This is a genomic window from Flavobacterium johnsoniae (assembly GCF_030388325.1).
GTDB lineage: Bacteria > Bacteroidota > Bacteroidia > Flavobacteriales > Flavobacteriaceae > Flavobacterium > Flavobacterium johnsoniae_C.
Map to the genome: position 1 here is coordinate 2,537,550 of NZ_CP103794.1, position 57,671 is coordinate 2,595,220.

General features: G+C 32.2%; 51 protein-coding genes (2 of these 51 cut by a window edge). 16 read left to right on the plus strand and 35 right to left on the minus strand.

The features are described from left to right. Positions 1-1,378 carry the end of a protein translocase subunit SecDF gene (gene secDF / locus NYQ10_RS11000; RefSeq protein WP_289880807.1) on the plus strand. The gene continues 1,613 nt to the left of window position 1, outside the view, so 1,378 of the gene's 2,991 nt are visible here — the last part of the coding sequence; the start codon falls outside the window, past its left edge; the stop codon is at positions 1,376-1,378. Positions 1,379-1,462: 84 nt separating this feature from the next. Beyond that, on the plus strand, positions 1,463-2,071 hold the full coding sequence (locus NYQ10_RS11005) for an acyloxyacyl hydrolase (RefSeq protein WP_289880809.1): 609 nt from the start codon (positions 1,463-1,465) through the stop codon (positions 2,069-2,071). A 55-nt stretch (positions 2,072-2,126) separates the two neighbouring features. Here the strand turns inward: NYQ10_RS11005 and lgt are convergent, their stop codons facing one another. The 5 genes from lgt to NYQ10_RS11030 form a co-directional block, all read right to left on the minus strand. Beyond that, positions 2,127-3,059, minus strand: a complete 933-nt coding sequence (lgt, locus tag NYQ10_RS11010) for a prolipoprotein diacylglyceryl transferase (RefSeq protein WP_289880810.1) — start codon at positions 3,057-3,059, stop codon at positions 2,127-2,129. A 64-nt stretch (positions 3,060-3,123) separates the two neighbouring features. After that, positions 3,124-3,372 carry a membrane protein insertion efficiency factor YidD gene (gene yidD, locus NYQ10_RS11015; RefSeq protein WP_229352622.1) on the minus strand — a complete coding sequence of 83 codons (249 nt, stop codon included), beginning with the start codon at positions 3,370-3,372 and terminating at the stop codon, positions 3,124-3,126. A gap of 98 nt (positions 3,373-3,470) precedes the next feature. Next, positions 3,471-4,952 carry a cysteine--tRNA ligase gene (cysS, locus tag NYQ10_RS11020; RefSeq protein ID WP_289880812.1) on the minus strand — a complete coding sequence of 494 codons (1,482 nt, stop codon included), beginning with the start codon at positions 4,950-4,952 and terminating at the stop codon, positions 3,471-3,473. A 106-nt stretch (positions 4,953-5,058) separates the two neighbouring features. Continuing rightward, on the minus strand, positions 5,059-5,730 hold the full coding sequence (folE, locus tag NYQ10_RS11025; RefSeq protein ID WP_289880815.1) for a GTP cyclohydrolase I FolE: 672 nt from the start codon (positions 5,728-5,730) through the stop codon (positions 5,059-5,061). Positions 5,731-5,932: 202 nt separating this feature from the next. Continuing rightward, positions 5,933-7,129 carry a pyridoxal phosphate-dependent aminotransferase gene (locus tag NYQ10_RS11030; RefSeq protein WP_289880817.1) on the minus strand — a complete coding sequence of 399 codons (1,197 nt, stop codon included), beginning with the start codon at positions 7,127-7,129 and terminating at the stop codon, positions 5,933-5,935. A 123-nt stretch (positions 7,130-7,252) separates the two neighbouring features. Here NYQ10_RS11030 and NYQ10_RS11035 point away from each other — a divergent pair, with 123 nt between their 5' ends. From NYQ10_RS11035 to NYQ10_RS11055, 5 genes are all read left to right on the plus strand, one after another. After that, positions 7,253-8,575 (plus strand): PDZ domain-containing protein, encoded by a 1,323-nt coding sequence (locus NYQ10_RS11035; RefSeq protein ID WP_289880819.1) that lies wholly within the window; start codon positions 7,253-7,255, stop codon positions 8,573-8,575. A gap of 124 nt (positions 8,576-8,699) precedes the next feature. After that, positions 8,700-11,333 (plus strand): gliding motility-associated C-terminal domain-containing protein, encoded by a 2,634-nt coding sequence (locus tag NYQ10_RS11040; protein WP_289880820.1) that lies wholly within the window; start codon positions 8,700-8,702, stop codon positions 11,331-11,333. A 32-nt stretch (positions 11,334-11,365) separates the two neighbouring features. Further along, positions 11,366-12,292: a PorP/SprF family type IX secretion system membrane protein gene (locus tag NYQ10_RS11045; protein ID WP_289880822.1), complete on the plus strand. Its 927-nt coding sequence runs from the start codon at positions 11,366-11,368 to the stop codon at positions 12,290-12,292. A 10-nt stretch (positions 12,293-12,302) separates the two neighbouring features. Continuing rightward, the gene (locus NYQ10_RS11050) at positions 12,303-14,432 is read left to right on the plus strand and encodes an OmpA family protein (RefSeq protein ID WP_289880823.1); all 2,130 of its coding nucleotides are present in this window, start codon (positions 12,303-12,305) and stop codon (positions 14,430-14,432) included. 63 nt (positions 14,433-14,495) lie between these two features. Continuing rightward, positions 14,496-14,978 (plus strand): hypothetical protein, encoded by a 483-nt coding sequence (locus NYQ10_RS11055; protein ID WP_289880825.1) that lies wholly within the window; start codon positions 14,496-14,498, stop codon positions 14,976-14,978. A 321-nt stretch (positions 14,979-15,299) separates the two neighbouring features. Here the strand turns inward: NYQ10_RS11055 and NYQ10_RS11060 are convergent, their stop codons facing one another. Further along, a complete protein-coding gene (locus NYQ10_RS11060; protein WP_276174517.1) occupies positions 15,300-15,680 on the minus strand; it encodes a DUF1573 domain-containing protein in 381 nt (126 codons plus the stop codon). A 288-nt stretch (positions 15,681-15,968) separates the two neighbouring features. On the opposite strand from NYQ10_RS11060, the gene NYQ10_RS11065 reads away from it, so the two are divergent. Continuing rightward, complete coding sequence (locus tag NYQ10_RS11065) at positions 15,969-18,602, plus strand: valine--tRNA ligase (protein WP_289880827.1); 2,634 nt, start codon at positions 15,969-15,971, stop codon at positions 18,600-18,602. A 217-nt stretch (positions 18,603-18,819) separates the two neighbouring features. On the opposite strand, the gene NYQ10_RS11070 is transcribed toward NYQ10_RS11065, so the two are convergent. From NYQ10_RS11070 to NYQ10_RS11095, 6 genes are all read right to left on the minus strand, one after another. Then, entirely contained in the window at positions 18,820-20,136 is a 1,317-nt protein-coding gene (locus NYQ10_RS11070; RefSeq protein WP_354669352.1) for an APC family permease, read from the minus strand. A gap of 143 nt (positions 20,137-20,279) precedes the next feature. Beyond that, entirely contained in the window at positions 20,280-22,508 is a 2,229-nt protein-coding gene (locus tag NYQ10_RS11075) for a TonB-dependent siderophore receptor (protein ID WP_289880830.1), read from the minus strand. 244 nt (positions 22,509-22,752) lie between these two features. Then, positions 22,753-23,478 carry a DUF4198 domain-containing protein gene (locus tag NYQ10_RS11080; protein ID WP_289880831.1) on the minus strand — a complete coding sequence of 242 codons (726 nt, stop codon included), beginning with the start codon at positions 23,476-23,478 and terminating at the stop codon, positions 22,753-22,755. Positions 23,479-23,621: 143 nt separating this feature from the next. Continuing rightward, on the minus strand, positions 23,622-26,048 hold the full coding sequence (locus NYQ10_RS11085) for a TonB-dependent receptor (RefSeq protein WP_289880832.1): 2,427 nt from the start codon (positions 26,046-26,048) through the stop codon (positions 23,622-23,624). Positions 26,049-26,189: 141 nt separating this feature from the next. Further along, positions 26,190-27,350, minus strand: a complete 1,161-nt coding sequence (locus NYQ10_RS11090) for a PepSY-associated TM helix domain-containing protein (RefSeq protein WP_289880833.1) — start codon at positions 27,348-27,350, stop codon at positions 26,190-26,192. An 84-nt stretch (positions 27,351-27,434) separates the two neighbouring features. Next, positions 27,435-29,741 carry a TonB-dependent receptor gene (locus NYQ10_RS11095; RefSeq protein WP_289880834.1) on the minus strand — a complete coding sequence of 769 codons (2,307 nt, stop codon included), beginning with the start codon at positions 29,739-29,741 and terminating at the stop codon, positions 27,435-27,437. A gap of 253 nt (positions 29,742-29,994) precedes the next feature. On the opposite strand from NYQ10_RS11095, the gene NYQ10_RS11100 reads away from it, so the two are divergent. Continuing rightward, positions 29,995-31,155 carry an MFS transporter gene (locus tag NYQ10_RS11100; protein WP_289880835.1) on the plus strand — a complete coding sequence of 387 codons (1,161 nt, stop codon included), beginning with the start codon at positions 29,995-29,997 and terminating at the stop codon, positions 31,153-31,155. Positions 31,156-31,319: 164 nt separating this feature from the next. On the opposite strand, the gene NYQ10_RS11105 is transcribed toward NYQ10_RS11100, so the two are convergent. The 6 genes from NYQ10_RS11105 to NYQ10_RS11130 form a co-directional block, all read right to left on the minus strand. Then, positions 31,320-31,718, minus strand: coding sequence for a hypothetical protein (locus NYQ10_RS11105; RefSeq protein ID WP_289880837.1), 399 nt, complete (start codon positions 31,716-31,718; stop codon positions 31,320-31,322). Between the two features lie 79 nt (positions 31,719-31,797). Next, the gene (locus tag NYQ10_RS11110) at positions 31,798-32,274 is read right to left on the minus strand and encodes a DUF6265 family protein (RefSeq protein WP_289880839.1); all 477 of its coding nucleotides are present in this window, start codon (positions 32,272-32,274) and stop codon (positions 31,798-31,800) included. 295 nt (positions 32,275-32,569) lie between these two features. Further along, positions 32,570-34,873, minus strand: coding sequence for a type IA DNA topoisomerase (locus NYQ10_RS11115; RefSeq protein ID WP_289880843.1), 2,304 nt, complete (start codon positions 34,871-34,873; stop codon positions 32,570-32,572). Positions 34,874-34,992: 119 nt separating this feature from the next. Beyond that, a complete protein-coding gene (locus NYQ10_RS11120) occupies positions 34,993-35,511 on the minus strand; it encodes a DUF3592 domain-containing protein (protein ID WP_289880847.1) in 519 nt (172 codons plus the stop codon). A gap of 16 nt (positions 35,512-35,527) precedes the next feature. Then, positions 35,528-35,953: a hypothetical protein gene (locus NYQ10_RS11125; protein ID WP_289880849.1), complete on the minus strand. Its 426-nt coding sequence runs from the start codon at positions 35,951-35,953 to the stop codon at positions 35,528-35,530. A 78-nt stretch (positions 35,954-36,031) separates the two neighbouring features. Further along, entirely contained in the window at positions 36,032-36,526 is a 495-nt protein-coding gene (locus tag NYQ10_RS11130; RefSeq protein WP_289880851.1) for an SRPBCC family protein, read from the minus strand. A gap of 432 nt (positions 36,527-36,958) precedes the next feature. On the opposite strand from NYQ10_RS11130, the gene NYQ10_RS11135 reads away from it, so the two are divergent. Beyond that, a complete protein-coding gene (locus tag NYQ10_RS11135; protein WP_289880853.1) occupies positions 36,959-37,336 on the plus strand; it encodes a GreA/GreB family elongation factor in 378 nt (125 codons plus the stop codon). A gap of 461 nt (positions 37,337-37,797) precedes the next feature. Further along, positions 37,798-38,577, plus strand: coding sequence for a hypothetical protein (locus NYQ10_RS11140; RefSeq protein WP_289880855.1), 780 nt, complete (start codon positions 37,798-37,800; stop codon positions 38,575-38,577). A 107-nt stretch (positions 38,578-38,684) separates the two neighbouring features. Here NYQ10_RS11140 and NYQ10_RS11145 read toward each other — a convergent pair whose 3' ends face one another. The 4 genes from NYQ10_RS11145 to NYQ10_RS11160 all read right to left on the minus strand — a co-directional run bounded on the left by NYQ10_RS11145 (position 38,685) and on the right by NYQ10_RS11160 (position 41,401). Next, complete coding sequence (locus NYQ10_RS11145; RefSeq protein WP_289880857.1) at positions 38,685-39,095, minus strand: DUF6157 family protein; 411 nt, start codon at positions 39,093-39,095, stop codon at positions 38,685-38,687. A 39-nt stretch (positions 39,096-39,134) separates the two neighbouring features. Next, positions 39,135-39,362, minus strand: coding sequence for a YqaE/Pmp3 family membrane protein (locus NYQ10_RS11150; protein ID WP_289880860.1), 228 nt, complete (start codon positions 39,360-39,362; stop codon positions 39,135-39,137). 468 nt (positions 39,363-39,830) lie between these two features. Continuing rightward, positions 39,831-40,661 carry an HNH endonuclease gene (locus NYQ10_RS11155; protein ID WP_289880862.1) on the minus strand — a complete coding sequence of 277 codons (831 nt, stop codon included), beginning with the start codon at positions 40,659-40,661 and terminating at the stop codon, positions 39,831-39,833. A gap of 50 nt (positions 40,662-40,711) precedes the next feature. Next, positions 40,712-41,401: a hypothetical protein gene (locus tag NYQ10_RS11160; protein ID WP_289880864.1), complete on the minus strand. Its 690-nt coding sequence runs from the start codon at positions 41,399-41,401 to the stop codon at positions 40,712-40,714. Positions 41,402-41,843: 442 nt separating this feature from the next. Here NYQ10_RS11160 and prfA point away from each other — a divergent pair, with 442 nt between their 5' ends. Both prfA and NYQ10_RS11170 read left to right on the plus strand, forming a co-directional pair. Beyond that, a complete protein-coding gene (gene prfA / locus NYQ10_RS11165; protein ID WP_276174493.1) occupies positions 41,844-42,920 on the plus strand; it encodes a peptide chain release factor 1 in 1,077 nt (358 codons plus the stop codon). A 306-nt stretch (positions 42,921-43,226) separates the two neighbouring features. Then, positions 43,227-44,558 carry a DUF5723 family protein gene (locus NYQ10_RS11170; RefSeq protein WP_289880866.1) on the plus strand — a complete coding sequence of 444 codons (1,332 nt, stop codon included), beginning with the start codon at positions 43,227-43,229 and terminating at the stop codon, positions 44,556-44,558. Between the two features lie 322 nt (positions 44,559-44,880). Here the strand turns inward: NYQ10_RS11170 and NYQ10_RS11175 are convergent, their stop codons facing one another. The 11 genes from NYQ10_RS11175 to NYQ10_RS11225 all read right to left on the minus strand — a co-directional run bounded on the left by NYQ10_RS11175 (position 44,881) and on the right by NYQ10_RS11225 (position 51,429). Next, on the minus strand, positions 44,881-45,255 hold the full coding sequence (locus NYQ10_RS11175) for a hypothetical protein (protein WP_289880867.1): 375 nt from the start codon (positions 45,253-45,255) through the stop codon (positions 44,881-44,883). Between the two features lie 37 nt (positions 45,256-45,292). Continuing rightward, on the minus strand, positions 45,293-45,652 hold the full coding sequence (locus NYQ10_RS11180) for a hypothetical protein (protein WP_289880869.1): 360 nt from the start codon (positions 45,650-45,652) through the stop codon (positions 45,293-45,295). 67 nt (positions 45,653-45,719) lie between these two features. Next, positions 45,720-46,004 (minus strand): YtxH domain-containing protein, encoded by a 285-nt coding sequence (locus tag NYQ10_RS11185; RefSeq protein WP_289880871.1) that lies wholly within the window; start codon positions 46,002-46,004, stop codon positions 45,720-45,722. Between the two features lie 54 nt (positions 46,005-46,058). Next, on the minus strand, positions 46,059-46,211 hold the full coding sequence (locus NYQ10_RS11190) for a lmo0937 family membrane protein (RefSeq protein WP_143102046.1): 153 nt from the start codon (positions 46,209-46,211) through the stop codon (positions 46,059-46,061). A gap of 36 nt (positions 46,212-46,247) precedes the next feature. After that, the gene (locus NYQ10_RS11195; protein WP_289880874.1) at positions 46,248-46,895 is read right to left on the minus strand and encodes a porin family protein; all 648 of its coding nucleotides are present in this window, start codon (positions 46,893-46,895) and stop codon (positions 46,248-46,250) included. Positions 46,896-46,931: 36 nt separating this feature from the next. Continuing rightward, positions 46,932-47,501: a DUF4142 domain-containing protein gene (locus NYQ10_RS11200; protein WP_289880875.1), complete on the minus strand. Its 570-nt coding sequence runs from the start codon at positions 47,499-47,501 to the stop codon at positions 46,932-46,934. Between the two features lie 134 nt (positions 47,502-47,635). Beyond that, entirely contained in the window at positions 47,636-49,420 is a 1,785-nt protein-coding gene (locus NYQ10_RS11205) for a sensor histidine kinase (RefSeq protein WP_289880877.1), read from the minus strand. 10 nt (positions 49,421-49,430) lie between these two features. Further along, positions 49,431-49,880 (minus strand): response regulator, encoded by a 450-nt coding sequence (locus NYQ10_RS11210; RefSeq protein WP_276174485.1) that lies wholly within the window; start codon positions 49,878-49,880, stop codon positions 49,431-49,433. 21 nt (positions 49,881-49,901) lie between these two features. Beyond that, entirely contained in the window at positions 49,902-50,453 is a 552-nt protein-coding gene (locus tag NYQ10_RS11215; protein WP_289880880.1) for a helix-turn-helix domain-containing protein, read from the minus strand. 165 nt (positions 50,454-50,618) lie between these two features. After that, positions 50,619-50,804, minus strand: a complete 186-nt coding sequence (locus NYQ10_RS11220) for a CsbD family protein (protein WP_276174483.1) — start codon at positions 50,802-50,804, stop codon at positions 50,619-50,621. A gap of 151 nt (positions 50,805-50,955) precedes the next feature. Next, complete coding sequence (locus NYQ10_RS11225; protein WP_276174482.1) at positions 50,956-51,429, minus strand: Dps family protein; 474 nt, start codon at positions 51,427-51,429, stop codon at positions 50,956-50,958. Between the two features lie 260 nt (positions 51,430-51,689). On the opposite strand from NYQ10_RS11225, the gene pyrF reads away from it, so the two are divergent. The 3 genes from pyrF (at position 51,690) to NYQ10_RS11240 (ending at position 55,936) form a co-directional block, all read left to right on the plus strand. Then, entirely contained in the window at positions 51,690-52,517 is an 828-nt protein-coding gene (pyrF, locus tag NYQ10_RS11230) for an orotidine-5'-phosphate decarboxylase (RefSeq protein ID WP_289880881.1), read from the plus strand. Positions 52,518-52,757: 240 nt separating this feature from the next. Beyond that, complete coding sequence (locus NYQ10_RS11235; protein WP_289880882.1) at positions 52,758-53,558, plus strand: ABC transporter substrate-binding protein; 801 nt, start codon at positions 52,758-52,760, stop codon at positions 53,556-53,558. A gap of 884 nt (positions 53,559-54,442) precedes the next feature. Next, complete coding sequence (locus NYQ10_RS11240; protein WP_289880884.1) at positions 54,443-55,936, plus strand: catalase; 1,494 nt, start codon at positions 54,443-54,445, stop codon at positions 55,934-55,936. Positions 55,937-56,100: 164 nt separating this feature from the next. On the opposite strand, the gene purU is transcribed toward NYQ10_RS11240, so the two are convergent. Both purU and NYQ10_RS11250 read right to left on the minus strand, forming a co-directional pair. After that, entirely contained in the window at positions 56,101-56,955 is an 855-nt protein-coding gene (gene purU / locus NYQ10_RS11245) for a formyltetrahydrofolate deformylase (protein WP_289880885.1), read from the minus strand. A 99-nt stretch (positions 56,956-57,054) separates the two neighbouring features. Next, on the minus strand, positions 57,055-57,671 hold the 3' portion of the coding sequence (locus tag NYQ10_RS11250; RefSeq protein ID WP_289880887.1) for a DUF4197 domain-containing protein. It continues 100 nt past the right edge of the window; 617 of the gene's 717 nt are visible here — the last part of the coding sequence; its start codon lies beyond the right edge, outside the window; it ends in the stop codon at positions 57,055-57,057.

Below are 57,671 nucleotides of genomic sequence, written 5' to 3' on the forward strand. Positions count from 1 at the left end.
AATTATGGCAAGTTTTGGTTTTGTATTAACATTACCAGGTATTGCAGGTATCGTATTAACATTAGGTACTGCGGTAGATGCGAACATTATTATCTACGAAAGAGCAAAAGAAGAATTGCGTGAAGGAAAATCTCTTTCTGAAGCAGTTCAAGCTTCTTACGGATGGCATGGTGCAATGCGTTCTATTATTGATGCGAACGTTACTCACGTTTTAACTGGAGCTATCTTGTTTATTTTTGGAACAGGACCAATTAAAGGTTTCGCGTTAACATTATTAATTGGTATCGTAACTTCATTGTTTACTTCTATCTTTATTGCTAGAATTTTCATCGACAGAAATATTGCTGGAAAAGCAGATTTGACTTTCTCAACAAACATTACTAAAAACTGGTTTACAAACTTCCACTTTGATTTCATTAAAGTTAAAAAATTCACTTATATCTTCTCTTCTATTGTAACAGTAGTAAGTTTAGTTTCTATCTTCTTCGTTAACGGATTAGATGAAGGTGTTGATTTTGTAGGAGGTAGAACTTTCCAAGTGAAATTCGAAAAAGCTGTAGATGCTACTGCAGTTTCTGATGAATTATCTGCTGCTTTCGGTACTCCAGTTGAAGCTAAAATTTTAGGTGATGATGATCAATTGAAAATCACTACTAAATATAAAATTAAAGAAGATGGTGTGGCTATCGATGAGGAAGTGAACCAAAAATTATACGCTGCATTACAGAAATATTTCCCAAATACTTCTTACGATAAATTCATCAACTCATTTGATGGTAAAAAAGTAGGTGTATTACAAGCTTCTAAAGTTGGTGCTTCTATCTCTGAAGATATTAAAACTAACTCATACTGGGCTGTACTTGGTGCGATGGCAGTTATTTTCTTATACTTAATGGTATCTTTCCGTAAATGGCAATATTCATTAGGTGCGATTGCAGCTGTTGCTCACGACGTAATCTTTGTATTAGGAGTTTATTCATTATGCTACAAATTCATGCCATTCCACATGGAAATGGATCAGCACTTTATCGCTGCAATCTTGACTGTAATTGGTTATTCTATGAACGATACGGTAATTGTATTTGACAGGGTAAGAGAATTTATCATCGGAAACCGTAAAGGAAGTTTCGAAGATATCGTAAATGCTTCTATTAATACAACATTATCAAGAACATTGAATACTTCATTAATGATGATTATCGTATTATTAACGATGTTTATCTTTGGTGGAGAGTCAATTAGAGGATTTATCTTTGCAATGTTAATCGGTATTATTGTTGGTACTTACTCTTCATTATTTATCGCGACTCCAGTATTGGTTGACACGATTTCGAATGATGAGAAACATACAATCGAAGACAAACATAACAAAGTGTAATTAAACTTTGTTTTTAATAATAGAAAGATCCAGTGAAAACTGGATCTTTTTTTTATGTTTGTGTTTTAGTTGTAAAAAATAATTATGATAAAAAATATATTTTTCTGTACTGTCTTTTTCTTAACGACATTATGTATTAATGCTCAGAATAGTAATTTTAGAATAGGAGTGAATTATGGTTTCGGAAGTGAATTCAATAATAAGGATTATACTTTTACTAATAATTTTTACAAAGCACAAGTTTATTATAGTTTTAAAGAATCTCGAAATTTTAAATATGAAATTTTAATTCAGCCTGAAATTAATTTTGGAAAACATCAATTGTTGAATTTGTACTTTGTAAAACCAGAAACACCCAATTTTGAAGAGAAAAGAATTAAATATATGAAGTTAAAAGAGGTGCGAGAATATGTGATGAATATTGGTTTTGTCGTTAGAAAGCCATTTGCAAAATCATATTCAATTTATCTTCTCGGAAGTGTTGGACCAATGATTACAGATACAGAAACTGAACGTATGTCTAGTGGCTTTGCTTTTGCAGATGTTTTAGCTTTAGGTTTCACTGCTGATTACAATCAATTTCGATTTGATATTCGTCCAAGTTTAAGACATGTTTCTAATGCAGGTTTAGGAAGTACAAACGCTGGGTATAATACAAAGAATATAGAATTTGGAGTATCATATCAATTATAAAAAGAAAATGCCCAATATCTCAGATATTGGGCATTTTTTATTGTGTAATTTTTTTTTAAGATTCTGCAAGAGGATTTCTTTGTGCTCTAATGATGAAGAAAAGCCCGATTATAATAAAAGGAATGCTTAACCATTGTCCTGTAGAGAAATAACCTAATGTATCTTCTAGTCCTCCTTGTTTTGATTTAACAAATTCTACAATAAAACGAACAACAAATAGAAGAACTAAAAACATTCCAAATAATAATCCTGTTTTAAGTCTCGCATTTGTTTTCCAATACAAAAAGTATAAAATTCCAAATACAAAAATGTAGCAAAAAGCCTCGTATAATTGAGTTGGATGTTTTACAGGTACTTCTGCTAATAAATTAGCAAATTTTGGATCAGTTACAACTGCATTGTAGGCTTCTTTAGGATCGGTAATTCCTGTTTTGCCTACGATTTGATATTTGTCAAATTTATCGTGTAAAAAACGAATTCCAAAAGAAGATGTAGTTTCGTTTCCAACAATTTCCGAATTCATGAAATTACCAATACGAACAAATATAGCGCCACTTGCTACAGGAATTACAACACGGTCTAGTATCCATAGCATGGGTTTTTTTAAGATTTTTTTGCTGTAATAATACATGGCAACTATAATCGCGATTGCCGCACCGTGACTTGCTAGACCTTGAAATCCAGTAAAATGAAATTCTGGCTCAAATTTAACAGGTAGAATAATTTCTAATAAATGGTCTTTAAAATAATCCCAATCATAAAAGAAAACATGTCCTAAACGCGCCCCAATCAAAGTAGCAAGAACTGTCCAAACAAATAGAGAATCCAGCTTTTCAAGTGATTCGTTTTCTCTTTCGAAAATCTTTTTCATTAGAAACCATCCTAATCCAAAGGCAATTACAAACATTAAGCTGTAATAGCGAATCATAAAAAATCCTAGATCGATTCCTTCAGAAGGATTCCATATTAAATTTAGGGCATGTGTCATACAGTATTTTTTTTATAGAAATGTAAAGATAAAAGTTTAATGTAAAGTATCAATTTGCAAACAGTTAATGTTTGTGATTGCATTTTTTTTCTGGAACTGGATCGTATCCAGTTCTTCCCCAAGGGTGACAGCTTAAAATACGTTTTATTCCTAAAAATCCTCCGTAAAACAAGCCGTGAATTTGTAATGCTTGAATCATATAGCTAGAACACGTTGGTTCAAATCTGCAAGTTGCTGGGGTAAATGGCGAAATTGCCGTTTGATAAAAACGAACCAGTAGCACAAAAGGATATATTAGAATTTTTGATAACATATTTTTTTAGTGTTCAGTGTTCATTTTTTAGTATTCAGTTCTTGTATTTTGTTTAAGCTAAAATTTAAACACTAAAAAACTGAATACTGAATACTTTTTTATTGTATGCTAAATGAAGTTCCTTCTTTTCCGTCTTTTAGCTGTATGCCTAATGCAATTAATTGGTCGCGAATTTGATCTGACAATGCAAAATTTTTGTCTGCTCTTGCTTGATTTCGCATGCCTATAAGCATATTAACAACGCCTTCTAGTTTATCATTGTCTCCATCTGCGTTCTTCTCATCACTAAGACCTAAGACATTGAAAACAAAAGCATTTACTGCTGTTTGGAAACTTTTTAAATCTTCTTCTGAAATTGTTTCTTTTCCATCTTTTAATAGATTGATAAAGCGAACAGCTTCAAATAGTTGAGCGATTAAAATTGGTGTGTTAAAATCGTCATTCATAGCATCATAACAAAGCTGTTTCCATGCTCTAAAATCAATTGAGCTGGTTTTTCCAGGAACAATATTAGGTAGTGCTTCAACAGCTTCCATTAATCTTTTGTATCCTTTCTCAGCTGCAACAATTGCATCATCAGAAAAATCTAAAATACTTCTGTAATGTGCTTGAAGCATGAAAAAACGAGTTACAGAAGCAGAAAAAGGTTTGCTTAAAATGTTGTTATCTCCGCTAAGAATTTCGCCTGGTAAAATATTATTTCCAGTAGATTTTGCCATTTTCTTTCCGTTTAAGGTAAGCATATTGGCGTGCATCCAGTAGTTTACAGGAGATTGACCTGTACAAGCTTCATTTTGAGCAATTTCACATTCGTGGTGTGGAAATTTTAAATCCATTCCGCCTCCGTGAATATCAAAATGATTACCAAGATATTTCGTGCTCATTGCAGTACATTCAAGGTGCCATCCTGGAAACCCATCGCTCCAAGGCGAAGGCCATCTCATAATGTGTTCAGGTTCAGCTTTTTTCCAAAGTGCAAAATCCTGCGGATTTCTCTTGTCAGATTGTCCATCCAAATCACGAGTATTAGCAAGCATATCTTCGATGTTTCTGCCGCTTAAGATACCGTAATTGTTGGTTTCGTTATATTTTACAACATCAAAATAAACAGAACCGTTGGCTTCGTATCCAATTCCGGTTGCTATAATTTTTTTGATAATCTCAATTTGCTCGATAATATGTCCGGTTGCAGTTGGCTCGATACTAGGCGGTAAGAAATTGAAAGATTTTAAAATATCATGAAAATCTACCGTATAGCGCTGAACAACCTCCATTGGTTCTAACTGCTCTAAACGTGCTTTTTTTGCAATTTTATCTTCACCTTCATCAACATCATCCACAATATGTCCAACGTCGGTAATATTTCTAACATAGCGAACTTTATAATCTAAATGAAGAAAATATCTGAAAATTACGTCAAAAGACATAAAAGTTCTCACATTTCCTAAGTGAACATTACTATATACTGTAGGTCCACAAACATACATTCCAACGTTTCCTTCATGGATTGGTTTGAAATCTTCTTTTTCACCCGAAAGTGAATTGTATATTTTTAGAGGTTGACTATTATATAGTGGCATATTGTTTTTTACTTTTTAACCGTTTTGATCGTTGATTTTTTTATTCCTTGATTATTTAATCATTTATTTGTTTTCGATTAAACAAATTAACGATTCACTGATTAAACTAAAACTGTGTTTCTAATTTAATGTAATCTAAGAATTCTCTTTTAGTTTGAGGATCTTTGAATTTTCCACCAAATTCAGACGTTACTGTGCTGCTTTCGATATCTTTAATTCCGCGAGAATTTACACAAAGGTGTTTTGCATCGATAACGCAAGCAACATCTTCTGTTCCTAAAGCTTTTTGAAGTTCCTGAACAATCTGCATAGTTAAACGCTCCTGAACCTGAGGTCTTTTTGCGTAGTATTCTACAATTCTGTTCATTTTTGATAAACCAATAACGCGTCCGCTTGAGATATAAGCCACGTGAGCACGTCCGATAATTGGCAGTAAATGGTGTTCGCAAGTAGAATAAACCGTAATGTTTTTCTCTACAAGCATTTCGCCATATTTGTAATTATTATCAAAAGTAGAAGCTTTTGGCTGTTTTGCTGGGTTAAGACCGCCAAAAATTTCTTTTACAAACATTTTTGCAACTCGGTTTGGAGTACCTTTAATGCTGTCGTCTGTCAAATCCATTCCAAGAGTTTGTAGAATGCTTTCAACATCTTTTTTAATTTTTTCTATTTTTTCTTCATCAGTTATATCAAAAGCATCCGCTCTTAAAGGGTTCTTTGCGTTACTGCTGAAATGATTATCTCCTATTTCGTCTAAAAATTCTTCGTTGTTTATCATTAAAAACTACTATTAGTATATGTATTCCTTTTTAAGGCGGTAAAGATAATTAATAAATAGGAAACCTTTTCTATCGTTTTTAGGATTTAATTGCTCCTTTTTGAAGATAATTTAATTTCGCTATTTAGATTATGCTTTTTTAAAACAAAAAAGGCAATAACGAAATAGTTATTACCTTTTTTAATTTTATTTAATCAATTGATTATCTGTTGTTATAAACCAACAAAGCTTCTTTTAAAATGTTTACGGCTGTAATCAAATCTTTTTTGTTCAATACATAAGCAATACGAACCTGATTTAATCCCATTCCTGGAGTTGAATAAAAGCCTTTTGCGGGAGCAATCATGACAGTTTCACCATTTAAATCATAACTTTCTAAAAGCCATTGCGCAAAATCGTCTGAATTTTCTATTGGCAATTCTGCAATGCAATAAAAAGCTCCTTTTGGTTTTGTTACAATAACTCCATCGATTTTATTTAATTCGGCAATTAATGTATCACGACGTTCTTTATACTCTGAAATTACTTCATCAAAATAGCTTTGAGGCGTATCAATTGCAGCTTCACAGGCAATTTGTTCGATTGTTGGCGGACTTAAACGTGCTTGAGCAAATTTCATTACTGTTGCTAGAACTTCTTTATTTTTAGTCACTAAACAGCCAATTCTTGCGCCGCACATGCTGTAACGTTTTGATACAGAATCGACCATAATAACGTTTTGCTGTACATCTTCAAGATTCATTACAGAAAAATGAACATCATTTCCGTCATACAGAAATTCGCGATACACTTCGTCAGCAATTAAGTATAAATCATGTTTTTTGATTAAACTTGCTAATTGCTTAATCTCTGTTTCAGTATATAAATATCCAGTCGGATTTCCGGGATTGCAAATCAGAATGGCTTTTGTTTTTGGTGTTATTAATCTTTCTACTTCTTCAATGCTTGGCAAAGCAAAAGCAGTTTCAATAGTAGAAACAAGAGGAACTACAGTTGCGCTCGTTGAAGATGCAAATGCATGATAATTAGCATAAAATGGTTCTGGTATTATGATTTCGTCTCCAGGATCTGTAATTGTGGCCAGCGCAAAAAGTAAGGCTTCAGAACCACCTGTTGTAACAATGATGTCTTCTGTGTTAACGTTTACGTTTTGACGCTGGTAAAAATGAGCTAATTTTTTTCTATAGCTTTCATATCCGGCAGACGGACTGTATTCTATAAGAGTTAAATCAATATTTTTTACCGCCTCGATGGCCACTTCGGGTGTCTTGATATCCGGTTGACCAATGTTTAAGTGATACACTTTGTGTCCTTTTTTCTTTGCTAAATCTGCAAAAGGAGCCAGCTTGCGTATCGGAGATTCAGGCATGTTTTTGCCTTTGTGTGAAATTGTTGGCATGAGTACAAATTATTGAAGTGCAAATTTGCATTTTTTTTTCGAATTTAACGTAAACAATATAGGTACTTGCAAAAATGTAACAATAATAAATATATTTAGTAATTTTATAATAAAAAATTGTCAATGAAAAAATATATAGTATTGTTTTTTGGGGTATTCTTACCTTTTGCGCTTTTTGGGCAAAGCGCTTTTTTGATGGAGAACAATGCGACAAAAACCACAATTCCTTTTAAACTAATTAATAATCTGATTTTTATTCCGATAAAAGTAAACGGAGTAGAACTTAATTTTCTGCTAGATTCTGGTGTTGAGGAAACAATTCTGTTTAGTATGGAGGATAAACAGGAAGTTAGTTTTAATAATGTTGAAAAAATCAAACTTCGGGGTTTAGGAAGCGAAGAGGAAATTGAAGGTCTGAAATCGACTAAAAATGTTTTAGAAACTCATGGTTTAAAGTCGGATGACCATATGGTTTATATTATTTTGGATCAAAGTTTCAATTTGTCTTCGCATATCGGAATTCCTGTAAATGGAATTATTGGACATAAATTTTTTAAAAATAATTTGGTAGAAATCAATTACCAAAAAAAGAAAATTGTTGTTCATTCTAAAAACACTAAGTTTCAAGAAAAATTGGATAAAAAATTTAAATTAATTCCGATAACTATTGAAAGATCTAAACCTTATATATTAACCGTTGCAACTGTCAATAACCAAAAAATTGAAGCAAAACTGTTAATTGATATTGGTAATAGTGATGCTTTCTGGATTTTTGAAAATGATAAAATTAAACTTCCAAGCAAGAATTTTCCTGATTTTTTAGGAAAGGGATTTAGCGGTGATATTGAAGGGCATCGTGCTAAAATAGATCAGTTTTCGATTGATGAATTTGATTTTAAAAAACCAATTGTTTCTTTTCCTGATTCACTTTCAATTCGAAATGTAAAAATGGTTCCAGGACGTATCGGTTCGTTGGGTGGAGAAATACTCAAAAGATTTACTGTTGTTTTAGATTATAAGGATAAAAAACTCTATTTAAAGAAAAACAACAAATTTGGCGAACCTTTTACTTATAACAAAAGCGGAATTTCTGTTCAGCATAACGGACTCCAATGGGTTCAAGAAACTGTGCATATGGAAACCGTTAGAGTGGTTAATACACCTGATGAGTTTCAGGGGGGTAAAGACAGTAATAATTTTAAATACAAATTTGCCCTAAAACCGATTTATGAAATTGTCAATGTGCGTAGAAATTCTGCTGCCGAAAAATGCGGATTACGCAAAGGTGATATTATAGTAAGTATTAATAGAATTCAACCCTATAAATACAGCTTGCAGCAAATAAATAATCTTTTAAAGTCAGAGGAAGATATTTGGGTTAACATGGAAGTTGAAAGAAATAGTGTAGTCTTAAAATTTAGATTTAAACTTGAAGATGAGCTTTAAATAGATATTTTAATATATACTTATTGCAATAACACTATTGAGGGTATATTTTTTTGTGAAAAAATGTTTGTTAAAATCGTGTCTATCTTTAGATATTTTAGTATGTTTAACGAAAATTTAATCTATGGCAAAAAACTACATTAATTTATTAAGGTTTGTAATACTTTTTATTTTTTTAAACTTTTATTCTTCAAAAATTAATGCTCAATGCGCAGGTACAAATGGACAAAAAATAATTTGTGATATTGAGAATCCTGCTAACGAGTCTTTATCTTTATTTTCATTATTAGGAGGCTCTCCAGTTCCAGGCGGAACTTGGTCTGATAATAATAATTTGAAAGGTTTAGATCCTGCAACTGGTATTTTACACCCTCAACTTATTACTAAAGGAGGTGTTTACGAGTATACTTATACAGCTCCAAATACTGCAGGATGTACAAACAATAAAGCTGTCGTAACCATTACTATTGGTGCATTTCAAGGTGTTGGTTCTCAGGCAACTGTTTGTAACGATAGTAATTATTTTAATCTTTTTACAGCATTTGACAGTAATTCGATGGGGCCACATTCAAATGGACAATGGACAAATAGCGAAGGAAAAGTTGTGCCGCAATCTATTTATATAGGTGATATAGATAAAAAAACTACGCTACAATTTACATATACAGTGCCGCCCGTATTAGAATGTTCGCCAGCATCAAAATCTACAACAGTCTTAGTAACAGTTTTAAGAGCTCCTAAACCAGGTGAACCAGAACATTTAAGATTGTGTGGGACAACAGATTTAGCTGGATATACCAATTTAAATTTGAATGACCGACTTGAGGGTGAAGATGGTGGAGGTATTTGGACTGGACCTGGAATTACGTCAAACACAGATCATAATGTTAACCTTCAGGAATTATTTGATACTTCTGGCCCTGGAGAATACACCTTTAGATATACTGTTTTAGCTGTTCCTGATAATTATATTTGTAACAATAAGAGTAGCGACGTAATAGTGACTTTAGAAAAAAGACTTGATTTTACAGGCGCAAAAATTGTTGTTGAGAAAGATATTTGTGAATCTGATATTGCTACCGCAACTTATTCTGCAAAAATTACACAAGGACCAGATAGTATTCCTAACGGTCAATACGTTGTTAATTTTGATGTTACTGGAGCAAGTTCTGGATCTGGTTATGCAATAGCAGATTTTATAAATGGACAACTTAACTTTCCGATAAATTCGTCATATTTTCAGCGAGTAGGAAGTTACACTGTAAAGGTGACAAATATTTCTCCAAACTTTGGTTTGAATTTATGTACAAATATCTTTAATCCATTTTCAACAGTTTTAACTGTGCACCCATTGCCAAGATTAAACGGAGCTATACTTACATCAACACCAACTTGTCAGAATAAACCGGGATTGATGCAATTAAATGCGCCTCAATTACTTGATGGAGATTATCGTATTACTTATAATATAAATGGAGACAATATAGCAACAGGAGAAACTGCTATTTTAAAAGCGGTAGGAGGGAAAGCAACTTTTGAAATTCCCGGTAGCTTGAATGTAAAGAGTGGCTTATCAGTCATTATAATTTTGAATATTGTAAACATTACCTACCCAACTCCGCAATGTGCAAGTCCCGCTAATGTGGCTGGAAATTTAACTATAAACCCGCTTCCAAATGCTACGACTGTTAGTGTTGTTGCTAATAATTATTGTTTGAATGAACCAGTCCCTGTCGCTATTTCGGGATTAGGAAATTTAACCAATGCAAAAATTTCATATCAGCTTTCAGATAGTAATGTTTCTACTGTTCAAACGATTACTCAAGCAGTAACAAACGGAAGAATAGATTTTGTAATTCCAGCGACAATGCTTCCGAATATTGGCAGTACCAAGATTACATTATTAAATCTAACTAATACAGTAACGACCTGCGATATTAATTTAGTTAATGTAGCAGATGATTTTGTAATATATCCGCTTCCTGCTGCTCCAAATGTAGACAATCAGCAATTCTGTAAAGTAGATGAGACTACAATCGCTAATCTAGAACCAATAGGAGCTCAATACAAATGGTATAATTCTCCAACATCAACAACGCCTCTTGCGAGTACTTTATTATTGCAAAATGGTAATTATTATGTAAGGGAAACTTCTGCGAATGGCTGTAATTCAGAAGCTTCTGTGGTTGCTGTTATAATAAACGATTCTCCAGTTCCGGTTTTAAATTCAGATGGACAAAATTTCTGTGGCTTAAAAAATCCAACTATAGCTGATTTATCAAATAATACAAATGTGCCATCAACAGTAGTTTGGTATGATGCTCCAAATGATGGGAATTTATTATCTGCTTCAACTCGTTTAACCGAACAAGGCAGATATTACGGATTCAATTTTCCAGATACAGGTTGTTTTTCTTCAGGATATATTGAAGTTACTGTAACGCTAACATCTTGTGATGATGTACCAAACGACTTTTTTGTGCCCGATGGTTTTTCTCCAAACGGAGATGGTACAAACGATTCATTTGTAATTAAGGATATTGAATTTTTATACCCTGATTATACTCTTGAAATTTATAACAGATATGGAATCGAAATGTATAAAGGAGATAAAAATAAACTAGCGTGGGATGGGAAAAATTACGAAAAGAGCGGTATAGCAGGCGGAATTGCACCCAACGGAGTTTATTTTTATGTACTGCATTTCAATAAAGGCAACAAAAAGCCGCAGCAAGGCCGTCTTTATTTAAATCGATAATTCTCTTTTATATTTTTAATATAATTTCCAAAATGAAAAAAATACTACTCTTTATAAATTTCCTTTTCTGTTTGTCGGTTTCTGCGCAGCAAGATCCAGAATATACTCATTATATGTATAATATGAGCGTTGTCAATCCTGCGTATGCAACTGGAGTTCCTGCCATGATGAATTTCGGAGGACTATATAGAACACAATGGGTTGGAGCATACGGAGCTCCTAAAACATTCACATTTTTCGGTCACACTGCTATTACAGATAAAATAGAAGCAGGAATCTCATTTGTTTCAGATGATATTGGTGATGGAGCTAAAAAAGAAAACAACGTTTATGCAGATTTTGCATATGTTTTAAAATTAAGCAATAAAGATAAACTGTCATTAGGATTGAAAGCTGGATTTTCGTCTATGCAAAGCAATTTTAACGGATTTCGTTTTACAGATCCTCAAACCGATTATGCTTTTTCAGAAAACATAAACGCTACAAAACCTAATATTGGAGTTGGAGCCTATTATTTTAGAGATAATCTTTATGTTGGATTATCTGTTCCGAATCTTTTAAAATCAAAATATATTGAAGAAAAATCAGGTGTCAATGCTTTTGGTTCTGAAGAAATACATACTTTTTTAACAGCAGGATATGTTTTTCAGCTTAATGATATGTTGAAACTGAAACCTGCATTTATGTCCAAATTTGTCAAAGGTTCTCCAATCACTTTAGATGTTACAGCAAACGTATTGTATAATGAAAAATTTGAATTTGGTGCCGCATATAGAATTGACGATTCTGTAAGTGCATTGTTTAATATTAATGTAACACCAACTCTAAGAGTGGGTTATGCTTACGATTATACACTTACAAACTTTGGACAGTTTAATTCGGGAACACACGAAATTATGCTGTTATTCGATTTAGACTTGTTAGGAAAAGGATTTGATAAATCACCAAGATTCTTCTAAGATGAAAAATATGAAAAAACTACTTGTTATTATATTCGTATTTTCAATACAGTTTATAAACGCTCAAGATCAGGAATTGATTAGAGCAAAGAAATTTTTTGATAGAACATATTATAGTGAAGCTATTGTTTTATATCAAAAATTAGCAGACGAAAGACCTTCGCAAGAAGTGATTAAGAATTTAGCCGATTCCTATTTTTATACAAATGATTTGGTTAAAGCACAACGCTATTACAGATTATTGGTAAAGAATTACAATAAGGATTTAAATAGAGAATACTATTTCAGATATGCTCAGACCTTAAAAGCAACGAACAGCGTTGAAGACGCAAATAATAATTTAAAGGAATATTATGCGTTATCTGGAAATCCTGATGATGTTGTAAATTTTGAAAAAAGCTTAAAAACATTAGAAAATGTTTCGGCAATAGGAAAACGTTTTGAGATTAAAAATCTTGCTATAAATACACCAAATTCAGAATTTGGAGCGGTAAAATACAACGATAATTTAGTCTTCGCGGGTGTAAAATTAAAACCTGGAATATTGGATAAAAAGTTCAAATGGGATAATGAAACCTATTTGAATTTAGTTTCTATTCCATTAAAAAATATAAATTCAGCAGATTCTACTGTGCAGTATTTTGCAAAAGAATTAAAAACTGGAATGCACGAATCGAATGCTGTTTTTACAAAAGATGGCAAAACAATTTATTTTACCAGAAATAATTCTAAAAACGGAAAGAAGAAGAAAGATGAAAAGAAAATATCAAATCTTCAAATCTTTAAAGCAGAATTGGTAAACGGAAAATGGACGAATATAACGTCACTTCCGTTCAATAGTCCGAATTATTCGGTAGAACATCCAGCGTTAAGCGCAGATGAAAAAGTATTGTATTTCGCTTCGGATATGCCAGGTTCTTTAGGCTCTTTTGATATTTATTCGGTTAATATCAATAAAGGCGCATTTGATACTCCGAAAAATTTAGGTCCGAATGTGAATACAGCTAAAAGAGAGCAATTTCCTTTCGCTTCTGCGGATAATAAACTTTATTTCTCATCAGAAGGACATTTGGGATACGGATCGTTAGACGTTTTTGTTTCTGAAATTACAGGTTCAGAATATGGAGAAGCCGTAAATATCGGATTGCCATTAAATTCAAATTTAGATGATTTTGCCTTTAATATTGATTCAAATACCAAAGAAGGATATTTTGCTTCGAATAGAGAAGGAGGAAAAGGCAGCGATGATATTTATCAATTTAAAGAAATAAAAGATTTAATTGTTGAAGATTGTAAACAGTTTATTGCCGGAATTATTACCGATGTTGATACCAAATTGGCTTTAGAAAATGCAACTGTAATTTTGCAAGATTCAGAAAATAAAACTTTGAATACCATTACAACTTCTCCAGACGGAAAATTCAGTTTTACAGTTCCTTGCGAGGCTTCTTATAAGGTTAGTGCTTTCAAAGAAAATTATACTAATGCTTCTACAATTCTGACTTTGGATAAAACCAGAGATAAAAATAATGACGCTTCTCTAGCCTTAAAATCTTTAGAAGCCATTAAACAGGAAGAAAAGTTAATTGCTGAAAATAAGAGAAAGCAGGAAATTATTATAGAGGAAAATAATAAGAAGAAAGAAGCGCTTGCGGCAATCGAATTGAAAGAAAAAGAGAAGAAAGCCAAAGAAGCCGCGATTGTTGCTGCTGAAGTTAAAAAGAAAGAAAAAGTACAAGAGATTTTAGCGCAAGAAAAAGATGTTGTAAAAGATAAAGACAGATTAATCATTAAAACTGATCCGATTTATTTTGACTACAATATGTGGTACATTCGTAAAGAATCGAAAGTGGTTTTAGGAAGAGTTGTCGAATTAATGAAGAAATATCCTGGAATGGTAATTGAAATTGGTTCGCATACCGATTCGAGAGGAAATGCAAAATTCAATGAAGATTTATCACAAAAAAGAGCCAATTCGACAAGAGAATTTATCATCCAATCTGGAATCGATGCAAAAAGAGTTTCTGCAAAAGGATATGGAGAATCAGTGCCGATTATAAAATGTAAAACAGATCAAGCTTGTTCTGAAGAAGATCATGAATTGAACAGAAGATCTGAATTTGTAATTAAAAATTTATAAAACAATAGTTAGAAAGAAAAACCTTTTTTATAATTTTATAGTATAACTGCGAAATAAAAAAATATGAAAAATCTTGTCCTATCTTGTTTGCTTTTGTCTGTTATCGGATTGCAAAGCTGTAAAAATGAAGAAAAACAAAAAGCTGCTGAAGCCGCTAAAGCCGATGGCGAAAAAGTTGTAAGTACCGAATGTTATAAAGCAATTTATGAAAAGGATACTATAGATTTGAAATTAAATACTTTAAAAAACGGAAAATTAGCAGGAGATCTAATTATGAAAGTCGCGCCTTCAACTGTTAGAACAGGAGAAGTTGCGGGTGAATTTCATGGTGATACTTTATTTGTAGATTATACTTTTAAGGATAATGTAAATAAAGATAAAACCTTCAAAAATCCGATGGCGCTTTTAAAACGCAATAATCAGCTTATTTTAGGAAACGGAACAATGCAAACTACAATGGGCGTTACGTACTTAGTAAAAGACAAACCAATTGATTTTGATAGCGTAAAATACAAGTTTGATTCTGTAGAATGTTCTACAAAGTAATAAAGAAGCAAAAGCTTTTATATAAAAATAAAACGAAGCTGTCTCAAAAGGACAGCTTTTTTGTTGGACATAAATATTTATAAAAATTGATGTATTTGAAAAACCCCAGCGGGGTGAAATATTTATAGAATCGTAATAGGACAAATGAAAAAAGCTCCAGAGGAGCGACATATATTTTAAGTCGGTAGAAAAATATGTCGCTCCTCTGGAGCTTTATGTTCTAAATGTTTATTCTTTGCTATAAATATTTTGCTTCTCCGAAGCTTACAAAAAAAGCTGTCCTTTTGAGACAGCTTTTTTTGTTATTTATTGTAAAAATCCTTATTGAACTTCACCTTTAATTTTTAAGGCAACGCGTCCATCAGGATAATTTACTGCATTTGATTCAACAGTAATTGTTTTACGAATAGGTCCTGCGACCATATTATATTTTACATCGATTTTTCCTTTTTTGCCCGGCTGAATTGCTGCCGCTGGTTTTGTAACGATTATAGAACTTACTGTAGATTCTGCGCCTGTAATTAATAAAGGAGCATCTCCGGTGTTAGTAAATTCAAAGGAACGAAGTCCGTTGTCACCTTTAGAAATCTTTCCATAATCAATTGTATTGTCTGGGGCTGCAAATTCAATTTTTGGGCCGTTTTGTGCATAACCTATTGCACTAAACAATAAGACTGCAATAAAAGAGGCTGCATTTTTCATATGAAATTAGTTTTTAATTGTAAGTAAATATACATTCTTTTAATTAACACACAAATTAATAATTCGCTTTTTATAGTCTACTTAATTATTTACTTTTGCTCTCAGTAATAATTACAAAAATTGAACCAATTTTTTATTTAACTGTTTAATCGTTTATTTGTTTAATCGTTGAGATTGAATTATAAATGATGTTAGCAAGATAGAAAAACAATTAAAATAATTCAATTTTACATTATAATAATCAAAACCAATTAACGGTTAAACAAATAAACGATTAAACATAAATAGATGACAATTCCAGCACAATTTGACGCTAAAGCGATTGAGAACAAATGGTATGATTACTGGATGAAAAACAATTATTTTCATTCAGAACCAGATCATAGAACACCTTACACTATTGTAATCCCGCCGCCAAACGTCACTGGAGTCCTTCACATGGGACATATGTTGAATAATACGATTCAAGATGTTTTAATTCGTCGTGCGCGTCTTAAAGGTTTCAACGCTTGTTGGGTACCTGGAACAGATCACGCGTCTATTGCTACCGAAGCAAAAGTTGTAGCAAAATTAAAAGCAGAAGGAATCAATAAAAATGATTTAACTCGTGAAGAATTCCTAAAACACGCTTGGGAATGGACAGATAAATATGGTGGAACAATCTTGGAGCAACTTAAAAAATTAGGTGCTTCATGCGATTGGGAACGTACCAAATTTACAATGGATCCAGATATGTCTGCATCTGTAATTAAATCGTTTGTTGATTTATATAACAAAGGATTAATCTACAGAGGATACCGTATGGTTAACTGGGATCCAGAAGCAAAAACTACTCTTTCTGACGAAGAAGTTATTTACGAAGAACAACAAGGGAAATTATTTTTCTTAAAATATAAAATTGAAGGTTCAGAAGATTTCTTGACGATTGCGACAACGCGTCCAGAAACTATTTTTGGAGATACAGCAATCTGTATCAATCCAAATGATGAGCGTTTTACACATTTAAAAGGTAAAAAAGCGATCGTTCCAATTTGCGGAAGAGTGATTCCAATTATTGAAGATGAATATGTAGATGTTGAATTCGGAACAGGATGTTTGAAAGTAACGCCTGCGCACGATATGAACGATAAAACGTTAGGAGAAAAACACAATCTTGAAATCGTTGATATTTTTAATGAAGACGCAACTTTAAACAGCTTCGGATTACATTATCAAGGAAAAGATCGTTTTGTGGTTCGTACTGAAATTGCAAAAGAATTAGAAGAAATTGGAGCTTTAGCAAAAACAGAAATCCACTTAAATAAAGTTGGAACTTCTGAAAGAACCAAAGCGGTAATCGAACCTAGATTATCTGACCAATGGTTCTTGAAAATGGAAGAATTAGTAAAACCCGCAATTAAGTCGGTTTTAGAAACAGGAGAAATTAAATTACATCCAAAACGTTTCGAAAACACTTATGCACACTGGTTAAACAACATTCGCGATTGGAATATTTCTCGTCAATTATGGTGGGGACAGCAAATTCCGGCATATTATTACGGAGACGGAAAAGAAGATTTCGTAGTTGCAGAAAATATCGAAGATGCACTAAAATTAGCACAAGCTAAAACCAACAACCAACAACTAACAACCGACAACTTAAAACAAGATGTTGATGCGTTAGACACATGGTTTTCGTCTTGGTTATGGCCAATGTCTGTTTTTGGTGGAATTATGGATCCAGAAAGTCCAGATTTTAAGTATTATTATCCAACAAATGACTTAGTTACAGGTCCAGATATTTTATTTTTCTGGGTGGCGAGAATGATTATTGCAGGTTATGAATATGCAGGAGAAAAACCATTTACAAATGTGTATTTAACTGGTTTGGTTCGTGATAAACAACGTCGAAAAATGTCTAAATCATTAGGAAATTCTCCTGATCCTTTAGATTTGATCGATGCTTTTGGAGCAGATGGAGTTCGTGTTGGATTGCTTTTAAGCGCTTCGGCAGGAAACGATATTATGTTTGATGAAGAATTATGTAATCAAGGAAAAGCGTTTTCAAACAAGATTTGGAATGCATTTAAATTGATTAAAGGTTGGGAAGTTTCTGAAACTATCGCGCAGCCAGAATCATCAAAAGTGGCAATCGAATGGTACGAAGCAAAATTACAGCAGACTTTGGTTGACATTGAAGATAATTTTGAGAAATACAGAATTTCAGATTCGTTAATGGCGATCTATAAATTGGTTTGGGATGATTTCTGTTCTTGGTTTTTAGAGATGATCAAACCAGCTTACCAACAGCCAATTGACAGCGTAACTTTCGCGAAAGCGATTGAAATGTTAGAAAGCAACTTAAAATTACTTCATCCGTTTATGCCATTCTTGACAGAAGAAATTTGGCAGTTAATTGCTGATAGAACTCCAGAAGAAGCTTTAATCGTATCGACTTGGCCAGAATTAAAACCATTTGATGCAAAATTAATTGCTGATTTTGAAAATTCTATTGAAGTAATTTCTGGAATTAGAACAATCAGAAAAGATAAAAATATTCCGTTTAAAGATGCAATCGAATTAAAAGGAATCAATAGCGAAAATGTTTCTACTTATTTTGATTCAATTATAACGAAGTTAGGAAACGTTTCGGCTTTCGATTATGTTTCTGAAAAAGTAGATGGCGCATTGTCTTTCCGTGTAAAATCAAATGAATATTTCATTCCGATTACAGGAAACATTGATGTTGAAGCAGAAATTAAAAAATTGACAGAAGAATTGAATTACACAAAAGGATTCTTGAAATCTGTTGAAGCAAAACTTTCAAACGAGAAATTCGTAAACGGAGCTCCAGAGAAAGTTTTAAATATAGAAAAACAAAAACAAGCCGATGCTTTAGCAAAAATTGCTACAATCGAGCAGAGTTTGGCTGGTTTGAAATAAGAAATAGAGTTTCTATTAATTTATAAATTAAACCCGAATGATTTCAAAATCATTCGGGTTTCTTGTTTTTGTACGTGCAGTTTGTCATTCCGAGGAACGAGGAATCTCCGCGAGAAACTCCACAATCAGAATCGACAATCTTTGTCGAGCTACTTGCGGAGATTCCTCGTTCCTCGGAATGACAAAATTGAGGTGTTTTTTGGGTAAAAAAAATGTATTATTTTTTCTTCTTTAAAACCAAAAATAAAGGATAAGAAGCGATTGTAATACCAACAATAATAATAAAACTTTTAGGATCGCTGTAAATAAAACCCATCAATAAACCTATAGAAGCAATAATAGCAATTATAGTTGTATATGGATACCAAAAGGAGCGATAAGGTCTTGGTAAATCAGGTTCGGTAATTCTTAATTTTAAAAGCGAATAATAGGCAAGTCCCCAAACAATAATCGAGATAAATGCGGCGAAAGAAAACAAGACTTCAAAAGAGCCAATACAGATTAAAAATAAACTGAAAAAGGACGAAACTAAAAGAGCCACGATTGGAGTTCCGCCTTTATTTACGATTGTTCCTTTTTTAATAAAAAATCCGTCACGGCTTAATCCGTATAGAATTCTTGGCGGAATCATCATAAAGGCATTCAAAATACTGATTAAAGAAAAAATCGAAATTACCGTTACGATTTTGGCACCGTTTTCACCAAAAAGAATTTTAGCAACATCTGCCGCCGCTAGATTAGATTTTGCTAAAGTTTCAATTGGCAATACATGAAAAAAGGCAGCATTAACTAAGATATAAATTGCTACAACAAGCAAAACGCCACTATAAAGAGATTTCGGAATATTTTTGCTCGGGTCGTCATTTTCTTCTGCAAAAAAGCAAGCGGCATTCCAACCATTGTAAGTTCCTATAATAAGCTGTAATGATTTAAAAAAGCCAAAGATTAAACCAATTTGAAAGATAGAATTGTCTGTTTGAATTTTAGGGATTTGAACTCCAGTATACATAAAACAGGCAATTACTAAAGCTACGAAACAGATTACTTTTAAGAAACTTGTAATCTGCTGTATTACGCTTCCGTTTTTTACGCCACTTAAATGCAGCAAAACAAAAGCTGCCAATAACGAAATAGCCATTGTTGTTGAATAATTGGCTAGAGATGGAAATAAAATAATAATATATTCACTAATTACGATGCAGTAAAATGCGGGCGGAATAGCATTCGTAATATAATCATACCAACCAGACAAAAATCCAGCATATTCTCCTAAAGCTCTTTTGATATAATTATAAGATCCGCCTGCTTTTGGTAACATTGTAGCCAGTTCAGAATAAGAATTTGCACCCAATAAAACATACAAACCTCCGAATAACCAGCAGGCAAGAATAAGCCAGTAATTGTTTAACATTTCTGCAATTGATCCAGGTGTTCTTAAAATTCCAACTCCGATTGTTCCTCCAATTAATACGGCAATGTTAAAACTAAGACCTAAAGTTTTCTTTAATTGGTTTTTTTTTGAAATCGGACATATTTGGAGTTAATTTAAGAGAATAATAATTGAAGCAAAAGTAGCATTAATTGCAGTATAAATAGCTTTAAAATAAAAATCCCAAGATTTTCTGATTTCATTTTGAAAACAGAAAATCTTGGGAAAAACCAACCTAATTCAATGTCTTAGAATTTGTAGCGTAAACTTGTCATAAATTGACGAGGCGCTATCGGGTTCACACTGTAATTTTCGTGAACAGTATAATTTAATTCGTTTGTAATGTTTGATAATTTGCAAAGAATCGAGAATTTGTTCCAAGTATATCCAACCGAAGCATCAATAGTTGTATAACCTTTGATTGGAATTTCTCTATGGTAAATTCCGTCAGGATATTTAACAAGATCTGTACTGTATTGATCATTCCATCCACCTAAACGATCACCAATGTAGTTTCCAATTGCTCCAATAGATACACCTTTGAAGAAACCTTCTTGAACTAAATAATAAAAGCTTAAGTTAGCAGTATTTGCAGGAGTTCTAACAAGACGATCGCCTTCAATAAAACTTCCGTTTAAACCAGATGTTTTTGTGTAACGCATGTCATTGTAGCTATATCCTGCAACTATATTTAAACCTTCAACTGGTCTTGCAGTAACATCAATTTCGATACCTTTACTTTTAGTTTCTCCACTCAAAACTTTTACGTTTGTGTCTGTATTTACACTTCCGTCAGCTTTAAATTCTGCTGTTTGCGCCAAATTGTTGTTTACAATTTGATAAACAGTAACATTTGTGCTTAACATTCCTTCTAAGAAATCGGTTTTAACACCAGCTTCGTATTGATCAATAATAGAAGGTTCAATTGGTTTTAGATCTGCCGTAGTTCCTGTATTTGGAGTAAACGAAGTAGAATAACTTGCAAATAATGAAACGTCTGTTCTTGGCTGATATATTAATCCGAATTTTGGAGAAAATGCATTATCTAATTTTTTTGCACCAACGGTTGGAACTGCATTTTCTGGTTTTACAGTTTGAACTCCAGAAGCAAAAGTTTCTTTGTAAGTTGTTACTTCAGCTTCTTGCCAAGACCAACGTATACCTGCTAATACTTTTAATTTTTCTGTAATTGAGATTAAATCTTGGAAATAAACCCCAAAACGATTTGTTTCTGTTTTTGCAATTTGAGTTGCTCTAGCATTTGGAATATCATTTCTTTGCGTTGACGGATCAAAGTTGAAAAGATTGATTGTGTCATAATTTGCAGGATTGAATGCAAAAGTATAAGCAGTTGCAAATGAGTTTTCCCAATCGGCACCTGTGAAAATCTGATGTTTTACAGATCCAGTATTAAAATTTCCTTGAAGACTTATTTGATCTCCTAATATTTGTTCTGAGTTGTCGTTTTGAACCAATGGTCTTGTCCAATCTCCATTGTCTTTTACTGTAGATAATTGTGCTGTAGATTTTGAAGCTCTATCGTAAGTTTGGTAAGAACTGTTGAAATTAAGTTTCCAGTTTTTATTAAAATCATGATTTAATAAGACAGAAGCGCTGGCAGATTTTGTGTTTCCATTTGACCATAATGATCCGTAAAAAGTATTGCGAGGCAAGTCAAGGATTTTTGTGCCGATAATTCCTGTTCCAAAATCTGGAGTCCAGTCTGCTGTTAAATAATCTCCCTGAACAGTAATTTGTGTTTTCGGATTAATTACAAAAAGTAGGGAAGGATTAATATATAAACGCTCATTTTTTACAACATCTCTAAAGCTTTCTGAATTTTCGTAAGAACCGTTAAGTCTAAAAGCAATAGATTTACTAAGTCCACCGTAAACATCAAAAGCAGGTTTGTAATAAGAAAAACTTCCTATTTGCATTGATACCTCTCCACCGCTTTTAAATTGAGGCGTTTTAGTAACAAGGTTAAGAATTCCGCCCGGAGCGACATTTCCAAATAAAAGCGCAGAACCACCTTTTAAGAATTCAACCTTATCTAAACCAGAAACATCAGGAATTGATCCCGCGTTGTAACGAAATCCGTTTTTAAACATATTATTGGCAGACATATCGTAACCTCTTGAGAAAAAAGATTCTTGAGCGCCACCGCGAGCAGAACCAACATAAACTCCGTTGGCATTTTTAAGAACTTCACTTAATCTGATAGCTTGCTGCTGCTCAATAACATCAGATCCAATAACTTGTATAGATTGCGGATTGTCCATTGGCTTTAAGCCAGAACGAACTGCTGTAACTGGTTTTGGTTCTTTATTTTTAGTAACAACAACTTCGTTTAAGATTTCTCCTTTTTTATTTTTTACAGTATCATTTACTGTAGAAGTGCTTTCGTTACTTGAATAATCTTGTCCGTAAGAAGCAAGGCTTAATAATCCTAGTGCAAATAGTAAATTATATTTCATGGTATTTATTTAGATTCAATAAAAATTATCGAATGCAAATATAAATACACCTGCTATTTAACATGAAATTATGACGTGGTTTTCTTACTTAAACCTTGCTTATTCTTGTCTTAAGATTTGCTTAATAATTTTCTAATGTTATTTTAATTTTGTATTAATGAGGTTGTTTTTAAACAAAAAAAACCTCACTACAAAGCGAGGTTTTCTCTAATTGAAATTAAATCTAAGAATGAAATTTCTAAAATTATTTTACTGCAATTTGGTAAGTAGCCATTTTCCAGATTTCATCGTATTTTTTACCATTATGGTCGCCAGATGCTTTTTCAGTGTGAGCATATTCTACCATATAGTTTCCAGACCAGATTGGTGTAAAAGAGAATTCTCCTTTATCGTTTGTCCATAATTCTTTTTCCCAGCCGTTTGGAGCAATTACTTTAATTTTTGCTTCTTTTGCAGAAACTCCATCATAAAGAGCAAATCCAGTAATTTTTGTATCTTTTTTAGCTACATCAGCATTTTCAGAAAATAAACCAATCTGATTTTTATTTGCTGTAGCATAATTTCCAGCAGTTTTATTTCCAACCACTACAGTTGCGCTTGAGTTATAATCTAAAACCATAGTTCCGTAAACGTCTTTTACTTTATGGTGCATTACAACAGTGTAAACTCCATCTTCATCTGGTGTGAAAAATGCTTGATACTTATTTTCTAAAGCTTTAGAAGTTAATTTTGTTTCTTTTTTTGAAGGAGAAATTAACACTAAAGAGAAATCTTTTAAATCAGAAAACCATTTGTCTGCTTTTGTAATGTCGTTATCAGAGAATTCTCCAAAGTAAACTGAGATTTCCTGAGCTTTTCCTTTTGTTCCAGTTGCTTTAGTTTCGATCCAAAGTGCATGTGCGAAGATTTGCGGTGCGGCAAAAAGCATTAGAAATAAAAAGGTTATTGTTTTTAAAGTATTTGATTTCATAAGATCAAGTTTAAATTATTAGAATGAAATTTTCTACAAACATAAGTCTTATTTAGAATAATTAAAAATAAAAACCATAAAAAAAGCCTCAAAATTCATTATTATTAAATGATTTCGAGGCTTTTTTGTGATTTATAATTGATCTAGAATTTATAAGCGAAACTTGCTACAACATTTCTAGGTTTTTGCGGATTTACTGTAGACCAGCCTCCGTTAAAATAATCTTTGTTTGTAATGTTATTTACATTTAAGCTTACACGGAATTTAGTTGAATTGTAAAATACAGAACCATTGATAACTGTGTAAGAAGGCAAGATAAATTTACCCGTAACTTCGCTATCTAAAATGGCATTGTCGCTAGCATAATTTCCACCAAAACCAAGACCGAAATTTTCTAAAGTTCCTTCTTCAAATTTATAAGTTGCCCAAAGATTTACTAAGTTTTTTGGACCAGCCCAGAAAGGTCTTTTTCCTTGATCTAACCAAACATTGTTTTCGTCTCCTTTAGTAATTTCACTTTGATTATAGCTATATCCAGCAATAATGCTTAAGCCTTTTAATGGGGCAGCATTCAAATCAAATTCAAAACCTTGGCTTCTTGCTTCACCTCCTTGCGCGCTGTACATTGGATTGCTAGTAACTAAATTAGCAACATTGATGTCGTAATAACTCATTGTCGCAGTTAATCTGTTTGAAAACAAATCGGCTTTAATTCCAGCTTCTAACTGATTGGCGTGTTCTGGTTTAAAAGTTTGAGAACCAATAAAATTTCCATCAGTATCATAAATGGCACTTGGAGCAATATTTCTAAAACCATTCATATAATTAGCAAATACAGATAATTGATCTTTAATTGGCTGATAAACAACTCCAAATTTTGGAGATAATGCCGTTTGAGTATAGTTGTCTGTATCGGTTTTAATGTTTCCTTCTGTATCGAAATAATCTACTCTTAAACTTGCCATTGCTAATAATGAAGGCGTAATATTTAAAACATCAGATGCATAAGCACTATAAGTTGCATCTTTAGAATTATAATTTGGACCAGCTTCTGCCGCCAATAATTGATCTACTGAAGTCTGGCTAAGATTATATGGGTTTGCAGGATCTATTTGTCTTACTTCGCCTTGAGCGGTAACATTGTATAATTTTCCGTAACCAGAACCAGCAAACATAAGATTTCTGTCAAAATAATCTAAACCTACAACAAGACGATTTCTCATACTGCCGATTTTAAAATCTCCAATAAAATTCTGCTGAATATCGGTTGTTGACGTTTGTGAATTCTCTTTAGTAATCCAAAAAGCAAAATCTCGGTTTCCGTCTTCATTGTCGTAGATATAAGAATAATATCCTCTTGATTTAGAAGATGTTCTTGATAAAACCGTTTGAGATGTCCATTGCTCAGAGATTTTATAAGTCATTTGTCCTTGCAAATTAAATCTCGGATTTTTCATCGGAAGATCGTTGCTGTAAAAAGATAAATCGGTATTGTAATTTAAATCGGCTAAGTCTTTGAATTGCAATTGTGAATCTCTTCCTAAAAACAACATAGAAGGCGTTGTTTTTTCTTCAGACATAAATTCTGTATTGATTAAGAAAGATAATTTGTCGTTTACTTTGTAAGAAAGGGAAGGAGCTACAAAAATTGAAGTACGGAATCCTGCATCTTGAAAACTATTTTCTGTTTGGTAAGCGGCATTAATTCTAAAAAGTACATCATTATTATCGTCTAGCGGAGTATTTACATCGGCAGTAACTCTGTTTAAACCAAAACTTCCGGCAAGATAAGAAACTTCACCGCCAAAACCGCTGTAAGGTTTTTTAGTAACCGTATTGATAAGTCCGCCGTAACTTACTAAACTGCTTCCGAATAAAGTTCCAGAAGGACCTTTGATAACTTCGATTCTTTCAATATTTGAAGGATCTAAAGTTCCGCTTGTAACGCCTGGTAAACCGTTTACAATATTAGCCTGAACTTCAAATCCGCGAAGCGAATAATAAGAACCTCCATCGCCGCCACGACCTGTAGACTCCCAAAGTTTCTGAATTCCAGGAACATTTTTTAAGGCATCTTCATAGTTAGTAATTGCTTGTTCTTTCATTAATTCAGATGAAACGATATTGTAAACCTGTGGATTTTCTACATTTTTAAGAGGCATTTTTGAAACATAAGTACTTTGTTTCGGAAACGCTTTTCCTCTATTATTAGTGATAATAACCTCTTGAAGCTGTTTATTTGAAACCGTTAATTTTAAATTGAGTGAATTGGTTTCATTAGCTATAACTGTAACTTGCTGTTCTAGAGTTTCGTAACCAGTAAGAGAAACTTGTAAAGTGTACGTATTAGGTTTAACACGATTAAATTCAAAAGCTCCATCTTCGTCGGTAACGGTGCCGTATTTTGAATTTTTAAGGATAATGTTAACCCCAACTGCGTTTTCTCCGTCAGAGGTTGTAATTGTACCTTTAATTTTTCCCAAGTTTTGCTGGGCAAAAATAGCGTTGCAAAATAAAAAGAACAGGCAGAATATGGTACTTATCTGCTTGATGCGATTTGAATAATTCATGGTAATTTTTTTGGATTAATTTTCTGCTTTTATTATTTAGAATAATTAAAAACAAGGCAAAAATAGAAATTATAATTTCCTTAACAAAAAAAATCCACTATTTAGAGGTTATTAAATTTTAAAAAAAAAGCCTATTTTTTATTAAACAGGCTTCGGATTTGCTTTTTTCTTCTTATTTCGTCCCCACCAAATTAGAAAACCTGTTATGGGTAAACTGGCGCATACAAGACTGGCAAAGAATGCTAATACTTTTCCTGGAAATCCAAGAATGCTTCCAACATGCAAATCATAATTTATAAATCGGAATTTTTCGCCATTATTTTTGTCTTCGTATTTTGTTATTTTAAGATTCTTGCCTGTATATTGGTCAAACTCCATTGACACGTCATCAAAACGATTTTCGTAGCGAATAAATGTTTGATAAGTTGCCAAAGAATCTTTTTCTTCGGGCGTAAACAAAAAGTAACATTTAGCTTTAGGATTTGCTTTTACAGTCGCTAAATATATTTTATCGGTAGCGCTAATTTTGGTATAATGAGTGGTGTCTGAAACGATTCTTTCTTCTTTTGGAAAAGTTTTCCCTCCGTTAAATAACCATTGAATTCCTTGGTCATAACATCTGAAAGCCCAAACTAAGCCCGTTAATGCAATTATTAAAGCGAAAATCATCATATAAAAACCCATAATATTATGCAGATCGTAGTTTTTACGTTTCCATTTGGTGGTATTTTTCCATTGAAACCAAAAACGTTGTTTTGCCGCACTTTTATTTTTTGGCCACCAAAGAATCAAACCTGTAATTAGTGAAATAATAAATATAATGGTTGCTGTTCCCACAATTGGATCTCCAATTTCGCTATTTAAGCAAAGTGTTTGATGAAGCATTCGTACAAATACGAAAAACTCAAAATTGTAATCTTCAATTTTCTTTATGCTTCCTGTGTATGGATCTACATAAACGTAAGTTGTATGATATTGATTCCAGTACCAAATAGCATCTTTGTCTATTTCTTCATAAAACCAGGTTTCAATAGTGCGTTTGTCATCATTAAATGTTTTGCATCCTGAAAAGGTTTGTTTTGGATGAATTTTTTTGTTGGTTTCTTTTGCGATTTCTATTAAATGGCTGATCGGTAGTTTTTTATCTTTTACCTGATCAACATAATAATGATTGTGAATTATTGGACGTAATTCTTCTTCAAAAGCGTACAGACAACCCGTAATTCCAAGTATGACAACGATTATTCCAGAAGACAATCCTAGCCATAAATGTATTTTTAGTATTAGTTTTTTAAAAGTCATTTTATAAAAAATTAAAAAATAAAATTGATAAAAAAAGAAACACCTCTGCAGCTAAACAGAGGTGTTTTTTTTAAGAAAATGACTTTAGAATTTCAATGTCAAATTAACCAAAAAGTTTGACGGAGCTTGAGAGTTTCCGTAGAAATCCCAATATTTTTCATTAGATAAATTGTTGAATTTAACTCCAATTCTCCAAGTCGGTTGATCGTAAAATACGGTTGCATTTGCTGTTGTGTAAGATGGAATGTAGAAAACGTTGTCTTCAAACATATAGCTTTTTCCAACATAATTTATTCCAAATCCAGCACCTAAACCTTTTACAGTATTTTGTAACGTATAAGTTGTCCAGAAATTAGCAACATTTTCTGGAGCTCCGACAGCTTTTTTTCCAGTTGCGGGAATAGTATTATCGTTGAAAGCATATCCAGCAATAATATTAAAACCATTTATTGGATTCGCAATTAATTCAAAATCAAAGCCTTTACTCACTTGTTCGCCATTCTGAAATGCAAAACCATCATTATCATATTGTACAGCGTTATCAATTTTGATGTTATAATAACTTAAAGTAGTGCTCAATTTTTTATTGAATGCTTCTACTTTTACACCAAATTCATATTGTGCCGCGTAAACAGGATCTAAAATTAATCTTGTAGCATCGGGCTGTGTAGCAGGAGGCGAGTTTTGGAATCCGTTCATGTAGTTTCCAAAAACCGAAACTTGATCTTGAACAATTTGATACACTAATCCTAATTTTGGAGATAATGCTGTTTGATCGTAACCTTCTGTACTTTCGTCTGTGTCTAATTTAAAATTATCTAAACGTAAACTCAACATGGCAGATAATCTATCAGTAAAATTAATAACATCAGAAGCGTAAACACTAAAAGTTTTGCTAGTTGTAACAGGATAAGCAGTTTGGGTTAAAGTTGCATCAACTGTTTTTCTTCTCATCGGATTAAAAGGAGTTCTCACATCGATAGTGTCAAGATATCTTGTAACTCCAGAAGAGAAACCACTTTTGTTGAAGCTGTAGTTTGCACCAACTAAAAGCTTGTGTTTAATGCTTCCAGTTTTAAACTGGCCATTAAAGTTTTGCTGAATATTTGTATAGTTGTCATAAATAGGACCCCAGTTTCCAACTCTTCTTGCTGCTTCGTAAGGGTTTAGCCAAAGCGTATAAGTTTGATAACTGCGTTCTACGTTTTCTCCCATAAATGAGAATAACGTAGTAGATTTCCAATTATCAGATATTTGATATTCTGCCTGAGCAAAAACTTTATTTGCAGAAGTTTTAGCATCGTTATCATCGTAAAATAATGATTTTCTATAACCAATTTTCAAATCTCCAGGATTTGTAATTCCAGAAGCGGCGTCATATCTATGGTAAGTACGTCTTGTATTGTTTGAGCTGATATATTCAGCATCGATATTGAAAGTAAGTTTGTCGCTTGCTTTAAAAGTTAAGCTTGGCGTAAAAGCAACCGTATTATTAAAGCCATAATCTAAAAAGCTTTTCTCTCTGTTAACTGCTGCATTCACTCTAAATAATACCGTTTTATCTTTGTTTAAAGGAGTATTTACATCAGCAGTAAAACGATTTAAATTAAAACTCCCCATTGTATAAGATACTTCTGTAGCAGTGGTTTCGAAGGGTTTTTTAGTTACAAGGTTTACTACACCACCAAAAGATGAAATAGTAGAACCGAATAAAGTTCCAGAAGGTCCTTTCAAAACCTCAATTCTTTCAACGTTGGCAAGGTCTGTAGAAGAACGGTTGGTAGACATTTCCATACCATTTCTAGCATTAATACCCGTTGTAAAACCTCTAAAAGTTACTCCAACTCCTCCAGAAGGATACGTAACCGGCACAGATCCAGGAGAGTTTTGTACCGCACTTTTTACATCTATAGAAACTTGTTCTAATAAAAGTTCTTTATGTATTACATTGTAAACCTGAGGATTTTCAAGATTTTTTAATGGCATTCTGGCAACGTAATCGGTTTTTTTAGATGCGATGCTCTTTTTACCGCTAACTACAACTTCTTGCAATTCTTTGTTCGAAACTTTAAGTTGTAGATTAAGAGAAGTGGTTTCATTTTCGGTTACTGTCACTTGAGTTTCTAAAGTTTCATAACCTGTTAAAGAGATTTGTAGCGTATAAGAATTCGCTCTTACTCTGTTAAAATCGAAAGTACCGTCATCATTAGAAACAGTACCGTATTTAGTATTTTTTAGAATAATATTTACTCCGGCAGCAGCGTCGCCATCTGAAGTTGTAATTGTTCCTTTAATTTTTCCGTTGTTCTGTTGTGCAAAAATGGATAAGAACGAAAACAAAAAGCTGATTGAAAATAGAAAACGTAAGGTTTTCTGATTGAGGTAATTCATTGCTATTTTTTAATTGGTTTATAAATAGTTTTTATTTAGAATGAATAAAAACAATGCAAATGTAGCTATAAAAATTTCTTTAGCAAATATTATTTTTAAGGATTTTATAAGCATTTGTTAAGATTATTTTAAGAAAGTAAGAGATGTTTTATGTTTTAATTTTAAAAATAAAATCAAGTTTTTGTGAAAACAGAAAAAAGTAGAACGCTCACCCTAAAAAAAGCCTTAATTTTGCAGTCTGAAAAACAATTTCATGATTTTATCTTTCTTCAAAAAAATTCAAAATACACCTCGAGGATACCGAATAGCTAATACTGTTTTTTTCTTTTTATCTGGTTTCGGATATTCTTCGTGGGTTTCTAGAATTCCACATATACAAGCACAATTACATTTATCTGAAGCGCAGTTTGGAGCTGTTTTATTTGCATTTCCAATTGGTTTAATGCTGACAATGCCCTTTACAGGAAAATTATTAAACAAGTACAGTAGCCGTTATATTATGCTTTTGGGCGCTATTATGTTCAATATTGTGCTGTCTTTACCAGGTTTGGTGGCTTTTGTTTGGCAGTTGGTTATTGTACTTTTAATTTTTGGAGCTTCACGAAATATCTTCAACTTATCGATTAATGCGCAATCTTTAGAAGTGCAGAAATTATATCCGAAATCTATTATTACTCGATTTCATGCGGTTTGGAGTATTGCCGTATTTTCTGGAGCTGGTTTAGGATATGTTATGGTGACACAGAAAATCGCGCCATCGCATCATTTGTTGGGAGTTAGTGTTTTTATGCTAGCGCTTACAGCTTGTTTTTATCCGATGAGTATTCATAACGAACCTGTTCCTGTTAAAAAGAAGTTTTTCTCAATGCCTGAAAAAAATCTAGTAAAATTTGCTATGATTTGCTTTGTTTCAATGGCTTGCGAAAATACAATGTACGACTGGAGCGGAATTTATTTTGAAAACATCTTAAAAGCTTCACCAAAATTAACGAGTGCTGCGTTTGTATTTTTTGCTTCGGCTGTAACTTTAGGACGTATTTTTGGTGATTATGGCGTTATGAGATTCGGAACTAAAAAAATCCTTCTCTATAGCGGAATTCTAATCACTTTAGGTTTCGGAATTTGCTTTATTCTTCCATACGCATATCCAACTATTTTTGGTTATGTTTTAATCGGATTTGGAGTGTCTTGTGTTGTTCCGTTGGTATTTAGCATAGCCGGAAGATCTTCAAAATTAAGCAGCGGTTCTGCCTTAACTTCGATTTCTACAATCGGTTATTTAGGATTTTTATTGGTTCCGCCAATGGTTGGTTTTATTTCTGAATATCTAAGTATGAAATGGGCGTTTTTAGTGATGGCGCTTTTAGGTATTCTAATGATTTTTATGGTGAATAAGATCGGGGAGAATGAGTAGTTTTTAAGTTGCTAAGGTTCTGAGATGCTGAGGTTCTAAGGTTTTTATACTTTTTATACTTAATAAAGATTCCATTTTTGTTGATAATTTTTAAAATTCCGTAGGAATGAACTATTTTGTAGCAACGGATTTTGATCCGTTGGAGAAACGAATTATGTATTTTACTAAAATGAACATATTTTAGAGCTATTCGCGTCTATTTCTTTTTTAAATTCTGAAGGTAATTGTATTTTATATCTGCACAAATCTTTCATTTCATATTGCTGTGTTTTTTGATTGAAAAGAATTGTTTGATAAGACATATAATCTGAGTTGTAATACCACACATTAGCATTTTGGTCAACATATAAAACCCAATAATGATAAGGGCTAAAAGTTTCGTCTAAGCTTTGTTGAAACAATATTTTATTTTTGCCATTTCTTATGGCAAAAATTTTTGATTCGTCTTTTAATTCTTTAATTAAAATATTTCGATCTTTGCCAGGAATAGTATAAATTCCATCTTCATACAAAAAGCCTGATTTAATGCTTTTATAATTTAATTGATAGTTATTGCAAGACAAAAAAAGAAGAATTAGAATAATACTGCACATTATTCTAATTCTTCTTTTCTCTATTTTAGTTTTTATCAAAAACATCAAATTACTTCTTCGTCATAACAAATTTCTCAGAACTAGGTTTTCCGTTCAAATTTCCAGAAATCTCAGCTGTCAAAGAATTATTTGCGCCTTTTGTGTACGTGATTTTTTGAGGATAATCATGTTTCGGATTTTCGAAAACCAATTGCTGTTCCGTTTCAGAAGTTGATGGAAAAAATACAGGTTTGTCATCATTTTGACCTTTTACGGTTGCTTTATAAGTCAAAGTTTCTCCTAACTGCGCTAGAATAATACTTTCAGAATGAATGGTGTCTTTTCCTTTTATAAAATAAGAAACCGCACTAAAAGTACTATCATTTAGTTTTTGCCAGTTTTCAGATAAAACTCCGTCTGGTGTTGTATTTTCCCAGTTTCCGATTAACCAGTCGGCTTTTTTGATTTTATCTTTTTCAACAGTTTCTTTTTTTTGGCAAGAAACAAAAGCTATTGTAAGTGCGATAAGAGTAATTCTTTGAAACATAATTTTTGAGTTTTGATTGTACTAATGTATGAAAAAAATGTTTGCCACTGTTTACACAAATTTCCATGAATTATATTTGAAATTGCGAGATAAATTTTTGCCACAGATTAAAAGGATTTTAAAGATTTTTTTCACGCAGATTTGCAGATTCTGGCAGATTTAATTTTATAAATCTGCGAATATCTACTTACATCTGTAAAATCTGCGTGAAATAAATTTGTGGAAATTTGTGGCAACAGGCAAAGCAAAAAGAAATCTGTGCTAATCCTTTTAATCTGTGGCTAAAAAAAATAGTTTAAACGCTTTCCTTTAAAATAGAATAAACCAATTCTTTCGTAGGTTTTTGATCTCCGAGTTTTGCACGAACGTCATCAAAAGTTACTTTAAAATCGCAACCCGATTTGTATTCTGCACAACCGTAAGCCGTTTTTCCTTTTAGAATTGTTCCTTTTTTACATTTCGGACAAACCAAAGTATCGGAACTTTCTGTGGCTGTAGCTTTATTTTCTGTTTTTTTTGGCTCTAATTTCAGTTTGTAATTTTCCTCAAAACGAATTAATCCCTCAACAGTTCCAGAATCGGTTTTAAAACCTTTTATGTTTACAGTCGAACCTTTTTGAATCAATCGTAAATATTGGCTTTCTGTGATTTTTTTGCCATAAAAAACAAATGGTAAAACAAAATCACAACCCGATTTGTATTCGCTGCATCCAAAAGCTGATTTTCCTTTGAGAATATTTCCTTTTTGACATTTCGGACACGTTTCTGCTGAAATTCCAGAAGCTTTCTTTTTTTCTGCTTTTATCACAGGTTTCTGAATCGTTGCGGCATGCGAAATATTGGCGTGTTTGGTTTCGCTTCTAACTTCATAAACTAAAGCTTCCACCATGCTTTTCATATTTCGAATGAATGCTGCTGCGGTAAAAGTACCTTTTTCAATATCTTTCAATTGTTTTTCCCAAGTTCCGGTAAGTTCAGCCGATTTAACCAATTCATTCTGAATCGTATCAATCAATTGAATTCCTGTTAAAGTCGGTAAAACCTGTTTTTTATTTCGAACAATATACTGGCGTTTAAAAAGCGTTTCGATAATATTAGCACGCGTAGACGGACGACCGATTCCGTTTTCTTTCATCAGTTCGCGTAAATCTTCGTCGTCGACCTGTTTTCCAGCAGTTTCCATTGCACGCAATAAAGTCGCTTCTGTAAACTGATTAGGTGGTTTGGTTTCTTTTTGAAGGAAAGAAGGCTCGTGCGGACCTTTTTCGCCAACAACAAAACTCGGCAATAAATCGGGTTCTTTTTCTTTCGCGTTCGGATCTTCAAAAACAACTCGAAAACCTTTTTTCAAGATTTCTTTTCCTGTAGCTTTAAAAGTTACATCGGCAGCTTTTCCAATTACTGTGGTATTCGCAACCAAACAATCATCATAAAAAACAGCAATAAAACGCCTTGTAATTATATCGTAAACCTGCTGCTGATTGTATGCTAAATTATTTTGAACTCCAGTTGGAATAATCGCATGGTGATCGGTTACTTTTTTATCATTGAAAACCTTTGGCGATTTTTTGATTTTTTTCTCTAAAATTGGTTGTGTCAATTCTGCATAATTGGTTAATTTCTGCAAAATTCCAGGCACTTTTGGGTAAATATCTCCAGGTAAAAAAGTCGTATCAACTCTCGGATATGTAATCACTTTTTGTTCGTACAAAGTCTGTGCAATTTTCAGCGTTTCTTCTGCCGAAAATCCAAATTTTTGGTTGCAATAAACCTGTAAACCTGTTAAGTCAAAGAGTTTTGGCGCATATTCATTTCCGTTTTTTTTGTCGACAGAAACAATTTCAAAATCGCTTTCTTTAACTTTTTCGGCTAAGATTTCTCCATCTTCTTTTTTCAAGAAACGACCTTCTTCATAACTAAAAAGTGTATCTCTGTATAAAGTCTGCAATTCCCAATAGGGTTGAGGTTTAAAATTTTCGATTTCTCTAAAACGATCTACAACCATTGCCAATGTTGGCGTTTGCACGCGTCCGATTGACAAAACTTGTTTGTAACCACCATGTTTTACGGTATACAAACGTGTAGCATTCATACCCAAAAGCCAATCGCCAATGGCTCTCGAAAATCCGGCGTAAAATAAATTATCGTAATTGGTAGATGGTTTTAAGTTTTCAAAACCTTCTTTTATGGCTTCAGTTGTAAGAGACGAAATCCATAATCGCTGAATTTCACCTTTATAATTCGCCTCGTTCATCACCCAACGCTGAATCAATTCTCCTTCCTGTCCAGCATCCCCGCAGTTTATGACTACATCGGCTTTGTCAAAAAGACTTTTTATGATTTTAAACTGTTTTTGAATTCCAGAATTCTGAACCACTTTTGTTTCAAATTTTTCAGGAAGCATCGGAAGATTGTTCAAATCCCAGCTTTTCCAATGCGGTTTGTAATCGTTTGGTTCTTTTAAGGTGCACAAATGCCCGAAAGTGTAAGTTACTGCATAACCGTTGCCTTCATAATAGCCATCGTGTTTGGTATTAGCACCTAAAACAGATGCGATTTCACGTGCTACACTTGGTTTCTCGGCAATACAGACCTTCATTTTTTCTTTTCTAGTTAGTGAGCGAAATTAGCGATTTTATTGGAAAGGGGCAAAGGTTCTAAGGAGCAAAGGGTTTTAATGAATTTTTACTTTTTTTGTAATTCTAAAGTTTTTAAAAATTAAAATCTTAGTGCTGAAATGATTTTCTGATATAAGTCATTTTTTCCAATCAGACTTATTACTGAATAGCCAATAAGAGCCAAACCAATAAAAATAAACAGAATCAAAATAACGCTGTTTGATTTTCTTTCTTTTATTACAAAATTTTCAGGACTTTTGGCGCTGTAAAGGATTGCGATTTTGGTGTTTATATTTTGCTGATAAGCTTCAAGTTTATCTAAATCAGATGATGCATGTATAAAAGGCTCTCCTCTAAAATTCTTTCCATCTGTAGTTTGGTATTCAATAGTAGGAGTTTTATGTCCTTCTTCATCTGATTTGTACGACACGATTTTTCCAATACTTTCGATTCCGTTTTTATGGATATTATCTAAGAAGATAAAACCCGCAATTGAATAAATTAAAAACAAAAACCCAAGTAATAATAAACAAATTAAGATATTATAAAAGCTTATAGCCACGAAAAGAATAAAGAAAATGGCAAAAAAAATGGGTACGTATTTTTTATTAAATAACATGTAATGGGTGTTTGGCTTAAACTTTAAAAATATCAATTCTTTTCATCCAAGGAATTTCCGATTCTAGAAATTGAAGCTTTGTTTTCACTACTTTATCGCTTTTATCCCTTGGGTTTTTAGTTACAAATCTAGCTTTCGAATTGTTAAAATCTAAAGTGTTTTTTGCATCAAAATCATCTTTTTTGTCGGAAGAAAAAGTAATAACATTATCTTTTAGGCTCCATTTTCCTTTTCCATATTTATTTTCTTCTGGTAGAGTTCCGCCTTGCATTTTTCTATACGAATGAAATAGAAATGTTCCGTCTTGATTTAAGGTTAGTTTATATTCAATTATATGTTTATCGTCAGAAAGAGAACGAGCGTAATCGCCCGAAAACTGATTAGATTGTGCTGATAAACTTATGCCAGAAATTAAAAGCAAAGTGATGATAAAGTGTTTCATTTAATTAAGTTTTTATGGTTTTAAAGTAAAATGTTTGATAGTGCATCTACAAGTATTTTTTTCTTTTATAAAAACACTTTAATTATTTATCATCGGATTCAAATTACTGTCTTTATTTCTTAAATCCAATCCACCTTCGTAAACCGATTTTAGATTAGTGAGATAAAAATGCCAACCGTTTGAACAGCCTAATCTAATATATTGTTTAGAAAAATCATCTGTTGGAATATTATGATGACGAAGTTCTATCAAAGTATAGCCATTATTTTCACTCAAATTGATATCAACCAGACAAGTTCCTTCAAAGGTAAATTGTAAATGATCTTTTCCGTTTGCCGAAATAATTTTTCCTTTCATAGCATCATCATATAAATACCAAAGCCATTCATATGTATTTCCTGCAGAAACGCTTTCGTCTTTACTTCTAAGTTTTTGGTCAGAATCGAAAAAAGTTACTTTCTCTAGAAACCATTTTTCTAATGCATTAGCTTTTGTCCAAGAATCGTAAATATCAGAAAGTTTAGCTTTTACAGCTATTTTTTTGGTGAAAGAAGTCCAGTCGAAGTTTTCCATCTTAGAGGTTTGATTTATTTTGTTTCAGTAGCTTTTAAATTCTGGAGATAAATTTTAAAGATTTAAAGATATTGATTTTTAATCAAATAGTAGTTTGTGATTTTATTTTTCATAAGAAAAAGTTTATATTTGTAGAATATTAGAATAATTACAATAATGGTAACCGCAAATTTTTATTTACTAAATAGCTGTTTGATGTGCTTAATGTACACCTTATTGTATTTGCATGACGATACTTTCTTAAAAAGCTCAAAAGAGTTTATTTCTTTTGCCCTGTCACAACTCTAGACAGGGATTCTCGCAATTATATTGCCTATTTATAAAATTTCCATTTTCGTTCGTGATGAAATAGCACTGAATTAGTCTGGGCTGCAATTATTCAGTACGGAGTTGTATTTCATTGTTTATGAAAATGAAGCAAATAAGAAAGTGATGTCACAAAATATTATTTTAACAACAGGAACATACGATTTAATTAAAGATCATGTAAGAAGAAAAAAAGTAACTGTACAAGAAGAAGAATTATTATTAAATCAATTAAAAAATGCTTCTCAAGTATTAAGAAAAAATCTGCCAGAAGATATCGTTTCGATAAACCGAAGAATCACTTATAAAGACCACGCAAATAACGAAGAGAAAACCATTCTTCTTGTTGGTCCTGAAAAAGCAAAAGTGAGTAAAAATAAAATTTCGGTTCTTTCTGATGAAGGAATTGCAATGATTGGTTACAAAGTAGGAGATCTTGTAGAATGGCCTGCTAAAAAAGGAAACCTAAAATTAGAGATTTTAAAAGTAGAAGAGGAAGTTTAATTATGGTTTCGTTTTCGATTTAAGTTAGTAGCATCCCGATAGAATTTTCTATCGGGATGTTTTTGTTTTTTGATGAAATATTTTTAGAATTTTTGTTTCAATCAAAAGAAATACTCAAACTAGAAACATTTTTTTAGCGGTTTGTTACACATAATTTTTTACGAATTGTGTAAAAGAGCAAACCTTTTTAGCTTCATTTGAGTGTATTAATTATAAATTTACAATAAGAATATTAGTATTAATTATTCGTGTAAAACTTCAATCCTCATCCCGCGCCAACGTTGCAATCGGCGGTTTTTTTATACTTCAGAAAAACAATAATAAATCATTGAAAAATATACTTTTTGTATAACTTTTTTTATGTTTTTTTAAAAATGAATAAGATTATACGTATAAAATTATATATCTTCGCCTCTCATTAACTGAATTATTATTAACCATTTAACAATTAAATTAAAAAAATGAGAAAGTTATTACTTACAAGTTTATTATTAGTTTTCGTAAGCGCGGCTTACATTAGTTGTACAAAAGAACAAGCATCAGAAACTGAAGTTTCAAAAACAGAAAACACTATTCCAATTTCTGATTATGGATTTTATCATAACGAAGCTTTAGAATTGTATTATAAAAATCATGGCAGTGTAAGTGGTAAGACAACAGCTGTAATAATCGAAGAGATGACTGCTGACTTAAAAGCTAAATATCCAGAAAAATTTAAAAATGTAAATATTGAAGAAATCAAACTTGCATTTAAAGATGTTGATCCTAAAAAGTTTGATATTAATTTATTTTGGAAATCTCAAAAACCAGGATTGTTAGCTTCGAATAAAATTTCAAGTAAAATGGGAGCTTTTGTTGATGATGTACTTAAAGATGATCTAAAATACGAACAGTATATTGCAAAAGCTAATGAATTTAACACAAATAGTTTGCTGACATCTGATGAAAAAGATGGTTTAGTAATTTTTACAAATGTTATAAAAAGTTCAAACGAATATTGGAGTTTGCAAATTAACCCAACAGGAAAAACAGCAAATAAACCAGGTTCTAAAGTAATTGTTGCAGATACATTAGGAGCTTTAATGTTTGCTTACAGCGGGCCAGGAGCAATTATTGCGGGTGGAATTAGTTCATTGTTTGTTAATGAAGCGTTGCCTCCAATGCAAGTTCCAGTTGATGAAATTGGTCCTTTAGATCCAGATGTACCAGCAAATCCAGATCCAATATTTATTGGAGAGTAAACTCTAAGTATATTTAATAAAAAATCCCAAAAAGAAAATCTCTTTTTGGGATTTTTTTTGTTATTCGTTATTTATGATTATAATTTTCTGATGAACATGAATGCGTCTTATTTACTTGATCTCATTGCTTTCACTTTTTTTATTTTGTCATCAGTCAAGTAATTTTGATATTCATTTGTTTCCAATCCGTACAAAGCTATTTTTCCATTATTGTCATTGTGAATTCCAAACCCATAGGTTTTTGTGAGAGGCGAGGCGCGAAGACAGGCTTGCCCTTTTGAGAAAAATTGTTCTTTTGCTTTTTTGTATTCACTTTCTGCTAGATCATTTCGAACAGCAAATACCAGAAACAGAATATCATCAGAAGAGTATTTGTATGGATTTTTGGCTATTAATTCGTATTGCATTTCTGCAACCGTTTTTTTGTCTTTGCTTGGTGGTTTTATTCCACGATCTGCTTTGGTATCTTCAGCAGCTTCTATAAAAGTGTCGAAATAGTTTGTGGTGTGTACTTTCATTTCTTTGTAAGTTTTTTTTAAATATTATTCCCAACGTTCCTACATGAAACTAATATTTTTTACTTTAAGACCTGTTTTCATCGCTTTTATTAGTTTCTCATTGCGTTTATCTGCTCTCGCATTCTGTAAAGAAATAACAGCCCAAATTGCTGCTGGAATCCAGCCAATCAGAGTGATTTGCAAAATGAGACAAATAATCGAAGTTAATATTTTTCCTCTCAAAAAGAAAGAAACAAACGGAAAGAAAATGGCAATTAAGGTCATCATTTGGAGTTGTTTTTTTTGGTTTGGACTAAAGTAAACTCTGTTTTTGGGTTTATATATTTGTATGCATTTTATTTTTAATGTTACATTTCCTTTTCAATACTATTTCTTCCTGCTGACACGGTTTGCAAATGAAGACTATCGGGTTAAGATTATTATTTGTCTTTTTTTGTTGCTATATAAATGATATAACTGAAACTTAAAACATAAGTCATAAAGCTTATTAATGAAATTGCTGTATTGTTCATTCCTGAGGTAACTATATTTGTTCCGATTCCTATAATAAAAAGGAGAATAGCAAGTAGAATTTTTGTTGAATTTCGCATGAATTGTAATTAAATTTGGTGGAGTATCACGTTAGCGCAGATTTGGAATCCGTGCCCGCAAAGATTGGTTTATTTTTGAAGATTTTTATTATGTCTTATTGTTGCGGGCACGGGTTGTAAATCCGCGCTATTTGGTATCGAAAAATTACTTATTCCAACCTAAATGATTGTCATTGAATTGAATAATTTTACCATTTTCTAAAACGATTTTCTTTTCAGTATCAATTGTTATTATACCTCTTGTTTTTTTGCTATGACAATTTGGACATAAAACCCAAAGATTATTAATCGTTTCTCCACCACCCTGTCCTTTATCGATAATATGATCAATCTCTATTATCCAAGATTTATTACCTTTATTATTAATATATCCACAACTAAAATTACAGATTTGACAGGTATTGTTTTCTAAAATAGCTATTCTGGTTTTTTGAGCTTTACTTTCTTTTCTATACTTTGTTTTCTTTTCACTTAAATAATACTGTTGAGTGTAATCTGAAAAATCTTCTGCTTGTTTTTTTATTTTTTCCAGATCAGTTGACTGTAAATCAATATTTATTAAATTCTCATCATACAATAAATAATCAGTAATTATAATTTCTTTTCTAGAGTTGTAAAGAATTATTTCAGTGTCAAATTTTATTCTAATGTGGTAATGTTTAATTTCATTTTTTAAATTATTGAATGAAAAATCTGCAGTTTTAATATATTCATTTAGGATTTTTACTGGTAATTTTATAATGCCTTCATAACCAAGAGTGAAACAAAAGAAATCTACATTCTGTTCTTTAGAAGTTTTGATTGATTTTGGGGTAATTCCAAACCAATAACTTATTCCGTCTTCATATAGTTTTGAAAATTTAATTAAAAAACTTTCATTGTCTTTTGTTGAATAAATTTTTATTGATTTTTTATTGTAAATCAAATTACAATTACCAATTAATTCTAATGAATTATCAATGCTTAAATATCCCATTTATGTTCTTTTTTATATTTTCCGTTAACGGGGATTTTGTGAATAATAAATTAAAATTCTGAAAAAATATAATTACCAATGTAAGATATAAAATCGTTTTGGTATTCAATATATTTTGTAAAAGTTTTATTTTCTACAAATCTTTTTTCTGATTGTTCTTTGCAAAGCTGTGCTAATGTCTCCATTAATTTGTCGTATTTTTCTACAAATTCGTCCTTTAAAAATAGATCAGAGAATAGATATTTAACGTGGAGGAAGTTTTCAAGCTCACCTAAAATAATAATCCAAACAATTACTTTGCTTTGATCTTTTTCTTCCTTTTCTTTTATCGAGTTTGTCAATATCATTTGTTCCATTTTAGTTTTTGGACTATGCAAAGATAATTTGTCAGCTTCGTAAATATATAAATTGGTTTTCTTTATAAGACTTTCTAAAGCATTTTGTCTCATTTGGTTAATTGTGATTCTTTTTTGCATTTCTATCGCCTCTTCGGCTTTTTGACTTTCACTCTTTGAAATTATGTAAGTTAAAAAAATTAGAGAAACTGTAGATAATAGTGTAAAAAGAGGATTTAGAATTCCTCCAATAAAATCACCAAATTCATTTTGCTTGAATTCAGACTCTTCATTAATATTGTCTATGTAATATAGTTTTAGCCCATAAGTTATGGCAAAATAAATAATTAATAATGTAACACTTGATATCAAAATTATGGTAATAATTCTAGTTCTATTATTCATATTTTTAGTTTTAAAAGATCTTAAGACTATAGTTAATTATATCACTATCTTAGTTTAATTTATTTAATGATTAATTCTATTTTTAAAACAAACATCGTTTTTAATTTAAATTAATCCCCAAGTAAAAACACCTGATTTTATTTAAATTGATTTATATCAAAAATAAATCCCTTTAATTGAATGCTTTTACAGAAATCCATAAGGTTAATTAAAGACCGAGCGCCCTAGCCCTGATAGCAGCGGCATCCTTTTTAGGCAAACGAAAAAGATCTTATTAAAATCGTAAAATTTCTGCTTAAAAAGATATAGCGGATAGCAGGATTAGCTCCAAAAAATCATTATAATTCCACTAAATATCCTCCTCAAAAAACACAAAAACACAAGACTAGAATAATCAATAAATATTTCGTAATTTTGCCGTCCAAATAAAAGGAATTAGAAAATGTTAGATAGACTTCAATATGTAAAGCAGCGTTTTGATGAGATTTCGGATTTGATTATTCAGCCGGATGTTATTTCTGATCAAAAACGATATAAGCTACTCAACCAAGAATATAAAAGCATTAAAGCTTTGGTTGATAAAAGAGAAGAATACATTCTTGTTTTAGCCAATATTGACGAAGCAAACGAAATTATTGCTGACGGTAGCGATGCCGATATGGTGGAAATGGCTAAAATGCAGTTGGATGAAGCAAAAGAACGTTTGCCAGAATTGGAGGATGAAATCAAATTTATGTTGATTCCTAAAGATCCTGAAGATGCTAAAAACGTTATGGTGGAGATTCGCGCGGGAACGGGTGGAGATGAAGCGAGTATTTTTGCAGGTGACTTATTCAGAATGTATACAAAATATTGCGAAAGCATGGGGTGGAGAACTTCTGTTGTAGATATGAATGAAGGTACTTCGGGTGGTTTCAAAGAGGTTATTTTTGAAGTTACTGGAGAAGATGTTTACGGAACTTTGAAGTTTGAAGCTGGTGTACACCGTGTACAACGTGTTCCGCAAACTGAAACGCAAGGTCGTGTACATACGTCGGCGGCTACGGTTATGGTTTTGCCAGAAGCGGAGGAGTTTGATGTTCAGGTTGATATGAACGATGTTCGTGTGGATTTCTTCTGTTCGTCTGGACCTGGTGGACAGTCGGTAAATACAACGAAATCGGCTGTACGTTTAACGCACATTCCAACTGGATTGGTAGCGCAATGTCAGGACGAGAAATCGCAACATAAGAATAAAGATAAAGCTTTAATGGTATTACGTTCTCGATTGTACGAAATGGAATTAGCCAAAAAGCAAGAGGAAGATGCTAAAAAACGTAGTTCTCAGGTAAGTTCTGGAGACCGTTCGGCAAAAATCCGTACGTATAACTATGCGCAAGGTCGCGTAACTGATCACCGTGTTGGTTTAACGCTTTACGATTTAGGAAATATCATGAATGGTGATATTCAGAAAATTGTTGCCGAGTTACAATTGGTAAACAATATGGAGAAATTGAAAGAAGCTTCGGAAGTTTACTAAACGTAAACTTCTTGGGTTCAAAGGTACATAGGTACAAAGGTTCAGAGGTTTTCTGGATTTGATATAATTAAAGCCGAACTTTGTTCGGCTTTTTTGTTTTTAGAAAACAAAGTAAGAAAGTATTTGCAGGTTTGTAACGATTAAAAAAAATGTACAAAAAGTATATAAACCTCTGAGCCTTTGTACCTCTGAACCTTTATACCTTTTCAAAAAAAACTTAACGAATTCATAATTCGTTAAGTTTTTTTTTGACTTTTTTTACCTCATATTTGCTGGACCAAAAATAACCAACATTAAAATTAATCTATGAAGAAAACTTTACTTTTATTATGCTTCTTTGGAAGCTTTTTTTATGCGCGATCGCAATCGTATTTCGGATTTAGAGATGACAATTATGCGGGAATTCAGTCGGCAATTTTTAATCCGTCTGCTATTGCAGCTTCAAAGTACAGCGCCGATGTTACTCTTTTTTCTGCGAGCGGAACAGGTCAGAATGATTTGTACAGTGTGAATTTTGCCAGCATTTTAGACGGCAGTTACGATTTTGACACCGAAGCTAATAAAAACTTTAAATCGAACAATAGAGGAAACTTTAATATCGATGTTTTAGGACCGTCTGTTATGTTCAATATTACGCCTGTGCATAGTATGGCGATTTTTACTCGCGTGCGTAGCATTACCAATATCGTAGATGTAAACGGACAGCTTGTAGATGAGGTAAATAAGGATACGGATTTTTCTAACAGCTTTATGATTCAAGGCGGAAATCCGAATGGTGTTACCAATTCTTGGGCAGAAATCGGAGCAAGTTATGCAACAGTTTTGCTAGATCGCGACGATAATTTTATAAAAGGAGGAATTACCGTAAAATACTTAATGGCAGGAGTAAACGGTTACCTTAACGGAAATGACATCAGCGTAGCATTCAACAGAAATAATGCTAATCCGCAACAAAGTGAATATTATTCTACGGGAACTTTAAGAACAGCTGCAAGTTACGATTATGATAATGGCGAAGATCCGAAATTCGATGCTGGTTCTGCTGGCGTAGGAGTTGATTTGGGTTTTACTTATGAATATCAAACTAATTGCCATACTTGTATTGGAAATAGATATAAGTTTAAATTAGCAGCTTCTATTACCGATATCGGAAAATTGAATTATAAAAATGTTGTAGAGAATACTTATAACTTAAACGGAAGAGTAACGCAAGATGATATAGAAAGTGCCGATAATATTTTTGAATTCTTCAACGCAAATTATACTAAAGTTTCGTCGAGAAAAGGAATTCAGGCAAATCTTCCAACGGCTTTGCATACTAACTTTGATTGGAATATCAACCAGAAATTTTACTTGAATTTAAGCACTGATTTTAGTTTAGTTGATGCTAAAAAAGTAAACGGAACTGCAATTGCCAATTCGGTAAGTTTTACGCCAAGATACGAAACAAGACAATTTAGTTTCTATGTTCCCGTAACTTACATGCAATATAGCGGAACGCAAATTGGAGCAGGTTTTAGAGCTGGACCTTTATTTGTGGGTTCTGGAACTCTTTTTACTAATTTGTTTTCAAACTCTTCTAAAGGATGCAATATTTACGCAGGTTTGAAAATTCCGATTTATCAAAATTATAATTAAGAAGGGACAAAGAAACAAAGGTTCAAAGTTGCAGAGGTTTTCACCTTTGTTCCTTTGAACCTTTGAGACTTTGTCCCTAAAAAAAAGAGCAAAATATACCAAAGGTAAATTTTGCTCTTTTTAAAAATATAGTGAAGGTCTTATCTTCATTAACCGCTTTCCCCAAGAAGCGTATAATGAAAGTTAGATACCTAGAAATACTCTCGTATATTCAAAACATTTATATAGATTAGAGTAAACGTATACACCATTTTTTAATACTATTTCGCTTAACTTTTCCATAATACTTAAATATTAAGTTAGACAATTACTCTTTAGACGTTTAATATTGTGATTCTTCGTCTTCTTCTTCAGAAGCTTGATTTGAAGATTCGTTTTGTGGTTTAGAAACCAGATTAGTTACAATCAATTGGACAACAGATCCTAGAATGCCTTTAAACATAGAATCTCCTTTTCCGACAATAAATCTTTTAGCCAGATATCCGATTCCGATGCTAATAGCAGATTGTGCCAAATGACTTTTGAAACCTACCGTTTCATTAATTTCTTCAACCGTATTTCGAATTAGATTTATCGGTTTTAGATTTTCTTTAATCTCGTCAACATGATTTTTGATGGCGCACCATTCTGTATCTTGACGAACTTCTAATTCTTGAATTTTTTGATTTAATTGATCAATATTGTAAATGGCTTCCATAAATTAGTCTTTTAAAATTATCAATAAATTAAACCTTTTAGTTTTTAGTTTCTTTTAGTATACTCGAAATGATAGTATTACCAATTGGAGTCTTAATTATTTTATGATGTGATTTTACCACTATTATGGCAACTAACAGATAAAAAAGTGCCATAATAAAAAATCCATAATAATATTCTCCCAGTTCTTTCCCAATCCATAAACTGATTCCGATATTTAAAAACAAGGTAAAAAATGCAACAACAATACCGATTGCAATCTTAGATGCCAACGATGATACACCATCGGCCACTGAACATACAGTTTTCAGTTTTAATAATTCTAAACTTGTTTTTGCGTAGTTTTCAGCTTTTTCGTAAAGATTTAAATCTTCGTTTGTTGTTGCATTTGGTTCCATGATATAGGGTTTTATGGTTTGAAAATTTCACTAATTAATTCTGAGATTAATAGAATTAATTCTGAGATTAATAGTTTGATTTTACTGTTTTAACATCATCTTTCAAGGTGTTGTAATCCTCTTTCACTTGGTTTAATTTAGATTTTCCTTCTTCAAGAATTTCTTTACCGTTTGAAGTGATAGTGTTTACTACGTTATCAAATTTTGTTTTAAGGTTATCTCCGTAATCTTTCGATTTATCTTTGATTTTTTTTCTAGTGTTAGAACCTTTGTCTGGTGCAAACAATACTCCAATAAATGCTCCCGCCGCTGCGGCTCCTAATATTCCTAAAATTGTGCTACTTGCTTTCATAATAATTGATTTAGTGATTAATATTTAATAAATTGTTGATTTAATATGTGATTTTTAAATTTCTCGACCTTTAATAAGTCTAAGAAGAATGGCAATAATGGCAATAACTAACAGTATATGGATAATGCTTCCGAAACTGTAAACAAAGAACCCTAAAGCCCAAAGTATTACCAGAATAACCGCGATTGTATATAATAAATTTGACATGGTTTTTATTTTACTGGTTAATAATTAATTCTTTTTTTAATTTAACTTATACGAAAGATATAATGTCAAATTGCTGTTTTTTGCGTCTGGAAATGTGTAAGTTGTTCCTAAAGTGGTTCTTTCTTTTCCAACAGTTGTTAAACCGTAATTGTAACGTACGCCAATACTAACTGGATCAAAATCAACTCCAACACCAGCTGCGATACCTGCATCAAATTTGGCAAGGTCATCTCTGTCAATATTTTGTTCGAATTCAATATCTCCGCTCCCAGTTACTTTAGAACTAACTAAATAAGAAGCATAACCACCCGCGTGAATGTTAAAGTTCTTAGTTACATTTACTCTAACTAACAATGGAACTTCAATATAATTCAATTTGAACTTTGCATCTCCATTAAATCCAGCACCGCTGTATTCTAGTTTTGCTCCTTTAGTAGTGAATAAAACCTCTGGCTGAATAGCTACAAAGTCAGAGATAGGAAGTGTAGCGTAAACCCCAGCATTAAATCCGTATAAGATATTGTTGTCATCTACGTCATCTCCGTTATTTACTAAGTTTGACATATTGAATCCTCCTTTTACCCCAAATTCGGTGTTTACATTATTGTCCTGTGCGTGCAGCATTCCAAACGAAGCTGATAAAAAAAGTGTTAAGGCGCATAAAAAATTGGCTTGTAATTTCATAGTTAAAAATTTAGTTAATAGATTGATAATAGGCGTTTATACATTTTGTTTTCTTAATCTTTCGGTTTCCCTTAAAAGTTTGTATTGTTCAGGCAGATATCGCAGTACTAATTCCAAGATTTTTTTATCATTTGTTTCTCTTGAAATAGATTCAAATAACTCAATCTGGTCGTCTAAAGCTTCTTTCGTGGCGTTTAAATAAATATCATTAAAATCATTTGTTTTTGCATCAGTTAGGTTGTACAGGTCTATTTTGTGCATGGCATTGATTTCCGTTATTACAATGAGCTTTCTATTGGCCATTCTTGTTATTTCATTTAGCAATTGCGTTTCTCTGAATTCGATTCTCTGACTTAATTGCTTTACGATAACGTCTGAACTTTTTTGTTGTGCAATTTGACTTTTAGAAATAATTCCTTTACTTAAATTCGCCGTCGAAATAAAAAAGAAAACTTCTGTTTTTTCTTTTTCATTAATTGCAAAAGATTGATTCTTTAAAGACTTTTCTATTGGATTTATTCTTTTGCAAGATGAGCTGCAAATGATTATCGCCGATAAGAAAAAGACTTTAAAAAAGATAGTCTTTAGATGGTGAATTTTGTTCATTATTACTTCATAAAGTATTACATTACAAAGATGCTAACGAATGCAAGAATTTACTTTACAGCATAAAAAAGAAACGTTATATAATTCCCATAATGGATTTATATAACGTTATTTATGTGTTTTTTTAATGAAGTTTAATCGGGTAGAAACACCGTAAATACTGAGCCTTCGCCCATAGTACTGTTGGCTATAATATGACCTTTATGATTCTCTACAATTTTTTTGCAGATAGCCAAACCAATTCCAGTTCCGGGATATTCTGTTTTAGAATGAAGACGCTGAAAAAGAATAAAAATGGTTTCTTTAAATTGCGGATCAAATCCCATTCCGTTATCGGTGAAAGTTATTTTATGGAATTTCTTTACAGATTGATCGACAATTTCTGGATAATCTGAAGAACTAACTTTTTCGCTAGAAATTGAAATTTCTGGTTCAACTCCAGGGCGACTATATTTTAATGAATTTCCAATTAAATTAATGAACAGCTGTTCGATCTGATATGGAATTACCGATAATTTTGGAAGCTTGTTTGATTTGATAACAGCCTTCTTGTCTTCAATTACTTCTGCTAATTCAGACTCAGCATTATCAAGAAGTTCGTTGAGATTTATTTTTATAAATTCCTTTTTAGTAGTGTTAGTTCGAGAAAATAAAAGCAAATCATCAATTAAGACACGCATTCTTTTAGCAGAAACCTCAATTTTTGTGATATAATTTTTACCGCTTTCAGACATAACTTCTTTATCTGCATCTGAAACTCGAGAAATGAAAGTTTGAATTTTTCTAAGAGGTTCCTGCAAATCGTGACTCGCAACATGATTGAAAGAAGCTAATTCTTTATTGCTTTTTTCTAATTCTTTGTTTCGTTCCTGAAGTTCGATATTTAGTAAATGTTCGTCAGTAATATCGAAATTGATTCCTAATAAAATTTTACTTCCTTGTTGATCTGTAACCAATTTTCCGGCAGTTTTAAAGTAACGAACCTCAAAATCTGGTCGCACAATTTTATAATATAAAAAAGGAACCTTTTTGTCTTCGATAATTTCGTCTATAGATTTTGCTACAGCGTCTTTATCGTCTGGATGCACATATTTTAAAAGTGTTTCTTTGCTCGGTACAAAAGAATTGGGTTCGAAACCTAATAATCTGAACTGATTGTCAGAATAGTCAATTTTATCGGCATCCAAATCCCATTGCCAAGTACTGAAATTACCAATACTTTCAGATTCGGCAATTAAACCAGAAGAAATTAAAAGTCTTTTGTTGAATACTTTTAGGCGTTCAAAATCACGGCTGATTTGTCTATAAGCCAATAAGATAAAACTTAAGGCAACCAGGAATAATGAAATCGAAAAAAGAGGACTTAAAGAAATTTCCGCATCATAAATTTTAAGTCTTTTTTTGAGATAGGTTTTTTCAATATCATTCATTTCATCTACCTTAAAACGAATGTTTTCCATCAAAATTCGACCACCAAACATGTGATTGTCTAATTTTCTTTTATCGTATGTTTTTGGATCGCTGTATTTTAAACAGTTTTCAAAAGAAACAAAACGAAGCGTAATGAGTTTGAAAAGTTTTTGAAGATTTTCCTGCTGCTGCGGATTATCAGCAGTTAATTTTTTTAAGGTAATAAAAGATGTATTTACTTTATCTCGAGAATAAATATAAGGAGTCAAAAAACGGGCGTTGCGAGTAATGATATATCCTCGCTGGCCCGTTTCTGCATCTTTTATAGCCGACATTAAGCGTTCGAGCTGAATGTTTATTTCATAAGTATGCATAACCAGTTTGCTCGATTCGTTCAAGTCCTGATTATGTTTGTAAGCAATTGAAGATAGAAATAACAGAATGAAAACTGCGATTACAAAAATAACTCTCAAAGAGTTTGAAGAATTAAAATTTGGTATCCATTTCATTGGTATGCACTTATTTTAGTCGCAGCAAGAAATTATCACGGTTTAACCCAGAGGTATGATAGTGCCAGTTTACGGTCACGACTTCATTAATTATTTTTTTTAACGTATTAAAATCGCTTGGCTTTTTAATGTAAATATTTGCACCCTGGATAAAGGTATCTTCAATATCTTCCTCAGAAGAAGAGGTAGAATAAATTGCAATAATTATATCTTTTAAACGATCCGTTTTTTTGATTTCGATTAAACATTCTTTACCCGTTTTTTTAGGCATGTTCAAATCTAGAAACAAAATATCTGGAAGTTTATTGTCTGTATTATGTAGATGATCCATTAATTGCATCCCGTCGTGAACAAAACTTACATTAGTTTGTATTTTTATTTCTTCAAAAGCATCTTTAAAGAAAAGACGGTCATCTTCATCATCATCGGCAAGTAAAATGTGTAATGCGTTTTTTTGCATTTGCGTTCGGTATTTGGGTTTTTATTTTAAATTTTCTCTTCGTTTCTTAATAATTCTCTGAAAAGCAGACGGAGTAATTCCGGTTGTGTTTTTAAATTGTGTACTCAAATGCGCAACACTTGAATAGTTTAATAAAAATGCAATCTCGGTTAAACTCATTTCATTGATAATAATCAATTGTTTTGCTCTTTCAATTTTCTGCAAAATAATAAAGTTTTCTATAGAAGAGTATGTTACTTCTGAGAAAACATTTGATAAATATCCATAACTGTGATTTAGCTTTTCAGCCAAAAAAACAGAACTTTTATAATTATTGCTGTCGTCCATAAAGACCAATTCTATAATTGCGTCTTTAATTTTTTGGACTAATACACTTTTTTGATTTTCAACAACTTCAAAGCCGCATGGCGTCAATTTTTGTTTTAAATTTTCAAGTGCGTCAGCATCAATATTGTCCTCGATTTCGATTTCGCCAAAACCCAGCGTCGTAAAATTCACATTGTTCTGCTCCAAATTCAGTTTCAGATATTGAGAGCAAATAGTGTTAATGTCGAACTTTATAAATAGTTTCATTTTATAGAAATTTGGTTAAAGATACTTATTTTATTTTTGGTTACCGCTTTTAAACAGTGTAGAATTGTTAGATAATGATGTTTTTTTTAAAATAAAACCCTCAAAAAAATACCGCCTAATATTATTTATTTACTAGACGGTATTTCCTGATTGAGTTGTAAGGATTTACAAATCAGCAATGATTTTACGAACTTCATCTTTTGTTTTACCTAATTTTTGTTGAAGTTTTCCGTACATTTCGTCTTCTTTCCCTTCATCATAAAGTAAATCATCATCTGTTAAATCCGCATATTTTTGCTTCAATTTTCCTTTTAACTCATTCCAGTTTCCTTTTATCTCTGTAGTATTCATGACGTTTTTGTTTATTGTTATTAATATTGTAAAGGTCGGATTTACATTCAACTCTTTGTTACATTAATTTCAAATGCTGTTGCATAATTCTCATTTTACTTTAGTTTTTGAATAGATAATTAGTTATCAATTGTCAATTATCAATTATCAGTTAAACTTGATATCTTCTCAGTACCCAAGCCATTTTTTCGTGCTCTTGTAGTAAACCCGTAACAAAATCTGCTGAACCAACATCTTTTGTTTCTTCTTCAAATATTGGAATATAGCTTCTAAATTCTGTCACCAATTGTTCGTGGTTTTCTAAAAGTTCAGAAAGCATATGTTTTTGCGAAGCATATTCTTTTGGAGATTCTTTTAAGGTAGAATTATCGATAAACTCTTTCATTGTACCAATTGTTTTTTCTCCTAATTGACTGATGCGTTCCGCAACTTCATCGATTTGTGCTTCTAGAATTCTATATTGTTCTTCAAATAATTTATGCAATTCCATAAAACTGTTTCCAGAAATATTCCAGTGAAATTTTCTGGTTTTTACATATAAAGTCATTTCGTTAGATAAGATTGTTCCTAAAATAGAAGCACTCTTTTTTAGATTTGCAGGCGTAATTCCGATATGTGGGCTCATAATTGTCTTTTTTATGTGTTTTTTCAAAGATAAAAGAGCCTCTCTTGTTTTTTCTTATATAATTTTAGATGGAAGTTATAGGAATTCAATGTTGTAATGAATAATTAATATACTCAATGTCACCCTGAGCGAAGTCGAAGACCACAATGGCTTCGACTTCGCTCAGCCTGACAAACCTGAAACCTGAAACTTGAAACAAATTAAACCATTTACAATTCACAATTATAATTTGTAATTTTGCAGCACAAGCAAAACACAATATGACAACACAACAATTACACGAACAAATTCTTCAAAAAAAAACATTTTTATGTGTGGGTTTAGATCCTGATATGGACAAAATGCCACAACATTTATTAGATACCGAAGATCCTATTTTCGAATTCAATAAAGCAATAATCGATGCTACGCATGATCTAACTGTAGGATATAAACCAAATACAGCTTTTTTTGAGGCTTACGGAATTAAAGGTTGGATGTCTCTTCAGAAAACAATCAATTACATCAACGAAAATTATCCTGATATTTTTACAATCGCAGACGCAAAACGCGGTGATATCGGAAATACGTCTAGCATGTATGCAAAAGCCTTTTTTGAAGATTTGAATTTTGATAGTGTAACGGTTGCTCCATATATGGGAAAAGATTCTGTAGAACCTTTTTTGGCTTTCGAAAATAAACATACTATTATGTTGGCTTTGACTTCAAATGAAGGCGCTTTCGATTTTCAGACTTTGAATACTGACGGAAAAGAATTATACAAACAAGTTTTAGAAACATCTAAAACTTGGAAAAACAGCGAAAACTTAATGTACGTTGTAGGCGCTACAAAAGCAGAATATTTTGCCGAAATTAGAAAAATTGTTCCAGACAGTTTCTTGTTAGTGCCAGGAATTGGCGCTCAAGGCGGAAGCTTATCAGAAGTTTGTAAATACGGAATGAACGATAAAATTGGTCTTTTAGTAAATTCGGCAAGAGCAATTATTTACGCTTCAAAAGGAACAGATTTTGCTGAAAAGGCTAGAGAAGAAGCTTTGAAAGTGCAACAAGAAATGGAAGAGATTATTAATTTGAAGTTTCAGGTTTAAATTTTCAAGTTTACTTCGAACATAATTTTAACGCAAAGTGCGCTAAGTTTTTTCGCAAAGTTCGCAGAGATTTATCTTTTTAAATTAAAGTTTTTTAAAAGTTCTCAAAGCTTTGATAAAGCAAAACTTAAGCACTTACTTCGAGAACTTTAAAAAAACTTTTACAAGACTGCCGATAATTTCTTTGTGCGCTTTGCGAAAAAACTTAGCGCTCTTTGCGTTAAAAAAAATATCCCAATAATGAAACAACTAAAAGATCAGCTTGGTACTTTACATGAATTTGAAGCAGCTCCAAAACGAATTATTTCGCTGGTTCCTTCACAAACTGAATTATTATACGATTTAGGTTTAGAAGAAAAAATTATCGGAATTACAAAGTTCTGCGTGCATCCGTTTCATTTTAAATCTACCAAAAAGATTGTCGGCGGAACGAAGAAAATCCATTTTGAGAAAATGAAACTGCTTCAACCTGATATTATTATTTGCAATAAAGAAGAGAATACAGAAGAAATCGTAAATCAGTTAAAAGAAATTTGTCCGGTTTGGGTTACGAATATTGTTTCTATAGAAGATAATTTTCAGATGATTTCAGATTTCGGACAATTATTTAATTGCAGAACCGAAGCCCAAAAGTGGAATGATAAATTGGCTTTCGCCTTGAGCGATTTCAAAAACTATATAAAAGATATTAAAGAGAAAAAGGCAGCATATTTTATTTGGAAAAATCCTTATATGGTTGCTGGAAATGATACTTATATAAATGAGTTATTAAAACTAAATCATTTTAGGAATATTTACGAGGACAAAGGCCGTTATCCTGAAATCGAATTAAAAAAAATGCGTTTAGAAGGAGATCCAGATTTGGTTTTTCTTTCTTCAGAACCTTATCCATTTAAAGAAGAAGATGCTTTCGAAATAGGAAGATTTACACATCACGCCAAAACTATTTTTGTAGATGGCGAAATGTTCTCTTGGCACGGAAGCAGATTATTAAAGGCTTTCTCGTATTTCAAATTGCTTCACGAAAGATTGAAGAATTAGTTTTTTTGTTTCAAGTTTCAGGTTGTAAAATTTAACCGCAAAGACGCTATGAGTTACGCAAAGTTCGCAGAGTTTTTTTAGATAAAGCTTTGAGAACTTTGCGTTTTATATAAAACTTCTTAAGCAAAAAATCTTAGCGCTCTTTGCGTTTAAAACTAACCACAAAGCAAAGCAACTTGAAACCTGAAACAAAAAAATGCCGACATCTCGAAGACATCGGCATTATTTAACTAACCAAAACCAAAATAATAAATAACCAGTTTATTACATTACAAAGATCCGACATAAATCAATCTAATGCTGTTAAGATCTTGTTATTACTTTGTTGGATATTAGTTAATGTTTTAAAACTTGCAGTTTTTGTTTCAAGTTTTCTTTGTTTCAAGTTTCAAGTTTGACTTATACAACGTTGATTTTAAACGCAAAGAGCGCTAAGAATTACGCAAAGCACGCAAAGTTTTTTCATACAAAGCTTTGCGAACTTTAAAAACTTCTTTAATAAAAAAAATCTTCGCGCCCTTTGCGTTTAAAATTAAGCGGATCGTATGTCAACTTGAAACAAAGAAAACCTAAAACTTGAAACCAAACTTCATAAAAAAAGAATGCCGGCATCTCGAAGACGCCGGCATCATTTAACTAACCAAAACCAAAATAATAAATAACCAGTTTATTACATTACAAAGGTCAGACATAAATTGATGTATTGCTGTTAAGGTTTTGTTATTACTTTGTTGACCATAAGTTAAGATTTGTAAAGTAGTTGTTTTGAGCTTTCTGCAACGTTGGATAATTTTTTATTATTAAAATATAATAACAATCAATTTTGTTTATTAATATGATAACGATTAGTTTGTATATTTGGTAAAACATTAAAAATCAGCAAAATGGAAGAACACAAAAAATTAACAACTGCAACAGGAACTCCCGTTCCAGACAATCAAAACATTCAAACAGCTGGCCCTCGCGGACCTGTTTTATTACAAGATTTTTGGTTTTTAGAAAAAATGGCGCATTTTGATCGAGAAGTAATTCCCGAGAGAAGAATGCATGCTAAGGGTTCTGGTGCGTACGGAACTTTTACCGTAACACACGACATTACCAAATATTCAAAAGCAGATTTGTTTTCGGAAATTGGTAAGAAAACAGAAATGTTTGTACGTTTCTCAACTGTTGCAGGAGAAAGAGGTGCTGCTGATGCCGAAAGAGACATTCGTGGTTTTGCCATGAAATTTTACACAAACGAAGGAAATTGGGATTTGGTAGGAAACAATACTCCCGTATTCTTCTTTCGTGATCCGATGAAATTTCCTGACTTAAACCACGCGGTTAAACGTGATCCAAAAACCAACTTGAGAAGTGCTGATAACAATTGGGATTTTTGGACATTATTACCAGAAGCTTTGCATCAGGTTACCATTGTAATGAGCGACAGGGGAATTCCGAGATCATACAGAGAAATGCACGGTTTTGGAAGTCATACTTTTAGTTTCATTAATGCACAAAACGAAAGACATTGGGTTAAATTTCACTTGGTTTCGCAACAAGGAATTGAAAATCTTTCAGATGAAGAAGCCGCTTCTTTAGTAGGAAAAGATAGAGAAAGCCACCAAAGAGATTTGTTTAATGCGATTGAAGAAAGGAACTTCCCGAAATGGAAAATGTTCGTTCAAATTATGTCGGAAGAACAAGCAAAAAACTATCGTTTTCACCCATTCGATTTGACGAAAGTTTGGTTAAAAGGAGATTTCCCATTAATTCCTGTTGGAGAATTTGAGTTGAATAAAAATCCAGAAAATTATTTTGCAGAAGTAGAGCAAGCTGCCTTTAACCCAGCTCACGTGGTTCCTGGAATTGGATTTTCGCCAGATAAAATGCTTCAAGGACGTTTGTTTTCTTACGGAGATGCGCACCGTTATCGTTTAGGAGTTAATAATTATCAGATTCCAGTAAATTCATCAAGATGCCCTTATAACAGTTTCCACAGAGATGGAGCGATGCGTGTTGATGGAAATTATGGAGGTAGAAAACATTATGAGCCAAATAGTTTTGGTGAATGGCAAGATCAGCCAGAAACAAAAGAACCGCCATTGGCAATCTATGGAGATGCATATGCGCACAATTTTAGAGAAGACGATAACGATTATTTTACGCAGCCTGGATTATTATTCAATTTATTGACACCAGAGAAAAAACAGCTTTTGTTTAAAAATACTGCGGGACAAGTTGGAGGAGCACAAAAGTTTATTCAAGTTCGTCACATAAGAAATTGCTTTAAAGCTGATCCAGCTTATGGCGAAGGCGTGGCAAATGCTCTAGGAATGACAATGGCTGAAGTAGATGCTTTTGATGATCCAAGATTGAAGATAGTTGTTAGATAAAGAGACAAAGTAACAAAGGTTCAAAGCGACAAAGGTTTTGACTTGTTAATTGAATTCAAAAATAAACCCGACAAGTTTTTAAAACCTGTCGGGTTTGATTATTTAATTTGACAAGAAAAACCTTTGAACCTCTGTGGCTTTGCTACTTTGAACCTTCAAAAAAACTAAGAAAAAACAACTGTTTTGTTACTATAAACCATTGTTTTACGTTCAGAATGCAATTTTATTGCTCTTGCTAAAACTATTCTTTCTAAATCTCGTCCTTTCATAATAAAATCTTCTACAGAATGAATGTGAGAAACTCTTGCAATATCCTGTTCGATAATCGGACCTTCGTCTAATTCTTCTGTTACATAATGACTTGTTGCGCCAATAATTTTCACACCGCGTTTAAAAGCAGAATGATACGGCTTTGCTCCTGGAAAAGCAGGTAAAAACGAATGGTGAATGTTAATGATTTTATTTTCGTAAAGCGAAATCAAATTTGGAGTTATAATCTGCATGTAACGAGCTAAAACAATAAAATTGATTTCATATCTTTTTAATAATTCAATTTGTTTTGCTTCGCCTTCTTCTTTATTATCTTTTGTAAAAGGAACATAATGAAACGGAATATCAAAACGTTCTGCAATCGATCTTAAATCGTTATGATTACTAATAATTAGCGGAATTTCTATATTTAATTCACCAGCACTGTAACGTCCCAAAATATCAAAAAGACAATGGTCATATTTAGAAACAAACAAAGCCATTTTTGGTTTTTGATCCTGATTGTACAAATCCCAAGACATATCAAATTTAGATGCAAGAGCTTGTTCGAAATCATCTTTAAAACTTTCGATGGTTATTTCAGAATTGGTAAATTCACATTCCAATCTCATAAAAAACACGTTTTGTTCAACATCAACATGTTGGTCGATGTAAGTAATATTTCCGCCCACTTTAGCAATAAAAGTAGTCACTGATGCGATAATATTCTTTTGATCTTTACAGTGAATTAGAATTGTAATTTTCTGCATTTGGTTATTTTTTGGTTAGTTACAAAGTTGCAAAGGTTCAGAGTTACAGAGGTCACTTTGTATCTTGGTTACTATGAACCTTTGAACCTTCAGAAAAATCTATTTTCCATCTTGCAGAGCAAATACACTTTTTAATAAAGGCGTTGTTCTTGCAGAGATGTTATTGCGTATTTCTTTTTCTTCAACAGCAATCATTTTAAAAACTCCAGACAAAGCTTGAGTTGTGGTATAATCTGTTAAATCTGGATTTACTTTTTTGACTAGCGGAATTGTATTGTATTTTGTAATAATGTTTTTCCACACTACATCAGCGCCTACTTTTTCAAAAGAACTTTTTATTACTGGATTAAATTTTCCGTATAAGGCAGTTGTAGTGCTTCCTTGCAAATAAGTTGTTGCAGCGCTGTCATTTCCTAAAAGGATATTTTTAGCATCTGTAAATGACATATTTTTAACAGCGGTAACAAAAATTGGAGTTGCTTCTTTTACAGCATCTTCTGCGGCACGATTTAGCATTTTGATTCCTTCGTCTGCAAGAGAACTTAAACCTACTTTTCGTAAAGTTGCATCTACTTTTTGCAATTCTTCGGGCATTAAGATTTTTACAGCTTCATTTTTATAAAACCCGTCAACGGCAGTTAATTTACTCACTTGTTGAGTAATTCCTTTGTTTAAAGCTTCTTTCAATCCAGAAGCAATATCTGCATTGCCAACCG

Bases quoted from the DNA above. Each gene is read 5' to 3' on its own strand.
- NYQ10_RS11005 (WP_289880809.1), top strand. From the start codon at position 1,463: ATGATAAAAAATATATTTTTCTGTACTGTCTTTTTCTTAACGACATTA.
- lgt (WP_289880810.1), bottom strand. From the start codon at position 3,059: ATGACACATGCCCTAAATTTAATATGGAATCCTTCTGAAGGAATCGAT.
- yidD (WP_229352622.1), bottom strand. From the start codon at position 3,372: ATGTTATCAAAAATTCTAATATATCCTTTTGTGCTACTGGTTCGTTTT.
- cysS (WP_289880812.1), bottom strand. From the start codon at position 4,952: ATGCCACTATATAATAGTCAACCTCTAAAAATATACAATTCACTTTCG.
- folE (WP_289880815.1), bottom strand. From the start codon at position 5,730: ATGATAAACAACGAAGAATTTTTAGACGAAATAGGAGATAATCATTTC.
- NYQ10_RS11030 (WP_289880817.1), bottom strand. From the start codon at position 7,129: ATGCCAACAATTTCACACAAAGGCAAAAACATGCCTGAATCTCCGATA.
- NYQ10_RS11035 (WP_289880819.1), top strand. From the start codon at position 7,253: ATGAAAAAATATATAGTATTGTTTTTTGGGGTATTCTTACCTTTTGCG.
- NYQ10_RS11040 (WP_289880820.1), top strand. From the start codon at position 8,700: ATGGCAAAAAACTACATTAATTTATTAAGGTTTGTAATACTTTTTATT.
- NYQ10_RS11045 (WP_289880822.1), top strand. From the start codon at position 11,366: ATGAAAAAAATACTACTCTTTATAAATTTCCTTTTCTGTTTGTCGGTT.
- NYQ10_RS11050 (WP_289880823.1), top strand. From the start codon at position 12,303: ATGAAAAAACTACTTGTTATTATATTCGTATTTTCAATACAGTTTATA.
- NYQ10_RS11055 (WP_289880825.1), top strand. From the start codon at position 14,496: ATGAAAAATCTTGTCCTATCTTGTTTGCTTTTGTCTGTTATCGGATTG.
- NYQ10_RS11060 (WP_276174517.1), bottom strand. From the start codon at position 15,680: ATGAAAAATGCAGCCTCTTTTATTGCAGTCTTATTGTTTAGTGCAATA.
- NYQ10_RS11065 (WP_289880827.1), top strand. From the start codon at position 15,969: ATGACAATTCCAGCACAATTTGACGCTAAAGCGATTGAGAACAAATGG.
- NYQ10_RS11075 (WP_289880830.1), bottom strand. From the start codon at position 22,508: ATGAAATATAATTTACTATTTGCACTAGGATTATTAAGCCTTGCTTCT.
- NYQ10_RS11080 (WP_289880831.1), bottom strand. From the start codon at position 23,478: ATGAAATCAAATACTTTAAAAACAATAACCTTTTTATTTCTAATGCTT.
- NYQ10_RS11085 (WP_289880832.1), bottom strand. From the start codon at position 26,048: ATGAATTATTCAAATCGCATCAAGCAGATAAGTACCATATTCTGCCTG.
- NYQ10_RS11090 (WP_289880833.1), bottom strand. From the start codon at position 27,350: ATGACTTTTAAAAAACTAATACTAAAAATACATTTATGGCTAGGATTG.
- NYQ10_RS11095 (WP_289880834.1), bottom strand. From the start codon at position 29,741: ATGAATTACCTCAATCAGAAAACCTTACGTTTTCTATTTTCAATCAGC.
- NYQ10_RS11100 (WP_289880835.1), top strand. From the start codon at position 29,995: ATGATTTTATCTTTCTTCAAAAAAATTCAAAATACACCTCGAGGATAC.
- NYQ10_RS11110 (WP_289880839.1), bottom strand. From the start codon at position 32,274: ATGTTTCAAAGAATTACTCTTATCGCACTTACAATAGCTTTTGTTTCT.
- NYQ10_RS11115 (WP_289880843.1), bottom strand. From the start codon at position 34,873: ATGAAGGTCTGTATTGCCGAGAAACCAAGTGTAGCACGTGAAATCGCA.
- NYQ10_RS11120 (WP_289880847.1), bottom strand. From the start codon at position 35,511: ATGTTATTTAATAAAAAATACGTACCCATTTTTTTTGCCATTTTCTTT.
- NYQ10_RS11125 (WP_289880849.1), bottom strand. From the start codon at position 35,953: ATGAAACACTTTATCATCACTTTGCTTTTAATTTCTGGCATAAGTTTA.
- NYQ10_RS11130 (WP_289880851.1), bottom strand. From the start codon at position 36,526: ATGGAAAACTTCGACTGGACTTCTTTCACCAAAAAAATAGCTGTAAAA.
- NYQ10_RS11135 (WP_289880853.1), top strand. From the start codon at position 36,959: ATGTCACAAAATATTATTTTAACAACAGGAACATACGATTTAATTAAA.
- NYQ10_RS11140 (WP_289880855.1), top strand. From the start codon at position 37,798: ATGAGAAAGTTATTACTTACAAGTTTATTATTAGTTTTCGTAAGCGCG.
- NYQ10_RS11145 (WP_289880857.1), bottom strand. From the start codon at position 39,095: ATGAAAGTACACACCACAAACTATTTCGACACTTTTATAGAAGCTGCT.
- NYQ10_RS11150 (WP_289880860.1), bottom strand. From the start codon at position 39,362: ATGATGACCTTAATTGCCATTTTCTTTCCGTTTGTTTCTTTCTTTTTG.
- NYQ10_RS11155 (WP_289880862.1), bottom strand. From the start codon at position 40,661: ATGGGATATTTAAGCATTGATAATTCATTAGAATTAATTGGTAATTGT.
- NYQ10_RS11160 (WP_289880864.1), bottom strand. From the start codon at position 41,401: ATGAATAATAGAACTAGAATTATTACCATAATTTTGATATCAAGTGTT.
- prfA (WP_276174493.1), top strand. From the start codon at position 41,844: ATGTTAGATAGACTTCAATATGTAAAGCAGCGTTTTGATGAGATTTCG.
- NYQ10_RS11170 (WP_289880866.1), top strand. From the start codon at position 43,227: ATGAAGAAAACTTTACTTTTATTATGCTTCTTTGGAAGCTTTTTTTAT.
- NYQ10_RS11175 (WP_289880867.1), bottom strand. From the start codon at position 45,255: ATGGAAGCCATTTACAATATTGATCAATTAAATCAAAAAATTCAAGAA.
- NYQ10_RS11180 (WP_289880869.1), bottom strand. From the start codon at position 45,652: ATGGAACCAAATGCAACAACAAACGAAGATTTAAATCTTTACGAAAAA.
- NYQ10_RS11185 (WP_289880871.1), bottom strand. From the start codon at position 46,004: ATGAAAGCAAGTAGCACAATTTTAGGAATATTAGGAGCCGCAGCGGCG.
- NYQ10_RS11190 (WP_143102046.1), bottom strand. From the start codon at position 46,211: ATGTCAAATTTATTATATACAATCGCGGTTATTCTGGTAATACTTTGG.
- NYQ10_RS11195 (WP_289880874.1), bottom strand. From the start codon at position 46,895: ATGAAATTACAAGCCAATTTTTTATGCGCCTTAACACTTTTTTTATCA.
- NYQ10_RS11200 (WP_289880875.1), bottom strand. From the start codon at position 47,501: ATGAACAAAATTCACCATCTAAAGACTATCTTTTTTAAAGTCTTTTTC.
- NYQ10_RS11205 (WP_289880877.1), bottom strand. From the start codon at position 49,420: ATGAAATGGATACCAAATTTTAATTCTTCAAACTCTTTGAGAGTTATT.
- NYQ10_RS11210 (WP_276174485.1), bottom strand. From the start codon at position 49,880: ATGCAAAAAAACGCATTACACATTTTACTTGCCGATGATGATGAAGAT.
- NYQ10_RS11215 (WP_289880880.1), bottom strand. From the start codon at position 50,453: ATGAAACTATTTATAAAGTTCGACATTAACACTATTTGCTCTCAATAT.
- NYQ10_RS11220 (WP_276174483.1), bottom strand. From the start codon at position 50,804: ATGAATACTACAGAGATAAAAGGAAACTGGAATGAGTTAAAAGGAAAA.
- NYQ10_RS11225 (WP_276174482.1), bottom strand. From the start codon at position 51,429: ATGAGCCCACATATCGGAATTACGCCTGCAAATCTAAAAAAGAGTGCT.
- pyrF (WP_289880881.1), top strand. From the start codon at position 51,690: ATGACAACACAACAATTACACGAACAAATTCTTCAAAAAAAAACATTT.
- NYQ10_RS11235 (WP_289880882.1), top strand. From the start codon at position 52,758: ATGAAACAACTAAAAGATCAGCTTGGTACTTTACATGAATTTGAAGCA.
- NYQ10_RS11240 (WP_289880884.1), top strand. From the start codon at position 54,443: ATGGAAGAACACAAAAAATTAACAACTGCAACAGGAACTCCCGTTCCA.
- purU (WP_289880885.1), bottom strand. From the start codon at position 56,955: ATGCAGAAAATTACAATTCTAATTCACTGTAAAGATCAAAAGAATATT.